The following is a 57,671-nucleotide window of genomic DNA, read 5'->3' on the forward strand; positions in this document are numbered from 1 at the left end:
TCACAGTCATCTTAAGCGTACGGCTTGCACCAGCGCATAATACCCCTTCTCGGGTTGCTTGGAAATAATCCCTCAGCCAATCGGACAAGATCAATTCATTATGATCAACGTAACTTTCATGATCATAGTTCCGGAACGATGATCATGCGAGATTAAACTACGGTTAAAGGCAAACCAATTTTGTTAACAAAAACGGACAGATAGCAACCAATGCTCTGTTCGGCATTCACTTTTTGAAAAGATCTTTTGTAACAACTGGCGACCTTTTATCGTTAAACCCATTTATACAGCACACCCTAAGACGAATTTTGGAGTGAATGCCAGCGTACGAAGGAATTTCTCTTTTTACTGAAACTCTACCGGTTCTGTAACTAAGTCCTTGGGCATTAGGAAGCCCAGCCAAGATCTCAGATTATTTCCTTTATATACAATGAGTTAAATATAGTAACTATTGCTAAGAGTATTTGCGTCTCTTATGCAGGCATCAAAATTGCGGGATATATGACTTGTCCCTACATGAAATCTTCGAAAGCATGATCAAGGATTCACTTGAAATGAAAAACAAAAAACGAGGTAATTCTACTAGAAGCTTAAGGTAGCTGGGAGCTCGGCTAGAATGAGTTAGTCGTTGGGGTGATGGCAACTGAATAAGGCTCTAATATCGGAAGAAAAAACTCAAACAGCGGAGTTCTTCAATAGAATTAGAGCTCATGAATACTAAACCCTTTGGGGATATTCAACTAAAACAATGAAGACAGTGCTCTCTGAGCCGTTTTAAAAAGCTTTCCTATCGTAACGTCAAACACCCAGCGAATGAATTTCGCCGAAAGATCATTTATTTTGTCTATAAAACGTCCAGAAAAAACTAACATATGACCTAATAAACCTTTAGTCTGCTCTGCCAACTCTCCTGAAACAGCTGCAACTTTTTCGACACTGCGAGCTAATTGGTCATAAAAAGTCATTCCAGAAGAAAGCCTCGCTTGAATCTCAATGGCTCTATAATGCTGCGGACCAGCATCTTTAAGGAGTGTAGTCAGTGCTGCACTCAACTTACTAGCCCAATACGAGTTATATGCGGCCTGACTTCTACTTTCAAACTTCAACCTTATTGGTTTATTCAAAAACTGATTTGAGCTCTGTTTCAAACTATCCCAGCTCAAGCTATTAGCAGTATTGATATAACCAGGGTTATCATGTGGCCCCATTCCATGGGTCTGAGAGTAAATGCCGTTGCTATCATCAAGTCTATATTCCATACCTGAATAAGGAGCGTGTTGAAATGGCCACAATGGTATTAGAGGGACAGGATCTGCTCCGTGTGTACAACGAAATATATTAATGTTTGTATGATCTGACTTACGAGCATAGGATTCATGGCCCACACGAGGAGTTCCAAAAGTATATAAATTAACTCTCATAGAAAACTCATCTTTTAGCCAATCTGAGAATAAAGAAGCAAGCGCACCACCGAGGCTATGGCCTACACAATGCACGAGTTTAGGCATTTTAGACTGTGACAGTATAAAGCTTCTAATCTGAGGTCGTATTGTATGAAATGTATTAATAAAACCAGCATGAGCATGTGATCCATTTGGAGAACCTTTAAGTCCAAGGTTTAAATTGGTAATCCAATCATTGAGTTTTTTTGTTCCCCTGACGGTAATAACTAACTCGTCTTTATGCTTTCCTTTTCCAAGACCAACTAATGCAAAGCCTTCACTTTTTCGGCCGAATCCAAATATACCACCAGTTTTTCCATGAAAGCTCTGTTTTTCTTTATTGAAACTGAAAGCCTTTCTGATTTCATTTGATAGCTCAATAGTTTCTTTATCTCTATGTGTAACCAGTTGATATGGCAAATATGCTATTTCATAAGCAAGCTTTGGTGTTAGAATAGCCATTAATCAATACTCCTTAATTCTTTTTTCTCAAAGCCTCTTAAACGACAAATTCCGAAAACAATATGAGGTCTTCCATCTGGAGTAACCCGATTTTTAAAGTGAAATTCTGAATCTTCGTCATCCAAATCACACTCAAGTTCTGCAAGGTTATCTGTCACATAGTCATGTAGATGTACGCCGCTATGAGATGACCAAAGCAACACCTCGTTTTGGTTAAAGTGAGCCACTAATCGAATGGCGGTAAGGTTCGTATTCAGTGAAAAACTTTAAACCATTGATGATGATAAATTTCATCAAAATAGAACCGTCCTCTTTCATCAGTTTTGGTCACTTTTTCATGGTATTTCGAGAATCCAGCGACTAATGATATTTCTATATTTTTCACTGGCCTCCCCTGTTTTATAATTACTCCAGATATTTTGGGGCTAACCATATATTTATAAGGTTTTATAAAATCAAACATGCTACTAAAACTCACACATATCAACGCTATAATTAACGACAAGATTAAATAATGTATTTTCATAATATAAATTTAATCTAATTAGAATAGGATTATAAGGTTACAATGGTTATTTTTAACATGAAGGGAAAACTTTTAGTCTAATAACTAAAAGATTATGCAATTGATATTTTTAAAAATTACAAATTTTATTTGTACGATTTACATTAAAATAGTTGAAACAAGGTTAAATTAAATGTCAACACTATTAAATATAATTTCAGACAATAAAATTTACAGCAATAGAATTGTTCAAACTCCATTTACTAAACTAAAACATGAGTCGAGAAATGATAGTCACCTACTATTTAATTAAGTAGGTGACATGAGGCAACTTTATAAAGAAACGTTAATACCAAAGTTAAGGAGCCAGGCGATCGATGTCCCACTGACCATCGTGCTGCGAAAACAAGAAACGATCATGCAGACGATGCTCACCACCTTGCCAGAATTCAATACTTTGAGGTTTCACCCGGAAGCCACCCCAGAATGACGGCATTGGAATTTCGCCTTTAGCAAACTTCTGTTTCAGCTCAAGGAACTTCCCTTCTAAAACACCACGAGCCGAAATGCGACTACTCTGCTTACTCGCTATCGCAGCCAGTTGGCTCTCTTTAGGACGAGAGGTGAAGTACTTCATGTTCTCCACTGCGGTGAGCTTTTCTGCAACGCCAGTGATGTGAACTTGTCGCTCCAGAGGGTGCCAGGGGAAATGCAGACTTATGTTGCTGTTGTGCTCGAGCTGCTGTGCCTTGCGGCTGCCCAGGTTGGTGTAAAACACGAAGCCATTGCTATCGACATTTTTTAGCAGAACAATACGCTGAAATGGCATGCCGTTCTCGTCCACTGTCGCCACAGTCATTGCTGTAGGATCGGTTAAGCCCGCTTCAACGGCTTGTTGTAACCAGAGGTTAAACTGATCAATAGGATCCGCTTTTAAATCTTTACGACGCAGACCACCTTTAGTGTATTCACGACGAATATCAGCAAGTTCCATCTTCACTCCTTCACTATTTTTTGTCGATTGTGCTCTCGATAATGAGGAAATACAAGATTAAGAATCAAAATGTAGAGACGGGCAGAAAGATGAAATCTTCCTGCCCGTCACTCTGTGGTTAATAATTATTTGAGCCTGATATTATCAATCAGCAGAACGGAGTCATAAAGCCCATCCTCTTGGTCCGAAATGTTGATTCTGTACTCCCCTTCACCTTCAGTCACCGGAATCACAAAATTAACGGTCTTGAATCCTGTCTGACCTGCAGTGTCATCACCATCCGGAAGGTCTAGACCTTCTACCAGAGTAAACTCAGAATCATTAACACTCTCTGTGACCAGCTCTTGCACTGTTCCGTCTGGTGATGTCAGAGTAATAACCAAGGTATCATCAAACTGTGAACCTATATATTCCGGGTACTCTTCAGTGATAAAGTTGTATGTGAACTCAAGTGGTAATTCGGTCACCCCAGGCTGTATAGTCACCGACTTGGTCAGAGTAGTTTCCACTCCATCTTCCGAAGGCCCGGTACTCAATATCGCCATACGGTTTCCAGCAACAGGTAACAGACTACTTAATTCCGTAATACTGCTCGCGGTGCCGCTAACTTGCCATTCAGACAAGTCACCGATTTCAAAGCTACCGTTAAATACCGCTTCAAATACATCAAGACGAGCAGAGCCTATAAGAAGTGAAGAACTTAACGTTTTGCCCGAGTCAATCAAACGCGTACGGATGTTTTCAGCCGCCCATTCCGGGTGTTGCGTCCATACCATGGCTGCCGCACCAGAGATCAAAGATGCAGCCATACTGGTCCCGGACTTAGTCGTTATGCCTCCGCCAAGCTGGGTTGAAGGGATATTTTCACCAGGCGCAGCGATATCAACCCATGCACCAAAGTTACTTGATGACGCCTTACCATCTGCGTTGGTGGAATTCGCTACACACAACACACTGTCATAAGCACAAGGATATCTTGACTCATTGAGCCCGTCATTACCTGCTGTAGAGACCACAAGTGCACTCTTACTCTCAGCGTAAGCTGTCGCACTGTTAAGGGCATCAGAATTGATATACGCTCCGCCACTGATATTGATGACCTTTGAACCTCTGTCAGCTGAATAACGGATCGCCGCAACCAAAGCAGCGTAACTGCCGCCAAGGCCACGTACGGCAATAACTTTGCTGTTCCACGCCAGTCCGGCGATACCATCACCGTTGTTTGCCTTCGCCACGGCAATACCTGCTACGTGTGTGCCATGTCCGTCCTCATCCATCGAATCATCATCAGCAGACACGAAGTCTCTACCGTTTATAACTTTGCTATCCAGCTCTGTATGCTGATAATCCACGCCAGTATCAATCATACTGATGAAGGTGTTTCCGCTTGATACGTACCATGCTTCATCCGCTCTGACGGTTGTCATATTAGACTGACTCGAAAAATCAGTGTCGTCAGGAAATGCATCAACGCTCGTCTGCGCTGAATACTCAGCATACTCGACTTCGTCATATGCCTCTAAATCCAGTACCGCTTGATCTAATATGGACAGGGAAAGACTGGTTTCAATCTGGACCTGATAAATACCTAAGCTCATCACGCTCCCGACAATAGTACCGCTTTCCGCTGCTATGATTTCCTGAATCCTCGCAGAACTGATTCCGTCAGTGAACTTAACCAGTAACTCGTTACTGAAAATCTGGTTACCATTAGCATCTGATATCAGTGCTGACGTATCCGATGCAGCAATTGTGGTCGGAAACTCGGTCACACTAATTATTGCAGCATCCGAGATCACATTATCTGACGAGGCCTGAAAATAGAGTTCACCGACCGCGCTTGAAGTCAGCGACGCCGTTCCGGTATAAACAAGATCACCAGCGACGAGATCCTCGCCAACGCCATCATCTGCCAACACTCCGAGATCCGCGATAACCGCACCATCACTGTCTACTTGCTCAAGAGAGAGTGTTTCAGGCGCACTTGATCCGCCAATAACTTTCGAAGTGAATACCACCTCTTCGGTACTACCAGGTGCGATAGCATCTTTGTCTGCTCCCGGAGTACTCAAAGTCATTGCGGCACCGGCCGGAGAAGTGATCGTGATAGGTAGCGTGACCTCAACCTCAATAATCTCGCCAGTCTCTGTTAACGTTACCCGACTGGTAAGAATATATTCTCCCGCAGTCTCAGCAGTTAATGTTACATTCACGATCCATGAGTTGTCATCGGTTGCCACCCAGCCTGTCGACGGATAGTTGCTGCTGAGGGAAATGCCCGCCGCATCAAAGAACTGCTCCAGCTCAATGAGATAATCAGCCGCGTTACCATCAGTGAACTTCACCACAAACGCCACTAGTTTCTGTTCGCCTTCTTCTAGTGATATCGCAGATAAACCTTGTTCAATCGACACCTTCGCTTCTTTAAACGCCAGCACTGTTACTGTTCTCGTTGCGCTAGCAAGGTTGCCCGATGAATCAGTCGCTTCGTATGTAATGGAATAAGTGCCAAGAGTATTAGTATCAACACTACCACTACTGGTGACACTCACCGTTCCATCTACCGCATCCTCTGCGGTTGCCCCTGCATCGACATACTCATCCCCCACAACTAAGGTTGTAGGATTGTCACCCAAGATCGTAATCACTGGCGGTGTTGTATCTGCTTTAGAGCTACTTCCACCACCTCCTCCACCACCGCCGCCACAGCCGACAAGCACGGTGATTAGCAATGCCAATATAGTTATTTTTAACGATCTTATCGCTGGCATACTGAACATTAGCGTCCCCTTATCATGTTCATGAAACATGTATGTATAACTTTTAGCAATTATGGTTCATCTTCTCTGAAGAATACCGCAGGCAAAAAAGTGCTATATCAATTGTATAGTTAGTGATGCACCTTCATGCTTAACCATAGTCTATAAACTCAACTTAATACCAATAAGCTTGAGCGTAAAAATGGTCCATACCACATAGACTTAATTATGAAACCAGTTTCACCAAAGTATGATATTAGCATGGTTTTTTTTAAGTGTCAGTTTTATCACCAGTCAAACTAATGACATTTCGTTTTTCTAATCAAGCCTGAACTGAACGTAAGTGGATTAGCAGCCATACAGGAATTACGCGCTTCTATATCTTGAACCTAAGCCGGTCTTTCCAGTGGAGTAATCTTTAGCAGCCTATCGACTGACCGCCGGATAGTGAGTAAGAAAACCATCAAAGGCTTTGTCTCATAGCGGCTGCGTCTCACAGCATCGCCATGCGCCTTCTGATAATATATCCCTCTAGATAACGTAAACGTATAGCCTACCGCCTTGTCATTACGATTAGGTTTCACTTACGTCGTTTTCAGCTTCAGTCGCCGTTAAACGTCTGAGCCCTATAAATACGCTCGCAGACCCAGCGGGGGAAAGTACTAAATCAGATGAGCCAAACGTGAACTTACTTAATCCCAAAGCACTACGTCACTTTATATTGTTACTGTTTGTTATCGGCATGACCGGACTTGTCCTCACTCATCATTTCGCCACAGAGTATCAACATGAGAAATGGCAACAGAAACTAAAGAATCAAGCGTCATTGGCATCACAAGAAGTTGACTACGAACTCGCCAAATTTGAACAAATACCAAATCTCTTGAGCCATGACCCCAGATTACTCAGTGCGGTAGAACTCGGCACTCCTTTTAATGGCCTTAATAAGCTACTGGAAAACTGGTTAAAACAGAGCTTAGCAGACACTATTTACGTACACGACAACACCGGATTAGTAATTGCTTCGAGCAACTATCAGCAAGCCGACTCTTTTGTCGGATCCAGTTTTAGTTTTCGCCCCTATTTTCAGGATGCTCGACGCGGGCAAGCTGCACAGTACGTTGGCTTGGGTATACGTTCAAATAAACGTGGTTACTTCTTTTCGTCACCACTTTGGTCCGATGGTGGGGTTATTGGTGTTATAACGGTCAAAGTAAACTTGGAACAACTGGAAAAACGGCTCGCTCAGAATGGCACAGACGTATTAATTGCGGATAAACACAATGTGGTATTCATGAGTAACCTACCTGAGTGGCGCTACAAAGCTCTGTTCTCTTTGTCTGATTCCGCCAGAAACGAGCTAACGCAAACCAGGCAATATGGCGATACCTTACCGGAATATAATGGTGAGATAACCGGACAAAATGGTGGCTCAGGATTCTCTGCCAACCATCTTTTGTTATCGCAAAACTACTTAGCGTACCCAACACAATTGTTAGATAAAGGTTTCCGTGTCATCGCACTGGTTCGTCAAAATACGGTACTTGCAGCGGTCGTACAGGCAGATGTCGTGTTCCTGATTTTATATGCGCTTATTGCTTTGATAGCGCTCGCCTGGTTCCAGACTCTGGTCAATAAAGCCCGTCTCGCCAGCCTCAATGTCAGTTTGGAAGAAAAAGTACTACAAAGAACGATTGTTTTAAGTGAATCAAACAACAAGCTGCAACAAACCATACGCCAGTATGAACACAGCCAACAGCAGTTAAAACAAACCCAGCAAGAACTCACCCAAGCGGCAAAGCTGGCGCTATTAGGAGAACTTTCTGCCAGCATTAACCATGAGATCAACCAACCTCTTGCGGCATTAAGAACCTATACCGAGAACTCACAACGTTTAATGAGCATGGAACGCTATCCAATGGTTGAAGGTAACTTAGACAAGATGCTCACATTAAATGACACCATTGCAGAAGTAATTGCGCGACTAAAAGTCTTTACTCGCAAAACCGATCACAGCACTCACAATGAAGTATCGATATTGCATGACGCCGTGCACAATGCCACCAGTATCTTAAGCAGTAAATTAATCAAACAGGGCGTTACTTTGAAAGTTCCCGATATTAATCGCGATTTAAGACTTGCTATCCACAGTGTCGAGTTAGAACAGGTCTTGATTAATATCTTGCACAACGCAGCACAGGCAATGGATGGATACTGTATTGACCCGCTAATATCCATCGCTGTCAAAGAAAATGATACGAGCTACGACATCCTGATTTCCGATAATGGTCCGGGCATGTCCGATGAAGCATTAGCAAAAGTGTTTGACCCATTTTTCACTACTAAGCCAGAAGGATTAGGGCTTGGGCTGACCATATCTAAACGCATTTTAGAAAGCTATCAGGGCTCACTCAGTGCATTCAACCGTAACCGCACCGAGTCCGAGAAAGCTGGAGGCATGACCTTCGTTGTGACCATACCTGTGACAAAACGGCACCAGAACAACCTAATAATGGAAAACGATCATGCATAACCCTGTTTTCTTCGTAGACGATGAGCCTCACATTCGTGATGCCGTATCCCAGGCTCTGCTCATAGAAGGCATCGAAGTAACTTGCTTGCCAAATGCAGTAGAAGCATTACGCGTGATCACACCCGACTCCCCTGCCATTATCATCACAGATATTCACATGCCTGTTATGGATGGTCTGGAGTTTATGCGCACTTTGTTAAGCAAGAATAACCATTTTCAGTTCATTGTTTTGACCGGGCACGGAGATGTGAAAACGGCCGTTGAAGCGATGAAGAGCGGCGCGTATGACTTCCTTGAAAAGCCCTTCTCTACCGATCAGCTTATGAAATCACTCAACAATGCGAGTGATAAGCTCACTTTGTTGCAGGAGAATATCTGGCTGAAGAAAGAACTCGACATGCAGACTCATGTTGGCCCCAAGATGATTGGTCATAGTAAAGCCATGGTGAATATCCGCCGCATCCTCATCAGCGCCCCGACCAATCAGCCATTAATATTTATCGGGCAGGATGGAACGGGACGCAGACTTGCTGCGCAATTTGCTCACGATATACATGCGACAGCCGACAGCGAACTGATCGCCGTATCAGGAGAAGATTTGCACGAGCTGTCTTTAGAATCACTGGACAAAACCATTCACCACTTAATCGACGGGAAAAATAACTGCAGCCTGTATGTACATAGCGCAGAAAACGTCACCGAAGAACAGTGGCAAAGGCTATTTAACCACCCGAAGATTGAGCGTGTATTCGGGGCAGCGATTAGCATAGAACCGGCTCTGAAAGACATGGCAACCTTGGTCTACTTGCCTCCCCTGGATGAGAGAAAAGAAGATATCGGGCCGCTGTACAAACACTTCGTGCGGCATGCAGCCAGCCGTTATCAGCTTCAACCACCGCATATCAGTGTTGATGAAGTGAAACACATTACCGAGTTAGCCTGGCCTGAAAACATCAAACAACTGCGTCAGTTTGCTGAGCTGCGAGCACTCAAGCCCGAGACGTTTCGCATGGAAGACTGGAATGCAGATAAAAGCATTGAAATTCAGAGTATGAATCAGCGTACAGAGCACTTTGAATACTGTCTGTTATTTGATGCATTGCAACGGCACAAAGGAAGACTCAAAGAGATCCAGCAAGAGTTACAAATCTCTCGTAAGACCTTATACGACAAACTGAAAAAACATCGACTGGATAAATCAAACTTCAAACCTTTGTAAGTATCCGGTGACAGTCGTTCGCGGCGACAGGACAACCAAACAGAGAATTTACCTCTCAGTCTCCATTCGCTATGGAAGTTTAAAAGCCGAACAGAGATAACTGCTCCAGTCCAGCAAGTGAACATTATAGGTGGAAAAGTCGTCCCCCTCAGCCCCGATCGGGTAATAGTGAAGTTTGTAACTTGTTAAATAAAAAGCACTATTTCTCACAGACGAACTCTTTGTAACATTACACTTGTGACGCAATTCTAATATTTAGCTTCTTATTAAACGTAAAGTTACACTCCTATTCATCATAAGTTGTTTTCCGTTCCAAATTAGTACGTTAAATAACAATGAACAAAAACGACAGATAAGATCAGAGGTGTATACCCAAGTAACTTCAAGATGCAGGGTATAGATACTTCGCATGAACGTAAACCAGGTTGATAGAAACCTAAAATTAACTATTTAACGAGTGAGCAAAATGACCCTATATAAGAAGCTAGTAGTGGGAATGATTACGGTCTTTATACTCTTAATGTCATCAATATTTGTAATTGATTTCAATACTACTCGAACCAGCCTGGAGCAACAGCAGCGTTCTAAGGTCAGCGACACGATGGACACGGCAGGTTTAGCACTAGCGCCATATCTGAAAGAAAAAGATACGGTCGCGGTTGAATCAGTGATTAATACTCTGTTCGATGCAAGCACCTACTCAGTGGTGAGCCTGACATCACTCGACTCCGATTACCAGTTTGTCCGCAACTTCCCCGTTAAACCAAACCCGGTGCCAAAATGGTTTACCAATCTAAACCTTTTTCAGGCCATTCACGATAAAGATGTCGTGAAAAGCGGATGGATGCAGTTGGCAGAACTAGAAATCATCAGCCATCCCGGTTCAGCCTATGAGATTCTCTGGAAGAGTTTTCTTCGCTTACTGGTTCAGTTTGGAATCCTGTTTGTGGCAGGAATCATCTTAATCTCGTTCATTTTACGTCGTTCACTTAAGCCAGTAGATTCAATTGTGCGAAAAATGCAGGATATTGCGAGCAACCGATTTAGTGAACCACTCTCCCGCCCTAAAACTAAAGATTTGCTAACCATCGTTGACGGCATAAATTCCATGTCGGCACAAATTGAACTCTCATTTAAAGAACAAGCCAAAGAAGCACAGCGCTTACGAACTCAGGCGTATTTGGACCCGGTATCTAAATTAGGCAACCGCTCGTTCTACATGAATCAGATTGATCAGTGGCTAGCAGAAGAAACTCAGGGAGGAATTGCGCTCCTTCATGCTGAGTACATCGGTGATATTTATGAAACTAAAAACTATCTGAGTGCCGATGCTCATGTAAAAGAGTTATCTCAACGCCTGAAAAATACCATTGATGTACCGGGAGCAACGATTGCTCGCTTATCCAATGATGAGTTTGGTCTCCTGTTCCCCCACATGGATGAGAGTGAGCTACGTATCCTTGCCGACAGTATCGTAGGCTGTATCAAAGGGCTAAATAGCGATTCAAACGGCCTCAGTAAGCCAAAAGCAACGCTCGGTGTTGCACACAGTAAAGTGCACAAAACTCACTCAGAAATTATGGCTATGGTGGATAACGCACTGGCAAAAGCGAAAGCCCAGCCAGATAAACCTTATGGCTTTATCAGTAGTGAGGCTCCCTCCAATCTGATGGGTAAACAGCAATGGAAAGCGCTGGTTGAACAAGCTATTGACCATAACTGGATACGTTTTCGTTTCCAGGCAGCTAAAAATAGCTGGGGTAAAGTGTTCCATAATGAGGTGTTCTCCAGCATCGAAAAGGACGGGGAGATATTTAATGCTAACCAGTATTTGTTCGCGCTTGAGCAACTAGAAGCAACCAACATTTTCGATCAATACGTTATCGAATCGATGATAAATATGCTGGAAAGCGGCGAGCTTCAAGACCCCGTTGCTATCAACATTTCTCAAAGCAGTTTGTCTCAACCTTCTTTTATTCGCTGGACTACAAGTATCCTCGAGAAACACTCAGAGGTTGCATCTAAACTGCACTTTGAGATTGCTGAAGAGTGTTATATTGAGCATCCTCACCACACCGCACTGCTTTGTAATGCTATTCGCCAGGCTGGAGCAGAATTCGGTGTGGACAATTACGGTCGTAATTTCCGCTCGCTGGATTACATTCAGGAGTTCCGTCCAAACTATGTCAAACTCGATTATCTGTTCACACACAATCTGAACGACGAAAAACAAAAGTTCACGTTGACATCCATATCCCGTACCGCACATAACTTAGGGATCACAACGGTTGCCTCTCGTGTCGAAACTCAAATCCAGCTGGACTTTCTCACGGAACACTTTGTAGAGGTATTTCAGGGCTTCATCGTAGATAAAGAGTAAGCAATACCAGCATAATATAATTGCGAGTAGCCCCGACAAGAGTATGTTAAGCGGGGCTTTCTGGCTTACTCCATGTAAAGACCAAAATAGTGGTACTCTTCTAAAAATATCCAAACAAGCACTAAGCCAACGATCAGAACCAAAATCATCATCGCCGTTTCTTCTTCTTCCATACGTCCCTGTCTATTCTTAATCTCGACTAACTGCCCCGTAAGTTTCCCCACGAAAGGAAACCGAATTACTTTGCTGCCACAAGAATAGATTAACAGAAGAACGTACCGTTTAAATTCTGCCAAGACACGCTTCATTTGGCAGAGTTTCGGAGATGAGAGTCAGGTCATATATCAATCGCTCGCGGATGCACATAATCGATTAAAAATAGGGTAAGTTTGTGATTACTTGTGACAAAAAATCGGCTATAACAGCCACATCTTAATTTCATCGAGTTGAAAGAAATGAATGATTGGATCCAACTAGAACAAGTGAGCCAGTATTTTAGCGAGGGGTCTCTCGGATACAAAGTGCTGATGGGCGTTATTGTCCTGATTACCTATCGGGTAGTGAAAAGAATCGCAACTCGCGCTATCACAAACCTGGCGTCATCAAAAGGCGTAAAAAAGGCTCGCCTGAGCTTTATTCAACGTTGTTTTAATGTTGCTCTGCTATTTTTGACTGCATCCCTTTTTGCCATAGTCACTGGCATTGGCTATGGTGATGTTTCCCTGTTCCTGTCGTCTATTTTTGCGGTTTTAGGTGTAGCGTTTATTGCTCAGTGGTCGATTCTGAGTAACATCACCGCCAGCTTTCTGATCTTCTTTGTATTTCCTTACCGTGTTGGCGACAGAATCAAAGTCGTAGATAAGGATGAGGACATCAGTGGCGAGATTCAGGAAATCAGTATGTTTCACGTGTTGATCAAACACCAGAAAGGGCACCTTATCACCTACCCTAACAATCAAATATTGCAGAAGGCAGTATTAAAACTGGAAAAGATCAAACCAGAGCCAAGTATGTCTGTTTCCCGAATTTACACTCGCAGAAAGAAATAAAGCATAACTTTCGAGTCAGTCAATGAGTGAACACCGTCGTTTGTTTTTATAAGATCATGATTAATCAAAAAGCCCCTCGACTCTTATATAGTTTTAACTAGAAAGAGACAAGCCGAGGGGCTTTTTGTTCAAGCTCGGTTACTTTTTGATATAGAGGTCTTTCGAGTAAATACGACCTTCTACGTTGTTTTTCGCAAAGCCGCCAACATTAGGACGAACCAGCCGCGCCTGCATGTAGTAGTAAATAGGTGAAATAGGTGTGTCAGCCGTAATCAATTGTTCAGCCTGGTCATAGTACGCCTGTCGCTTTTTCTCGTCTGTTGTCGCGAGCGCATTGTCCATTGCCTTGTCGTATTCTTTACTGTTGTAGCGCGCAAAGTTTCCAGATGAGTCCGAGCGTAACAGACTCAAGAAAGTAGAGGCTTCGTTGTAATCACCACACCAGGAAGCACGCATCACATCAAAGTTACCTTGCTTACGGGATACTAAGTAAGACTTCCATTCCTGATTTTCTAACTCTACGTTCGCGCCCAGGTTTTTATTTAACATAGAAGCTATAGCTACCGCGATGGCTTTGTTCGACTCACTGGTGTTATAAAGCAATTTAAAATCCAGTGGCTTGTCACTTCCGTAACCGGCTTCAGCCAAAAGCTGACGGGCTTTTTCATCACGCTGCTGTTGTGTCCATTTACTGAAGTCCGGCTGTGTAGCCTCAAAACCAGCCGTATACTGATGGACAAAGGTGTACGCCGGTAAGTTCCCTACTTGCGTGACACCTTTAGTGATCACATCACGCATGATTGAATACGAAACCGCTTGGCGGACTCGGGCATCATCAAACGGTGGACGGGTAGTATTGAATGCGTAGTAATAAGTACAAAGTAATGGTACTACGGTATATGCGTCCTGATAATCTTGTTCTAGTTTGTTTGCCATGTGAGTCGGTACATCAGAAGTGATATCCACTTCTCCGACTACATAACGGTTAATTGAAGCATTTTGGTTTTCGAAAGGAATGTATGTCACCTTAGTAAGATGCGTATTGGCAGCATCCCAGTAATTAGGATTTTTCACTAGTTCGATTCGCTCATTCACAACCCATTCATCCAGAACAAATGCACCGTTACCGACAAATTGTTTAGGGTCGCTCCATGGTTTATCACTCTTTTCAACCGTATCTTTGTGCACGGGCATCATTGAGGTGTGGCCAGTCATCGCCACAAAATACGGGACCTTACTGTCTAACTCAAAGCGCAAAGTATATTTATCTGGCGCAGTGACGCCTAAATCTTCAATCGGCTTTTTGCCTTCTGCAACATCCGCAATATTCTTTATGCCTGTCATCTTGAGGTACCAAACATTTGGCGACGCCAACTGTGGATCAACAGCACGTCTCAGAGCGAAAATGAAATCCTCAGCGGTCACCGGATCGCCGTTAGACCATTTCGCGTTTTGTCGCAGCTTAAAAGTAAAAGTTTGGTTATCTTTCGTTTCCCAGGATTCCGCCACGCCAGGGATGATATTACCTTCGCGATCTTGGATCACCAGACCCTCAAACAGGTCTCTCAAGATGTGCATTTCCGGCATGCCTTCTGCCTTGGCTGGATCGAGCGTTGCAGCTTCTGCATCATTTGCACGCACCAGATACTGCTCCGAAGCTAACTGTACGCCTTCCGGCAATGAATCAGCCAGCGCTGAGCCACAAAGAAAAGGGGTTAACAGGGAAGATATAATGAGTGCCGTCGAGTGTTTTTTTAAATCCATAACGTTTGAGTTCTCCTAACATCTCTTTTGAAGCAAGCGCCACAATTCACAATACAACCGTTGACGAAGTGAAGCAGTTAAGTTTATTTAATATCAACCCCAGTAAGTAATGGTTCGAAAGTACATAAGAAAAGTGCTTGTGAACACGGCAAATATTTCGATACGTAAACATTTGGCAATCAATTTTATTGACGAAAAAGTAGATACCGTTATTTACTACATACTAGGATGATTAAAGAGTTAAAAATTTTACCTCATTTTTCAGGAGATTATGGTGAGTCTAATTCCAAGAACGGAAAGAGCTGCATTTTTAATTACGCCGCAAACCTACGGAAAATCAGTTCTGGGCGCTCCTTTGCTTTACTTCCCAGCTCAGGCAGAAAGTAAAAACCGTGGTTTAATTTTAGCAGGTACACACGGCGATGAAACGGCATCGATTACCGGACTATCATGCGCGTTACGATCTATACCGCTAGATAATTTGCGTCACGATGTTGTGCTGTCGATGAATCCAGATGGCAACCAATTAGGAACACGGGCAAATGCCAATCAAGTCGATCTCAATCGAGCCTTTCCAACACAAAACTGGACCGAACATGGCACGGTTTATCGTTGGAGCTCTCACACTCCGATACGAGATGTAAAGGTAAAAACGGGAAGAGCAGATAAGCTTGAGCCGGAAGTGGATGCACTGATAAATCTGATTGAAAAACGCAGACCTAAGTTTGTGGTTTCTTTCCATGAACCGCTCGCCTTTGTCGATGATCCGCAACATTCGGAACTGGCGAAATGGTTAGGAAAACAATTCAATTTACCACTAGTAGAAAACGTAGATTACGAAACCCCGGGTCATTTGGAACTTGGTGTGGAGAGCGCGACTTGTCATGCATTACGTTAGAACTACCAGCCGTCTCTTCTGACTTAACCATAGAGAACTACCTTCCTGCTCTTATCACCTTGTTGCAACATGAACCTAAACTTTAATTTTGCCTTTACCCAGATAACCTCAAGATTCTCGATTCAGTTTACAGTGTAAAGTGGTTTACAGTGTAAACTGACAACGGCTAGCCGAGTTTACTTTCTTATATCTAAGCTGGCACACTATCTTCTTCAAGGCTCGCAGACACTTGGATTTCATATTGGTTGAATCGGAATGAGCAACCGCCATGGGTACGTTTGGTTGTAACCTTCTCATTATTAAACTGAACCGTTACGCGAGAAAAAACACGCTCTTTCGCTTTAACAACATTCTCTCGCAAAGCAAGTTCAAACGCGGTTTCAGCGTGCTCAAGCTTAATCCTTACCTCATCAAGTAATAGATTATTTTTCTCTTTCAGAGCTTCAATGTCTGTCAATTCTGTTTCATTTCGCTGCGATTTTGGTTGTTTTTTATATTCTAGCTCTTTACGAATAACATCCATCGTACCACTTTGCGCATTTTTATATTGTTCTTTTAAATTAGCGATTTGTTCTTTATAAGTACCGTAATCAGTAAAAGCTTCTACTTTTGTCGCCGTATCCCCTTCAACACCAAGTTGCAGACATAAAACCTTTTTCGCCACTTTAGCGTGGCCACCACTTAACGTGCCATTCCGCTCCCCAACATCAAGCACAATCAGGTTTCTACCACAGTTAATGTCATTGTTCATGCAGTGCACTGCGAGTTCAATATCTTCTCCTGAGGTCAAATCGCAGTATTGTGCATAATTAGCTCTGATTGAACCTTTGGTTTTCACCTGACAGCTTCGTGGTTGTCCGTCACTGACAGTATGACCAATAATACCTTTGCCAACTTGAATATCATCGTGCGCCTGAACCTGAGCAGATTCAATAAATCCGCCAACAGTAATTGAACCTGTAGCCTGGACTATCATGCCTGATTCAATGTTTCCGCCAATAATCACATTGCCTTTGAACTTGACGTGGCCGGTATTCACTCCGACGTTATTGAGATAAAGCGCATTATCGACTTCGATGGTTTTATTCTTGATAAGGGGAGTTCCGGAAGTAGAAGCGATCAATAGATTGGGGTCATTTTTACTGATCTCGGTTCCCTTTCCTGGTTTGATGGGTGAGTCTTTCCCTGCTTGTGGTGGAACGACACGCCCTTGAACAGTGAAGCCTGGAGTGCCTTTTGTAGCAGGAGTACGGCGCATGACCTCATCGCCGATATTAACCGATATCGTTTCTCCGAGGTTTCTTAAATCTATTTTATCAGCCGCAGTCTGTCCTTGTTTCGGTTTGAGGATACGCTTTGTAATATCTTTAACCAAAGGCTTAAAAATGGCATCGTTACCTTTGAGAGGATGTTTGCCAACCGCTACTGGCTGTGTGAACGATGCGCCGGGTTTAAGCTGATTGCTCACTAGCAAGACTTTTTTCAGTGCTAACTTGTTGATGCCTTTTGTCACTCTAGCCTCGGCGAGAGCTTTTACAATTTCCTCGCCACGCAATCCCCTACCGCCATAAGCTCCGGTAACTATCATGCTGGCCAGCATGTCATTGTTAGATAACTCAACATCAACCTGCGCATTTCTTCTCTGCGCAATAACTATGCCTTCAAAAGCCTGTGGTTTTCTGTCTTGTGTGAATTCAATAAATTGAGAGACTTGCTCCTCAATTACGAACAACGAGCCCGCATTCATCGATGCAAGTTGCTCTAACAGCTCTTGTTCAGCAAACTCACCGACAACTTCCATGCTACCCGACACACGGGCAATTATTCCTGTTTTGTCTTCCGACCACTCAAGACACTGTTTCCACATCCCCATACCACTCAGCTGGCTATCAACTTAGTCAGTCTAACGAAAAACGATTACGGAACAAACCTCGCATATTTGAGAATCAGGTACATGTCACTTTCATCGTGATGCTATCGATTCTTACTAGCAAGTTTTCAGTTGCAACATTATCAGCCTATTTATACGAACTAAAGAGGAGAGCCTTGGCTAACTTTATCTTTGATGTCCTTTACAAAGAGCGCTCAGCTGTCTTTCTCATACAACCCCAATATATAGAAAAACAGCGCTTGAGAGTTTAAAACTGCACCTAAGTTTGAGGAGCGAATAAAAAAGGAATTTACAGTGTAAACTCCCTTGTTATTATTCGGACCAATTTACAGTGTAAAACATAACTCAGTTGGCGTTTACAGTGTAAATTGCTGCCAAAGCTGTTGTACCTCATTTCTTATTCGCTGCTCAACGTGTTTGCGTCCAGTCAAACCGAACTGTTTTGCGCAAGACTCCCAATCATAACTGAGGAAAAGTTTGCAGATCATTAAGTCTGACGCAGATGCTACACCTTGTTTAAGCAACCACTGCTGTAGCCAAATAAAAACGGACTCATAGCTACTGCCACCCAGAGAATAACTTTGAATCAGGGTAAGTTGGTTCGAAGACAACTCCGTAGTGGAAACGTAAGATGATACTAAACCTCTCAACAACGAAGGCTCAAGTTTGGTATAAATCTGAGAGGCACTCTTAATCAGTAACTCGTGCCATAGCTCTTCTGCATGGTCTATCCATATTTGTGGTTTACGAGTTAACTGCCTAACCATCAATAGAGAGTAACATCCACTTGAAGCGTCCCGCTTAGTTCCAAGACGAATAGGTTGATAACCAAAACGAAACCAGAATTGGAAAAGCTCTTCAGTCAGCCCAAAGCTGGTGGAAAGATACGAAACGTGAGGAGGAAGGGACTGTTCGAGCTGAGACAACATCATCTGTCCCACCCCTTTACGCTGTAATTGCGGGTGAACAGCAATACGCATAATTCGAAGCGTAGACAGTTTGCCAACCTCAGGCATACCAAGCTGATTAATGATAGTAACGGGGACTAAATGCCCCGGCGGTCGACGCTTTCCAAGCTGGATATCGTGAATGATATTTTCATCTAACACTCCCTCTTCAACCGCAAGTATTACACCAACGAGATGGTTATTTATTTGTGCGACATAAATGGAGCTACTTTGGTCATGCAAAAGGTGCAGTAAATCATTCGGCGAGGTCTGGTAATGTGCATTAATCAGCAATGCAAAACACTGACGCAGCAAACCGGGATTATCTATCAACTCTTTCTTATCGACCTTTCTTAACAGAATACTATCGTCTAACTCTGTCACCGAATTATCAAGCTCGGTATTCAGTAAAAAAGCTTCATACACCCACTTCTCAAGCGGGTCACTATCACTCCAGCGGATTGGCTGTTGGAGGTGACATGTACTCATCCCTGGTCTTTTCGTATTTAACCAATCGACAAACTTAAGCGTAAATCCACGACCACATCCCTCATATCCATGAATGGTACTGGAAAATACTAGACGGTGATATTGCTCAGTTATTTGCTGAAGCATAGGGACAGGGATAGCTGCAGCCTCATCGACAAGCAGTAAGTCGCATTCAGGAAGTGAAGCAAGCAACTCATCCGGAGCAATAAACTGGATGAAACCCTGTCCTGATTCCAGTCTGTCTTTCCGTAATCGTGAACCACTACTGAGTATACGCAGCGCATGCTCATATACCGGCTCGACTGCTTTTATCGAAGGCGCAGTAATTATCACTCTGAGCGCTTTTGTATTTAATAAGTTCGCGCATGCAATTCCGAGTGCGCTGCTTTTCCCCCGGCCCCGGTCAGCCGTTAAAACGAGTGGCCTTTTGCGATGCCCGGTTACAACTTTTTCTACAGCGACGACGGCTTTTGCCTGCTCAGAGAACTGAGCAGCAGCATAAGCGGGGATTAGTTCAGGGCGTGGCGGTAATGGGCGGTTTTGCTCGACGACAAGTAAGTTCTGCCATTGAGTATGCATCCATTGTTCGGCGTAGTTTTCAGTCTCGTTTTCACTGATGAGAACAACCAACATACCACCGCCGACTAATGATCCGAGCGCAGCGGTAAAACTGTTTGCATCAAAGCAGGTACGCGTATCAAATAGCAACACATCGCACTCTCTGCCAAGTAACATTTGCCCCTGTTTAGCAGACACGCAATAAGCATTGTCTGGTAAAGACTGACCGACACAAAACCAACGCTGTTCTTGCTGAGTGCTTGAAAAACCCTTAATAAGCGAGTCTTGCCAAACAGCATCTCCTTTTATAACCACGCCGATTCGCTGGAAAGATTGATGAGCTTGTTGTTGCAGAAGAGAAAGAAACTCAGATTGTGTGTGCATGCTGTAGACCCAAGGTTAACCTGACAACATGTTATCACAACTTGATTTGCACTCTCAGAGTACAGACACATAGACATAAAAAAACCGCCCGAAGGCGGTTTGTCAGTCAACCTGTGTTACTGCAATTTGCTATGAACAAAAGCAAGTATTTCGTCCATCAGATTATCATCAACCTTTTTCAAATTTAGAGCAAGATTGCTGCCTTTGCGGCTGTAGCTCGCACGGCCTTTTATCAGATCGACTTTTTCCGATTTTTGCGCCGGTTTAACCGGAGCCAACTCTGTAATCCAGTTTTCCAGACTTTCCGTGACTTCTTTAGTCAGACGAGCAACACCTTGTGCTGTACTGCGCTGCCACAGATAACCTTCACTGGTACGACATTTATCTAGCAAGTTTTGTTGGTGTTCTGGCGATAAATTAGAGAACTGCTTATGTAGTTTCACTATCGTCGGACGACCCAAATCGCCGACATTCGGGTAAGCTTGCAGCAATTCTAACGGTAATGCAGCGGCTTTTAATGCTCCGCTTACCAGCGCTTCACTACACTGGAACATTTTAGCCAGCGCTTTCTGGTCTTCAGCTTCACCACTGTCCAACTTTGCCTGCATCTCTTTACCTTTTTCGTAAAGAGACAGCGGTTTATGGGCATTTGCTACATCAGACAGAAACTTCGCGTGGTTCGAGTTAATATTGTCACCAACATAAACCAAGAAGTCTTTTTCCGCTAAGATACAAGACTTACGACGACGGCTACCATCTAAAACTTCAATTTTACCATCCTGAGTACGACGCCCCACAGCCGGATATTGCTGACCACGCTCCTTTAACGTCACCAAAACATCCGATAGAGCATGCTCATTAAGGAAAGATTGCTCACGGGCGTTATCAACGAAAACCGTCGTTTCAGACTCCACCCTGTCGGCAGGTATACGTACTAGTTCAAACTGAACCGTATTCTCACCAGCAACAGCCAACTCAATAGACTGAGCTTTTTCTTTTGCAGCCGTTTGAGCCTCTTGCGGCGTTGCGACACGGCGTTTATTTGTTTTGCCGAATAATTTTGCGTTCAATTCAGACGTTTTTAAAGCCATTTACTTATTACCCCTGATTCAATGACGGCCAGTTAGAGTGCAGCACGCGCTCTAGTTCAAGTGAGCTCTTATGAACAGCGTCTTGAGCGGTTGCGAGTGTTTTCTTACCACCCTCAAAATCACTCACTGTTAAATCAAAGACTGTACTGTAGGTATCAGCACAGGTTTCGAATGCTCGGCTACGCGGGATGGTTGCCATCATAACCTGGTCACCAAGAAGATAGTTCATTTCAGTAAGAACAGAAACTTGCTTCTTATTATCGTCCTCGAACATGGTCGGCATTAGGCGTACAAACTCAAGACCATTCCAGTCTTCCGGGAACATTTCATATACCGTAGGCAAATGCTGGAAGAAGTTTACTGTTGATGCCCAGTCAAGACGTTTTGCGGCACATGGGATCAACAACGCGTTAGAAGCATACATTGCATTCCATACTAGCGGGTCAACGTGCGGACCGGTATCTATCATGATGATATCAAAGTCATCCGCAATTTTATCGATCAGCTGCTCTTTTAAAAGGCGAACAATATCTAAAGACGGGTCCTCAGATAATGTTTGCCAGGCTTCAGCGTTAAACATTGCATCTTCAGGAAAAGCAGAAATAGATTTCAAGTTCGGGTATTGAGTCGGAAGCATGACATTCTTATGCAAAAACTCGCGGTCTATTTCTACACCATCAGGAACATTACCCAGCATGATATCCACTGCAGAGTAGATGTTGTCATGTTCGGCCACACTGATCTGTGGGTTCAGGAATAAACGCAGAGAACCCTGCGGATCCAGGTCAATCAGACAGATACGGTAACGTTTATCTAAGTTAAGTGCCAGACATGCAGCCAGATGAACGGCAGTCATCGATTTACCAGTTCCGCCCTTCTGGTTCTGTACATTAATAATCCAAGGCTTATTGCCTGTACTTTTCTTGCGCTCATGGAATTTAGGCACTTCAGCCGCATCCATCAGCATGTGTGCTTCTTCTAACGTAATCGAATAATGATTGGCATTATTCTTTGTAAACTGGTGACCTGCTGTCTCCATTTTATTAATAGCATCATCAAGCTTACGACGAGTCAGGCCCGAACGGGTTTCCATCATTGCTTTAGACATTGGAGGGAAGTAGTTGTCACTTCTCTCTTCCAATACAATTTCAATACGGTCAGCTTGAACCTGTTGCGTCAGCTCGGCTAACTCAAGAAGGTTTTCAATCGTTTTTTCTCTTTTCATGCCAAATTCCGTTGGAAGGATATCTGCCAACAATTGTACAGCAGTAACAACCAAAAACAACAAAAAGGTGCACAAACATTTTGAATAACAATCACATAAAAAAAACTTTAAAATCGACTGATTGATGATTAATGGTGAAAAACATATCAAATATGAATCAAACATTACTGCAGAACTATGTAGGAACTCGCCAACATTTAAAGTGTTACAGCATCACTTATTTACATTGTAAACTGAATTTCGCTCGGAACGATTATACTAACCGGATAAATTACGGATTATGTGAAATCAATTAAGAGACGTGATGAATGAAATAATATAAGTAAAGATATACGGATTAATTACTCCTTGATCATGCATCCGTACCGATTAAAACAGTTCTGCGATAAAATAACCGGAAGAGTGATCAAGGGTTACTCTTGATCATTCTTCCGATAATGAACCTATAAGCGAAAGCATGATCAAGGTAAAAAGATTAGAAACATAGAAATCGAAGTGGAATACGAGGTGATCAAATTTACGGAAATATGATCAAGTGAGTCCGGTACACGGAAGCATGAAAAAACACGGCTTATTTACGGCAGAGTGCAGACAAACTGGGGATTCAGGTAAATATTTAGCGATAAAACCTCGGAACGATGAAGTTACATCATTTATTGTGATAACTTCTTCATCTCATGATCATGCGTCCGGTAATTTTACTGATAAACGCGAAATACACGTAACACAGTGTAATCAGACTATATTTTATACACTTGGAGAAATTGTCATCAAAACTCCGTTTTGATCAGACAAATTTAATCATCTTGATCATTGTTCCGAGTGGAATTGAGTGGCTAAAAGCTCGAATCTTGCTATCCGAAAAGTTGCAGAAACGAGCAGTTCTGTGGATAACATGTACAAATATCATGATCATTGTTTCAAGAGCTTTTTGATCATCTTTTCAGAGTCTTAATGATCATGCTTGCAGCAGAATATGATCATGCTTTCAAGGTTTTGTTGATCATCGTTTCGTGAGTTAGATGATCATAGTTCCGAATGGCCAACAAAAAATATATATTAATAACAAGGCGTTATAGCGAGGCCCTCACCTGGATCATTAGATCATATAATCAATTAAGATCAATTTAATCAAAAAGATCAGTTATTTAAAAAACAAGATTTTTTCTTTATTTATGATCTCTTTTTCTTTATTCTTCGGAACCATAGCACAACTACGGCCAATGTGATCTGGATCTACAATGACAGCTGATGAAAAAATTCTGATTAAAGCCCCGAGAAGCCACAAAGACGGCCATCTTTTTGAAGTACACGAATCTTCTGCCGACTGGGTTGAGCAATATCAACATTTCAAAGGGGTGACCAAAAGCATCTTAGAGTTGCTTAATCTAATTTCATTACGAGGTTTCAGTAGCAAAGACGGGCTGGTATCAACAACTGAAATTGTAGAAGCCACAGACGGTCAGTTAACTCGAGCAGCACTTCAACAAAGACTGCGCGCAGCAGTTAATATCGGTTTATTTACCCAGACACCTGTTCGTTTTGAAGAGGGATTAGCTGGTAAAACGATGTTACACAAGTTCGTTAATCCTAATAAGCTCATTTCGGCGCTTGGAGCTACGAGCCTGGTGACTGAAAAAGTTCGTCAGAACGAAAAACAAAAACGTTCTAAAGCACTGGCACAGACACAAGTAAACAAACGTTTGTTAAATGAACATGGTCTGAATACACCGCCGATGATGAAAGATGAAGCTGATCAATTTGTCGTATCTCCGACTAACTGGGCTGGGATCATCGACCAAGCACTAGCTCCGCCTCGCACTCGTAAAAGTTATCAGAAATCCATGGTATCAATATCCGGCACTAAGGCTGTGATAGAAACACGATCATCCAAAAATATCATGACGGTGGATGATCTTATGACGCTGTTTGCTCTGTTTACCCTGACGGTGCAGTATCATGATCATCATAAAGATCAGTATCACCTCGATGCTGCCCATGTTCCGAACAAGACACCGCTGTACATTACCGATATTTTGTCACTGCGAGGCAAAAAAGACAGTGGTCCTGCACGTGATTCCATTCGTGACAGTATCGACCGAATTGAATTTACCGACTTTCAACTGCATGAACTGACTGGTCGCTGGTTAAGTGAAAATATGCCAGAAGGTTTTAAGAGTGATCGATTCAGATTCCTTGCCAGAACGATCACGGCATCAGAAGAAGCACCTGTAGAAGGCAGCGACGGTGAAATCAGGATCAAACCAAATCTGTATATCCTGGTTTGGGAACCGTCATTCTACGAAGAATTACTCACGCGTGATTATTTCTTCCTCTTCCCGCCAGAGATTCTTAAGCAGCATACGCTAGTATTCCAGCTGTACTCGTTTTTCCGCAGCCGGATGGTACGTCGTCATGCCGACTGTATGTTACTAAGTGAGCTGAATCAGAAATTAGCACGCAACATAGAATGGCGCCGTTTCTCTATGGATCTGATCCGTGAGTTAAGACGACTGTCTGATGGTAAAGGGACGCATGATCTTTTTGTGGTGAACTTGTGGGGCTATCATCTGACGATCGAAACCATCGCTGAAAATGATAAAGTCATGGACTACCAGGTCGACATCAAATGTGATGTCGAAGAAGTGCTGCGTTATTCAAGAGCTCGCACCACCAACGCAGGAAAGCGCAACATGGCTCCTACGCTGCCAAACCCACTTCGCAATGAGATGGTCACCAAGCAGCAGCTCGAAGAGCTCTCAGGTATCATTGACGGCGAATTTGAGCCTATCCAGCGTAAAGCTCCGTCTCCGCGTGGCAATTTAGGTCGCCGGGTGAAGCAAAGGAAGCATCTGGTAGAGATCAATGCGGATGAAATTACGATCACGCTATCTAAATATACCTCTTCAGAGGCCCTGGAACGCAGTATAACGGCTCTTTCAGCAATGACAGGGCATTCCTATGCCTCAATCAAGGAAGAATGCTCTGAGTACGTTGACAAGCTCGATTGGCTTAGAGTAGGGGATGAGCCCGTACCATACGAAACACTGAGCAAAACCGTAGAGTTATTTAATGCGCAAAACGACATCAAACATCTCACAATTGAGCGTTTGATTGCTGGCTTAGCTGTTCGTCGCAAGGTATGCAGACAAATTTTTGATGGCCATTTGGATGAGATGGTCTATCGGGCACTTGATGAGATGGCAATTTAGTATCGTATTGCCTGGTGTATTTGCAGTTAGAACTACGAGTAATTGATTTCAAATGTAATAAATTTTTTCAATGATAGAAATCAAACCTAACTCTTACAAAATGATGACAATCGTTATCTGTGTGCATACTAATCTTAATCCCGAATAGACAACCTTTTGTCCTTTCTGATGATTAATAGATAGGCTCATATTGTTACATTCGTTCTGAATAGATTTCGCGAGTTTCCTTCAAAAGAAACTCGCTTTTTTTTGCCTATTTTCAGCTGCCCTTGATCATCATTCCGACTAATGGAAAACTCCTTGATCATGCTTCCCAGTTTCATTCCAATTTAATGATCGCATTAAGGTGACATGTGAATTGATCAAGTTATTTGCTTGATCTTGCCACTGATCCTGATCGTCTTGCTGATTACAAAACTCCAACGCAAGAACCGTTAAATGCTGAAGACGCTTTAGGCACCAGTCTTTAATCAGAATATCATTTACAAGTGTGCAAGCCGCCTGCTCGAGCTTTGTGCTGGCGTAGAGCAAGATTTGATAGCTCTTGTGCGGGTCGCGGTATCTGACACCTTCAAATACTCTTAAGCACCCATCCAGCCAGCAGGAGAGGGCTTTGCTCTGTTGACTTGTAAGTTCGGGCCCAAACACGCAATCCGGAGCTCGATATAAGATTGCCTCTAGTGCTTCTACTTGATCATGCTTCTGGGATTCGTACCAGTGTGAAATCTGATCTTGCCAACTGTTGAGTTTCACTATGTTACCTCACATACCTAATCGCCTATAGGCTTTCTCGTGGTAAAGCCTTTTTAACTGAGTATTTCGCTATTCATACCGATAGTTTGGTTCATTTTTGGTTGGTTTCCAAAGCGATGTTCATACATTGTGACTGTGGTGATTTATTCGTTCGGTAATTGGTTACAGTGAATCTCTGACTGAAAACAGGTCAAAGTTGGGGGAGGGGCCTGCGTAGCGGACGAATGAAAGGTTCTGCAAAAGACAAATGAAAGGAATAGTGAACCCAGAAGAGCCGCGATTGGGGAGCTGGAGATAATGAAAAAGTGAGAGCTAGATCAGCACACTTTTCGTAAGGTTAATCACTCAAATTTAATCGCAAATTAAGTCTTTGGCAAAGCCTAAATGATGAATCTGTCATCGTAGTTATGAAAGGTCGGGAAGGGTCACATTTCCCTACAGTTTTTCTTATCAGCGTTGTTGTGGTTTGCTATAGATTACTCATCGAAAACATGGTGTGTTCGGAGGAAATATGTCCATTAATTCTATCAACCATGAAGAGATGAGCAACATCGCTCACAAGTGGGAATTAGCTGAAGAAGAAATCGTTGCGAAGCCAGAAAAAACAGTTAAATCAGCTGAAGCCAGAAGACGCATTGAAGCTCTTCGTGAAATCCGAGAAAGCGGATTGACTATTGAGGAAGCTAAAGAACTTGGCTTGATTCACTGATTCGTTCCTTTACGTAAAATAATAAACAAGCGAGGGTAGTCATCAGGCTACCCTTTTTGTTGGTTTCAGTAGCCGATTACGCACCTTGATTGATATTGAAATGTATATATTTCAAATGGTTGAGATTGCTTTTGTAATGTCCTGACCGCGATTGAGCATAAAGTTGTTTTACCTGACAGCCCAATGAGTCGATATAAGTTTTACACTGTAAATGACCGAGTATGTTTCCCATATCGATTTCCTGCCTTGCTGAGTATTACCAATATCGAAGGCATATCAATTTTCCAAATTTAACCATACAGATTCTGTTTTTGCTTCAGTAAGTGCTAAGGGCAATGACGAATAACAAGAGCAAGTACTGATCAATGATTTTGCTTTATGAGCTCCATAACAAGGAGTGATTGGAAAGATATTTGGACGGTATTTGGTTAAAGTATTGAAAATTGATGTCATACCAAATTAGTATCTTGAATTTGATCAAGATACGTGCGTTTCTATTCTGTAATTGCGAGCCGGTATGCTATAGTGCGCGGCTAGTATTTAAAGTACCCTGAGGCTGTGAATGTCGTTTAATCTATCCCTATTGCCGCCTGACGAAAAAAACAGAATCGAACTGGATAAGCAAGCTTCGTTTTTGGTTTGGAAACTCAGAGAGGCCAAATCTGGTCCGGAAGCGATAGAAGAACAACTGTCTAAGATTAACGATGCTGATGAAAAAGCGTTTTTCCAGCAATCGGTTGAAAAGTACAAGCGAGTAATGGGTGTCGCGTAAAGTGACTCGTAGCTCTGGTGTAAATCAGCGCGGCGAATGAGGTAACTTCTCCATTCCTCTGCAGAGCGAGAATTGAAATGCTTTCGCTTTTTGCTAAAATCCTTCGCATTAAATTTGAATTTAGAGAGACATCCCGATGGGAAGAAGTTTTGAAGTGCGCAAAGCCTCAATGGCGAAAACAGCAGGCGCAAAAATTAAAGTTTATTCCAAATACGGTAAAGAAATTTACATGTGCGCGAAAAATGGCGGTGCAGACCCAGACATGAATTTGTCTCTTAAGCACCTGATCGCGAAAGCGAAAAAAGACCAAGTTCCTGCACACGTTATCGATAAAGCAATTGATAAAGCTAGCGGCGGTGGCGGTGAAGATTACGTTCCTGCGCGCTACGAAGGCTTTGGACCAGGCGGTACAAGCGTGATTGTTGATTGTTTGACAGATAACGGCAACCGTACTTTCCAGGACGTACGCCAATGTTTTGTTAAAACAGGTGCAAAAATTGGTGTTGAAGGTTCTGTGTCTCACATGTTTGATCACCAGGCGGTATTCCAGTTCAAGGGTGAAGATGATGAAATCATCTTAGAAACGCTGATGATGGAAGATGTAGACGTAACAGATGTTGAACTAGAAGATGGTGTGATCACTGTATTTGCCCCTCACACTGAGTTCTTCAAAACTAAAACTGCTCTGAACGGCGCTTTCCCAGATCTGACGATTGATGTGGAAGAGATTACTTTCGTTCCTCAAACGCATACACCAGTCGCAGGTGAAGACGCAGAGAAATTCCAGAAGTTCCTGGATCTTTTGGATGACTGTGACGACGTTCAGCAGGTATACCACAACGCAGAGCTGTAATATTTAGCTTTTGTCGTTATATAAAAGGCTTCCATCAGGAAGCCTTTTTTGATCCCTATTTACTCACAGTCTAGGTAGAGTTTGCTGCTTCGAATGTCAGGTGAATGAGCTATTATTCTGAATTCATTCGCTGATCGTCACTTTCTCGATAATGACCGATTCGCATGGAACATCATCATGACCAAGCTTGGATGTGGTTTTCACTTCTGCGATGCGATTCACCACATCCATGCCAGCAGTAACTTTGCCAAATACTGCGTAGCCCCAACCGAGGTTGGTCGTGGCCGTATGGTCGAGAAAATCGTTGTCATCTAAGTTGATAAAGAATTGTGCGGTTGCAGAATGTGGTGCATCCGTACGAGCCATGGCGATCGTTCCGATGGTATTTTTCAAGCCACGGTTTGCCTCATTAGCAATAGGAGCTCGGGTTGGCTTCTCGGTCATATCAGCAGTATGGCCACCAGCCTGGATCATAAAACCTTTGATTACGCGATGAAAAATCGTCCCTTCATAAAAGCCCTCTTCACAGTATCTTTTGAAGTTTCTTGAGCTTACTGGTGCCTTTTCAGTGTTCAGTTCAATTTCTATGTCACCGAAATTGGTCGTCATAATGATCATTGAGTCTGTCTCAGGTAGTGTATGTGTTGGGCATTATATCTTAGGTGGTTCCGTGTGCGTATCAACGCGAACACTGACCGCTACCGCAGCGAGACTTACCTGTTAACCAGTAAGAAATACGGTACCTGTTGTTGGCAAATATCAGATAGAGCCTGTCAGCAACCGGCTTAATCAAAGGCCACCGTAATGGTGCATAAAGCCAGCCTCTGCCCACCAGCTGCCACGCCCGGTAGGTGACGTCTAAACCAAGGTATAGCTGGCCGTTATTGTCCAAAGCATGGAGTATGTTATTGGCTTTATCTGCATCTATTTGTGGGTAACTGGAGAATTCATCACTATGAATGTCCACGGTGCGGATATGCTGATGCGTATCGTGATTCGCTAAATTTCTCATCTCTTTAGCGCAAAGCGGACAGGTTCCATCATAAAAAATGGTGAGCTTTGTCATGGCAATCCCTTACTTTGTTTTACCTGAAACTATTCGAATCACGGGTTATACGATTTTTGTGCTGATTTTAACTTATTGAGTTTTTTATTTTCAGCTGCGTTTTGTGAATGAGCACTGAATCATTCGGATAAAAAATTATTGATTTCGTGAATGTTGTTGAAATAATGAGAGTTTTTATGAATGTGCTATAATTCAGCGTCGCTGTAGCCGATACGTTTGTCATTGCCTGAGAGTTTCCTGGGATTCGGTTCGTCTTATCCATCATGAGCCAGGGTGATTAAACTCCGACAGGAGCAAGCAACACTAGTTTGTTTACATACTATCTCGGCACTTTATCGGCTTCGGCAGTAAGAAACCTGAATCAATAGCTATCGACACTTCTATTTTGTTTAGGGAGCTGTTTAAGGCTCAGAACAAGTCATGTGAAATTACTCCCCTTACACTGAGCACCTGTCTGGGCCAATGTAAGGCAGAAGAAGGAGCTTTACGAGCTCCTTTTGTGTTTCGAGGGAAGAAGCAACGAAAACACAGGAGATTGATAGTAATGAGAGCTTTCGCTCTTAGTTTTAAGAAGGGAAGGAGTTCTCTAGGATCATTTTTAAAAATTCAGTGAGAAAATTTGCTATTTGATCAGGTTAAACCAACACTCATTCATTATGGAGGATGAAGAGAACCATAATAAGAGGTGATATGAATAATATAATATCTGTAGGGGCTCTGGAGTCCTTCATGATCGCGATTAGTGTGCTTTTTCTTGGTCACTTTGTGAATGCAAGAATTCCAATTTTAAAGAAATTCAATATACCTGAGCCGATAGTTGGCGGTCTTATCGTAGCCTGTATCATTACTACTCTTCATTTCAATGGCATCGATTTAGAGTTTGATCTGCCTTTGCAGAATACTTTTATGCTGATGTTCTTTTCAACGGTGGGTTTAGCCGCTAATTACACTCAATTGATGAAAGGAGGGGCGAAGGTCTTTATCTTTCTGGCAGTGGCCTCTTTCTACATCATTATCCAGAACGGGGTAGGCGTCTCTCTGGCTGCCGCGCTGGGGTTAGACCCGTTAATGGGATTAATTGCCGGGTCAATTACCTTATCTGGCGGTCACGGTACCGGAGCGGCCTGGTCACAAACTTTCCAGGACGTATATGGACTCAATCATGTACTGGAAATTGCGATGGCTTCTGCCACGTTTGGTTTGATCATCGGCGGTATTATCGGTAGTCCGATGGCTGAACGTTTGGTGGATAAACACGGTATTGAGTCTGAATATGGTCGCAGTGATAAAACGCACGAAAGATTCCCGGAGTTGGTCACTTACAATGAATATGAAGAAGATAAAGTAACTGCGAAAAAGGTCGTCGAAAAACTGTTCTTCCTGCTTATCTGTGTGACTGGGGCAAAGTACGTTCAACAATGGGTCACTACGTTTGAGATCAAATGGCTGATGATCCCTGACTTTGTGTATGCACTGTTTATCGGGGTAATTGTTACCAACTTCCTTGAAGTGACCAAGATTCGAAAACTGCATGTAGAAACCGTCGATATGCTTGGTACCGTCTCTTTGTCTCTGTTCCTGGCAATGGCTTTAATGAGTCTAAAGCTTTGGAATATTTTTGACTTGGCGATTCCATTCCTAGTTATTCTCGGGGTGCAGTCTGTGGTACTGGCAGTCTTTACCTACTATGTAACCTTTAAGGTTATGGGCAGTAACTATGATGCTGCGGTTATGGCTGGTGGCCACTGCGGTTTTGGTCTGGGCGCAACGCCAACTGCGGTAATGAATATGGGCTCTATAGTAAATCGTTACGGCCCGTCGCCGCAGGCATTTATGGTAGTGCCGATTGTCGGTGCATTCTTTATCGATATCGTAAACTTACTTATCCTGCAGGGGTATATATCTTTCCTCGGCTAGATGGACTCGTTAATTGTTAACACAAAAATGGCCACATCCTTAGTTGTGGCCATTTTTTATCGCGGACGTCTATATCCATTCTGTAGGATCATTTAATGGTCCGGCTAAACCTAAGGTTTATTGTCCATGCTAATAATCCAATTAGAGCATAAATACCGATATAAGCGCTCCCGGCCTCAATGAGTGCATCCAGTGGATTTTGGCCTATGATGGCGTGAAACGGCAGATAGAACATTTTAGAGACAAAGTCATCTACTCCATAATATCCAAACAAAGCTATCGGCATCCAACGGAGTGCATAAATCGCGAGAGCGAGGATTACCAATGGTGAAGATAATTTTTGAGAGATAGCCATCATGGTTAACCCAACAGGTAATATGAACAACGCTGCCAGTCCCATGCGCATCAAAAATTCAACCCAGTGCATTAGTACATATGCCATTGAGGAGTATCGACTCAAGAAACCGATTTGATGATCGGTTAAAATATTCAGTGCCCATAGCATCAGATCAGAGATTATGACTAAAGAGGAGCAGACCAAGGGGATCACCAACAGACTAAAAGCGAGCTTTACTAAGTGAGTTTGCGTGTCGCTGACAGGCATGCTGCGCCAAAACATGATGCTACCTTCAGAACGCTCTTTGCGCAGTGTTCTCGGAAAATAAAGAGTACCTAATAGGATTGACAACAGACCTGATCCGCCCGCGATTAACGTACTTAACTCATCCCCGAGCTTTCTTTGTATTTCCTGGTCACTCTCTTGCGTACTAATTTGGAAGATAGAGTAATGCTCAAAATCAGAGTTAACCATGATGCTGATAAACAATAATGTGATGCATGCTAAGAGGAAAAATGGCACGCGCGACACCAGTGGGTTTTCCAACCACTCTCTGTGTAACATCGTTAGCACGGGATGCATCAAGTTTCTCCTTTCTGAAGTGCGAGAAACAAGTCGGTAAGAGTCACGTGATTAATGTCTCCAATTCCTTTTACTTGCGTGAGGTATCGCGAAGGCAGCAACCAATGGGTAGTCGTAAGCCCTCTATTTGATGTTAGAGGGTGCATCGCTTCAATTTGCGATTGATGTTTATTGCTGGCATCAAGCATGAAGTAATCTTTATAGATTGATCTCATAGACTGCTGCAGAATAGGTTGTCCATGCTTCAGGATAAGCACATCCGTCAATAAATGCTCAATTTCCGAAACCTCATGGCTGGCGATAATCAGTATGCGCTCACTTTCGTCTAACCACTCTTGTAGGTGGTGATAAAAAGTCTCTCTGTAAACCAAATCTAATCCTAATGTTGGTTCGTCCAGGATTAATATTTGCGTATTCGTGGCAACTACTATTGCCAGGTGTAATTGCACTTTCATCCCTTTTGATAGTGCTCTGATACGTACCCGAGATTGGATATCGGTTTGATGAAGGATTGAATCCGCTTTTTGCCGGTTAAACCCCGAGTGAACGCCTTCGGTATATCTCAGTAGTTGTTCGACTGTCATCCAGTCAGGCAATACGTTTACATCAGAAATATACGCCAAGCTCTGCATTATTTTATGACGTTGGCGGATCGGTTCGTAACCGTTTATATGAATTGTTCCCTGGTAATCGTGTACCCCAAGCATCGCGTTAATTAAAGTCGATTTCCCCGCTCCGTTGTGGCCCAGCAGGCCAAGGACTTGGCCATGGTGCAAGTCAAAAGTGATATCTTGTAGTGTTTCTCCTTGCTTGCGATATAGCTTGGAGACGTGTTTTACACTGACTATTGCATCCATTGATCACCTTTCATATGTAATTTGAGAAGTTGATTTAGCTCTTCTATCGGCATATTTAGACGATTTAAGGTGTCGGCAATTTGAGGAATTTGTTCTTCTAGGAAGCGCGCTTTCTCGGTTTCCAGTATTTGTTCTTTAGCTCCCAGAGCAACAAACATTCCCTGACCAATCTTCTTCTCAATAAAGCCTTTACTTGCCAAAAGGTGATAGCCCTTCATGACGGTGAGATGATTGAGCTTCATATCCGCCGCGATACTACGAACTGAAGGTAATGCTTCGCCTTCTTTCCACACTCCCTTTAGTATTTTCAGGGTGAGCAGGTCTGCTAACTGACGGAAAATCGGCTGTCGATCATGCCAATCTGTCATAATTAAACTTTTTGATTAGTATGAGTGTTATATAAAGGTATAACACTCGGAAGTTAGTATCGAAAGTCTCGAATGTGAGATGGGTAGGATGAGGCGTTGTTTTCAATAGCGCTGCTTGTTAATGACTGCTACTTCAAGCAATGAAATCAGTAGGTTAATATATTAAGACTTCAAATGCAGGATTTTAATAAATGAATATACGATTTTGGAGAACACTCTGCATCATTCACTGACCAAATCCGGAGGCTAAGAGTTTGTCGGAAAAAGTATCGACGTCGGCATTAGCAAAAATGCGCAATATAGAGGCTAAACAGCTGTTTGCCGATTTGAAGCGGGCGGGTTATATCACACGTAAAGATGATAAGTGGATTCTTACTGAAGAGGGGGCTAAGTTTGGCGGCGAGTACGTGGATCACGCCAAGTTCGGGCAATTTATTGTATGGCCATTGTCTCTACATGTAGAGTTGGCTTCTGCGTCAGGTAAGACATTAACCGCGACACAACTCGGTGAGAAGCTCAAGCTAAATCCAAAGCGCATCAATCAACTGCTGAGTGAACTGGGTTGGATCAGCAAATTGGAAGACGGCTGGAGCGTCACCGAATCCGGTATTCGAGCTGGTGGCCAACAAAGAACAGATAAAGAGTCACAACATAGTTTTGTGGTTTGGCACCAAGTCGTACTCAGGAACAAGCGCCTGAATCAGTCGGTTGTAGAGTTTTTGGGGCTGGACGCTGAGTCTCATTCAACGGATCGCTCCTATTCAAGTTTTCGTCAGAAGTTTGAGGCCAAATACCGTACATTAGATGGCCACTATGTCCGTTCCAAAGGTGAGCTGCTGATAGATAATTGGCTGTACTTAGCCGGTGTTGTTCATGCTTATGAAAGGCAACTGCCGATTGAGCAAGAGGTCACCAGTGATTTTTACCTGCCTGCAGGTAAGGTATATTTGCAGTTCTGGGGAAGTGATACGGGAGAGGTCAGTCAAACTGACAGAGATGCGATTCGAGCGGTGTATGAGCAACATCACTTCAATCTGATTGAAGTAGATCCTTGTGAGCTTGATAAGCTCGATGAAATACTTCCAAAGCGGTTGCGCCAGTTTGGTATTAAGGCGTATTAGTCTCCACTTCTTGTAGGAAACGAAAAACCCGTGAAAAGTCACGGGTTTTGTTTTTATAGCAATAAGGAAACTTTTGATTGAGTGACTAGAAGCCTTCGATGTTTTTCGCTTCAAGCTCAGAGAAATATTTCACGGTTTTTACTTTTAGCTCTTGCTGAGAAGGCTCATCACATACGATCACCGCTTTAGGGTGCAGTTGGAGCGCTGATACGGTCCATAAGTGATTGACACTGCCTTCTACCGCAGCTTCAAGAGCAAGGGCTTTGTTGTGGCCCGTTACCAGAATCATCACTTCTTCCGCGTCAAGCAGCGTACCAACACCGATAGTCAGAGCGTATTTAGGAACCTGGTTTATGTCGCCGTCAAAGAAGCGTGAGTTCGCGATACGAGTGTCTTCTGTCAGAGTCTTGATGCGTGTGCGAGAAGACAGAGATGATGCAGGCTCGTTGAAGGCAATGTGACCGTCGTTGCCAACGCCACCCATAAACAGGTTGATCTTACCGTAAGACTTGATCTTGTCTTCGTAGCGCTTGCATTCCACTTCATGGTTATCTGTGTTGCCGTTCAGCAAATTGATGTTTTCTTCCTGAATATCAATGTGATTGAAGAAGTTGTTGTACATGAATGAACGGTAAGACTCAGGGTGGTCTGCTGGGATACCAATGTATTCATCCATGTTGAATGTAACGACATGTTTGAAGCTCACTTCACCAGCCTGGTGTAGCTCAATTAACGCTTTATATGTTGCTAGAGGAGTGCCGCCAGTAGGTAGACCCAGAACGAACGGACGCTCAGCGGTAGGTTTGAAGTCGTTGATACGCTTAGCAATGTGTGCTGCTGCCCATTTACCTACTTGTGCTGCTCGAGTTAACGGGATAAGTCTCATGTTGTGCCCCTAGTAATTGGAAATTAAGATGTTCTGAAACATTAATTTGCATTATAAAATAAGTTATCTGGTTCTGCTATTGTTTTAGGTCAAAAATTTGTATTTTCTTTAACCAGTGTCCTTTTTAACTACTATTCTGATGCTTTTTTAAACTAATTAAAACTGTTTAATGGTTTCAACTGCTCTCCACACTAAGAGTTTAGTTAGATAAATTTTATGATTGAAATTAAGTTTCATGCAGGCAATACGACCCAATATTTGATTTCAGATAACCTTGAATATGGCACGTGGCAGATTCCTTATCCATAATTAAACAGTGTGGACTGGTGAGGAATTCGCGATGAAAAATGAATTGGATCCGAGCAAAGTACTATCGGCATATGAGAATGTGATGAATAACGGTACACCTACCGAGTTTGGGAAGATCTATGAAGGGGTGGAAGCGTTTTCTGATTATGACGGCTATAACGTATTTTTGAGAGGTAATGGCGTTGAGTTAAAGGTTGGCTTTCACAACACGTACCACCTTGAGTACGATCAGGAACACTTAAAAGAGAGTTTCTTGAAAAAAATTGCAATGCTTGCCAAGTAAGCCAGCACGCTTTCAGTAAATAGAAAGCAGTAAAATTAAAAAAGCCCTTGGGAGAACGCGCCTTTGGGCTTAAGGAGAAGAAATAAATCACAAACGTTCATCCGACATCGGTGAATGAACGTCTGCCTAGGACACAATGGCCTAGCTATTCGTTAATTAATCGTCTTCAACTAAGCTCTCTTCTGCAAAGTCTTCAGTCGCATCCGGTTTATTACGTCCGTTTAGCGTATGGAAGCGCTTACGACCACGCGCAAGTTGAGTGTATTTCAACCAAGTGCGCTCAATTTTCGTTTTTGCTTTACCAGGGTGCTCTAACACCTTGACGAAGTGTTTCTCTTCGCTGTTTTCCGGTGTTAATTCGCCTGATTCCAGGCCAAGCATTGTATCCCCATAAATTGTTAGGATTTCCTCTTCTGCAAGAGTAAAATCACCAGACTTTGCAAATCCGCGTGGGAATTTTACGTTATCGTAAAATCGTTTTTTGCCATGACGGAATTCAGTGTCAGACATGTCAACAGCCTCTGTAACCGTTATTGATTGATGTAGTGAACTAAGGCGAAAATTAGGCGCAAAGCCGACAAAAGAAAAACAAATTTTTTTTATCGTCATGATTTTAAATAGTTGTTAATCTGGTTTTAAATCAACCAGGAGATGGTTTATGGATGTAAAGGTCTTTCGAACATTTTTAGAGCTGGCAAGGGTTCGTCACTTCGGACGTGCCGCTGAGAATTTATATATTACCCAAGCCGCAGTAAGTGCTCGTATCAAACAACTGGAAAGTTATTTCGATACTCAATTGTTTATTCGTGATCGAAATAACATTAAGTTAACTTCTGCTGGTGAGCGTCTGATTAGTTATGCCGAGGTGATGGTGACTACATTGCAGCAAGCGAAGCTGGAACTGTCACTCGAAGATGGTAAAGGCTTACAGCTCACATTGGGTGGCACGCCTAATATCTGGGATGCTTATCTGCAGAACTGTTTAAGTGTGGTTACAGACTCTTTTGGTGGCTATGGTTTTATGGCCGAAGTGATGGGGCGTGAAATGCTCAGCCGCAGCCTGTTAGAGCGCACACTTGATATGGCGTTTGCTTTTGATCAGATAAAAGCAGATGAGCTGAACTGTAAAAAAGTGGCCGATGTGGTTCTTGTCCTGGTATCGACGGAGCAAGATTCGCTAGATACGGTATTTGATAACAAATACGTATATGTTGACTGGGGAACGCGCTTTGCCTCAGAACACTCTGAGCGTCACCCTAAAATATCAGCACCATACTTGCGAACTTCTACTGCGCGTATTGCTCTGGATTTCATTTTAGAGAAAGGTGGCGCGGCTTACCTGCCTGTCTCTCTCGTAGAGCCATTTATTGCCAACGGGCAGCTCTACAAGGTGTCTGGCGTGGAAGACTGGCATCGCCCTATATACTTGAGTTATCGCAAAGCCAGCTCGTCTGTAGACGCAATTAAACAGGTTGAAGAGATAGTTAAGGAAATTGACCCTCTAACGGCTTACAGCTTGCAGCAAATAGGGTCTGGTACGTCTGGCGAATAATTCTTTACTTACTGATTCCCGAATTGAAGCCCCTGATAGTTTATCAGGGGCTTTTTGTTTTATAAAAAATGAAGATCAGGGTAAGTCGAACACCAGCGCGACGGCGGGCTTATCCGACGGATTGCGGAAGCGTACCGTTTTTTTCTGGACTATTTTTGCACCGTCGCCTTCAGTTAGGGTAGTGCTGTCGACTTGCAGAGCGCTAGCTACCTGATGAACATAGACGTTTCTGCCCGTTGAGATATCAAAGGTCAATTCGCTGTCGGGCGCTAAAACCAACTGATACAGACGAGTATCCTGCTTGATGGAGAGTGTACCGTTCTCACCCGTTGGAGTCGCAATCGTTGTCAGGCCCGGATTATGGCCAAAGTCTTTTTGCTGGTATCCCGGTTTGTTGCCAAACGTATTAGGCTGAATCCAGATTTGCAAAAAGCGCAGTGGTTTGTTGTCCGAAGGATTAAACTCGCTATGGTAGATCCCTTTACCTGCCGACATAAGCTGAAACTCACCAGCAGGTAAGGTTTGTACGTTGCCCTCACTGTCTTTGTGCGCGATTTCTCCTTCGAGCACGTAGCTGATGATTTCCATATCACGATGCCCGTGGGTATCAAAACCTGCGCCAGGCGAAACAACGTCATCGTTAATCACTCGTAGTTCAGAAAAGCCCATGTGCTCTGGATCGTAATAACTGCCGAATGAAAAAGTATGTTTGCTGTCTAGCCAACCAAAGTTAGCCCGGCCGCGATCATTGGCGTGTCTTACTGTGATCATCATTGCCTCCTTAGCAAGTTGATACCTGAATAACGTTAAGAGGCCTGATCCAGCATACTGTTGCGATATGAATCAGGCCGTTAACGGGGGGATGGATTAATGCAGTTTTTTATTCAGCAGATTATCCAGGGCCACTTTTCCCGCACCGGATAATACGAGTGAAACGCTTGCTGCCAATAACGCCAGACCAAACTCATAACCGTTGTTCGCCAGGAATAAACCATTCTCAAAGTGAACCGAGAAAATAGCGACAAGCATGGTGATAGACAGTACGGTCGCTGCCGGTCGGGTTAGTAAGCCTAAAAGAATAAACAGACCACCAAAGAATTCACCGCTACCAGCAAGAAAGGCCATCAGGACACCGGGGCCTAAGCCAATTGATGCCATCCATTGACCGGTACCTTCCAGGCCGTATCCACCAAACCAGCCAAAGAGTTTCTGAGCGCCATGCGCCATAAAGATAATGCCGATTGGAATACGTAGTGCCAGAGTGCTGTAACCTGCTTGTGATGTAGTGATTTTTTGTAGAAGTGCTTTCATGATTCTGTCCTCATACGATGTGTTCATGAGTAGGGGAGTACATTCTCCCTTGCTGTTGAGAACAGTTTAGGTTGGAGTAACCACATAAAAAATCGGGTGTGTTTGACGTTCTAGTTCAAAAAAATAGAACAAGATTCTTTTTGTGTTTTTAATTAAATATTTAGTTGTTTTTATGAGGCCATTTTAGTAGGTGATTTCTATATTAAAACCCGTATTTCTATCATTTTATTTGAATATGTTGGCATGCGGTGAAGTGAAGAAGGGGAAAACAAAAAAGAGCACAAGGGGATGTGCTCTATTACATTTAAATCTATCTGGAACGAAGATTTGTGAAGAAATCAGGATTTAGAGGTTCATCAAACTTTCTAGTGACTCCTCAATATTGTTGTAGTTAAAAGTCTTGATGTTGCTTCCATCTGTCGCATTGATTTGAATTTCTGAAATCTCACTACCAGAGTTTCGCTCAATGATCCCTATGGAGTGTTCAACGGATTTGCTTGTAATAACCTTTTGGTTTTTAAGCACAATTACGCAAGTATGTAAGTCCATGCCAATTCCTTTTTAGCCGACGTTTACGATTGTTCCCGATTTTACTTTAGTGTAGATATTCACTATTGCCAACAAATCTCAATATTGAGTTCCGAAAATGGCTAATGTTTGTCAGCAATGCGTTCTAAAATCATCATATAGCGAATGAAGCAGACGAAATAAACGACTCATCACATAATGAGAACAGCAAGGTCAGCGTTATGTTAATTAATCCTTATACAACTTTGACATTTGAACAGTGCCAAAAGGCACGTATGTCCAGGGACTGCCGTTTTGACGGGCGTTTTTATGTTGCCGTGAAGAGTACTGGAATATTTTGTCGTCCTATTTGCCCTGCCAATTTACCCAAAGAAGAAAATGTCGAGTACTTTCCTGATAAAACACTGGCTATTAAGGCGGGATATCGCCCTTGTTTGCGTTGCAGACCAGACAGCGCTCCGGGCTCCTGGGCATGGAAAGGTGTTGAAACGACCTTTCAACGCGCCATTGCAATGATTGATAACGGGGAACTGAATCACCATTCTGTAACAGAGCTGGCAGAGCGCGTCGGGATTTCTGACCGTTATTTAAGAATGTTATTTGAGCAATATTTAGGAATGTCACCAAAGCAGTATTCTCAGTATCAGCAGCTTATGTTTGCCAAACAACTTCTGCATTCCAGTTCGATGTCAGTGACTGACGTGGGTTTTGCCGCTGGATTTAACAGTACTCGCCGTTTTAACGATGCTTTTCAGAAAATTTTAAAGCTAACACCATCTCAGGTGAGGCGAAAGGAACTGGATAAAACAAAGACCAATCGCATCGTTTTGCCCCACCGCGGCGAGTTAAACTGGCAACACATGCTGGACTTTTATCGTTTGAGGGCGATACAAGGTGTGGAGTCTGTAACAGAAGAGAGTTATTCCCGTTTTGTGCAATTTAATGGGAGCAAGGCTTGGTTTAAGGCGACAAAGGGGGACAGTCACTTAGAACTTGAATTTGAGATTGAAGATGTCTCTAGACTTCAGAACCTAGTTACTGGCGTTCGTCGTATGTTCGATCTTGATGTCGATATTTCTGCAGTAGAACAGCATCTGAATTTTGTTGCACCGGGTATTGTCAGTCATAAAGGTATCCGGATACCGGGTGTTTGGAATACGTGGGAGGCCGGAGTTCGGGCTATATTAGGCCAGCAGGTCTCTGTTAAGGCTGCAATCGGACAGCTCAATTTATTAACAGATAAACTCAGTGCGGAAGGTGAACCCCGTTACTTTCCTGAGCCTGCTGATATAGTGAATGCGGATGTCAGCTTTTTGCGCATGCCGCAAAGCCGTAAAAATACCTTAGTGAATTTTGCTCAATTTATACTGAAAAACCCTGTGGCAGAGCCTTATCAGTGGCTGAAAATCAAAGGTATCGGGCCCTGGACGGTGAGTTATGCTCAGCTACGGGGCGAGTCTCAGCCTGACTGCTTATTGCATAACGACTTGGTAGTGAAAAAAGCAATGCAGCGCTACCCGTCACTCAGCAGCCAAACTGCTTCTCCGTGGGGAAGCTACGCGACCTTTCATTTATGGAATGAATCATGAAAACGATATACACCGAAATGCCAAGCCCTTTAGGTAAGGTAACTATCCAGACAAGTTCTGAGGGTCTTTTAGGAGTATGGTTTGAAACCTGTACAACGAAACCCGATGTGCTTGGAGAACGCGATGAACATCATCCTATCCTGACTCAGGCGGTAGCACAGCTTGAAGAGTATTTTTCCGGACTGAGAAATGAGTTCGATTTGCCATTGGCGGCAGCCGGTACGGATTTTCAGAATCAGGTCTGGCATGCGCTGACCAATATTCCGTACGGAGAAACATGGAGCTATCAGGATCTAGCAAACGCAATAGGTAACCCTAAAGCAGTCCGGGCCGTCGGTATGGCTAATGGTAAAAATCCCATTTCTGTTGTTGTACCTTGTCACCGTGTTATTGGTAAAAGCGGTAAGTTGACTGGTTATGCTGGTGGGGTAGAGCGCAAGCAGCGATTACTGGCGTTAGAGCAGGGCCAACCGCTATGAGCACAGTTAATGGGTATAAAAAAGCCCCGAGATACTCTCTCGGGGCTGATGTATGGGGCTCAGACCTATAAAAAGGTTTACGCCTCCTGAGGCTTTGGCTGGTAGCGGCCCGGCTTGTGGTTCATTGCCAGGATCAGGTTGAGGATGACAGCGCCCAGTACAGAGAGAGCAATCAGGTAGACATCAACCACAAAAAATGACATCGCTACGATGGCACAATCTAACGCCATTTGTACTTTGCCCGCGCGGATACCAAAACGTTCTTGAAGGAATAACGCCAGAATATTGAAACCACCTAAGCTCATCTTATGGCGGAAGATGACTAGCATTCCCGTACCAATCAGTCCGCCTCCTAGCAAGGCAGCATACTCTGGATTTATTCTGGCTATCTCAATCACGTGATGCAGATGATCGACCAAGAACGAAACAGTCGTCACCGCAATAAAGGTATTAATCGAAAAACGCCACCCCATGCGAGTAACTGACAGAATATAGAAAGGAAGGTTGATAGCAAAAAAGACTTGTCCGAAACTAAAACCACTCACCTTAGTGAGGAAAATTGCCAGACCGGCAGTACCGCCAGTCAGTAACCCTACTTTGCTGAAAACTATTACCCCTAGTGACACCAGTGAACTACCCAGTACCAGAGCTAAGAGGTTCTCTCTAAAGCTATGCTCATTATCCATAAAAATTTTTCCTTGGTTTAACCCCCGCCGTCCGGGCTAAGGGAAAGTGGCTGCCAAAGTGGCAACCAAAAAATGGTCAAGTTTAACCTTTCGACGTCAAGAATCAGGATTGAGAGCGTATGAATGACACTTAAAGAAACAAGTGCGCAGTAGCTCCTCTGCAGAATCAAGTTCGTCGGGTTAATTGCGCATAAAATGTCTTGAAAAGTGATTAATGTCGAGTTTTAAACAAAAATTGAGTGGGTGTTAATGTGTTTAACATAATGTACACAGTGTAAAGTTGTACAAAATCGACAAAAGGAAATGCCATGATCAAAAGAGTTGGAGATACGGAAATTAAGCCGGTTCATACGCTGACTTGTCACTGTGGAGAGGTGGAGCTGGAGTTAACGTTGCCTAACGGTATTGTAAAACCAAGGCGATGTGACTGTTCTATGTGTCGCCGTCGCGGGGCGATAGCCGCTTCAGTTCCGCTTAACGGTATCCGAATTGTGAAAGGAGAGGAAAAACTCAAACTCTATCAGTTCAATACGCACACGGCTAAGCACTATTTCTGTAGCGAATGTGGAATTTATACCCACCACCAACGTCGCTCTGATCCGAGTGAGTACGGGTACAACGTGGGCTGTCTTGAGGGAGTGAACCCTTACCAGCTAGAGGGTATTGAAGTGATGGATGGCGTAAACCACCCATCAGACAGAACGTCTTAGTAAAACAGGCCACTATTTAGCCACAAGTGGGCCATGATACTGGCAGCGTAACCGAGCGCAATGATCGGAGCCCACTTTAAATGGCCGAAGAAAGTGTATTGGCCACGGGCAGCTCCCATTAGCGCGACGCCTGCTGCAGAGCCGATTGATAGTAAGCTGCCGCCAACACCTGCCGTTAAAGTGACGAGTAACCAGTTTCCTACTGACATATCCGGATGCATGGTCAGTACCGCGAACATCACCGGGATGTTATCCACGATAGCAGAAAGTATGCCGACCATTACGTTTGCCCATATCGGATTCCACTCGGTATACATCACGTTAGAAACCAGTTCAAGGTAGCCGAGTAAACTCAAGCCACCTACACACATCACTACTCCGTAGAAGAACAACAAGGTATCCCACTCCGCACGTGAGATGCGGCTGAAGACATCAAATGGCACAACAGAACCTATGCGTTTTAGTGCGGATTCATCGCCATTGGCAATAGCGAATGCAGTTTTTTTAGCCAGAGAATCTTTAAGTGTCTGACGCAGGAAATAGCCAAAAAACTGCAAATACGCTAAACCCATCATCATGCCGATAACGGGTGGGAAGTGGAGCACAGCATGGAAAGAAACGGCAGTAGCGATGGTCAGAATGAATAGCAATACAATACGTTTGGCACCGCGTTTTAGTTCGACATGCTGATGTTCGGTATTTGGTTTGGTAGCCGGGACAAAGAGTGACATGAAGAATGCCGGCACCAGATAGTTTATTAGGGAAGGGAAGAACAGCGGAATAAACTCTGAAAATCTGACATGCCCAGCCTGCCATACCATCAGTGTCGTAATGTCTCCGAACGGGCTGAATGCGCCACCAGCGTTGGCGGCTATGACGATATTGATACAGGCAAGATTGACAAACTTTGGATTGTCACCTGAGACTTTCATCACCACTGCGCACATTAACAGCGCGGTAGTCAAGTTATCTGCGATGGGAGAAATAATGAAGGCAAGGAAGCCGGTTAACCAAAATAATTTCTTAAAGCCGAAACCTTTACCTACCATCCATGCCTGGAGGGCATCAAACAGTCTTCGCTCTTCCATCGCGTTAATGTAAGTCATCGCGACTAACAGAAACAATAGCAGTTCCGCGTACTCAAGCAGGTTGTGCTCTAAAGCGGCTTTGGCTATATGAGGCTGGCCGTGCTGGGCAAAAGTATATCCAATCAGAATCCAGATCAAGCCGGCGGCGAGCAGCACAGGCTTAGATTTTCTCATTTTGAGGTACTCTTCCAGCATCACCAGAGCGTACGCAATGGAAAACAGAATCAGAGCGGTGTAGCCAACGCCAGAATTGACGAGATTAAGATCACTAGTCGCAGCTGCGAAACTGTAACCTGGAAACAATAAACAGCAGAAAGCCACGAAGGCATAGATGGGCATAGACATTTCTCCCTTGTCTTGTTGGAGAAATTTTAGCCATGAATTAAAGAGTTAGTTGTGAGAAAGCTCGAATTAACGATAGGTGCTTGGTTGCTGTGCCACTATTTTTTTAGTGACACAATACCTGCCAGGCAAAACAGAATAGCAGCAGCATATAATCCGTAAGTCAGCCAATGGCTAATTTCTAAAAAAGGAGTAAGTCCTTGAGGTGCCCACATACAGCCTCCGTTAAATGAGCAATCTTGTTATGTCGGGTCAATCTAATGGAAATGAACGATGTTTTTTGTGAGTGATGGCAAATTCCAACAGGATTAGGACAGCAAAATTCAGCCTGTGAGAGTTCTATCTCACTTTTGATTCGCTTGCTCCGACCTGAACAGTCGGAGCAAGCAATGGTTCGAGGTGTATTGATTTAGCGGAGTAATAGCTTTCGCAATGGAGATGCTTCAATACCTTTTACCAGTAATAAGGTAAAGACAAGAGTCATTGGGTAGACAAAGGCATCTTTAGCTAAATTCTGCAGCTGTAGATATCCGGCTACATTAAAGATCATTATCATCACCAGCAGATGACTGACGTAGATACCTAAAATACTTGATGAGCATTTATACACCCATGGCATGTCGCCAAAGTTCGGGTGAGCTAGAAGCCACATGAAAATTCCGACCGACCAAATAACAGTACCAAATAAGAAATCATGGCTGTTAAACACCACATCGTGCTGCATTAACCAGTACGCTTCTGCAAAATGGAGCCCCATACCAAGTATCATCAGGAGGATGGCCTTACCTGATGAGTAACACCACTGTTTTTCCCTTGCCAAGTAACCAAGGACAACCAATAACGTACTAAAGAAAGGGCCATTACGAGTGAAAAACGGTGATGGCAGTTCGGTTAATGTGGAATAGCTGCCTGCCAGTACTCCATACACATAAAGTAGTAATGCGATCGGTAGTAACAGCTTTGACTGCCCAGCTTTAACTAAAAAAGCAATCAACGCCACGGCGATCACTAGTGCGGGTAGAAACCATAAATGCACCAGCCCCCCTTCCATTAGAGAATTAACCGGAGATAACATCAGGTAACCCCAGTAACCTTGCCGCTCGGCTAAATACCCTGCTTCAGAGACGGTTTGCCACTGAAAAGGGAGCACTAAGCTAATGACACTCCACAAAACCCAGATTTTCATCAAAGGTTTGGCGTAGTTTATAAGTGTTGAGGTTGGCTTAATACTCAGCTTGGGCTGGATAAGAAAACCTGAAATAAGGAAAAACAGAGGAACAGCAAATCGCGCCAGCTGGTTGATTATATAACCGACCCAAGGTACTTCATCCCACTGCCAGTAAGTGAGAGCCATTTGGCAGTGAAGGCCCACAATCGCAAACATAGCGATTACCCGGGCAAATTCTAAACTGGCTATTTTTTTGTGTGTCACCATAAAAAGTGCTTACCTAAATAAAACGTTGATACTTAAAAATGCGAATTCCAAAAGGAACAGCGTATGGGAAAGTAACAGCTGGTGGGCGAGTTTATGCATGAAAAAATCAACTCTTAGCCGGTTAGTGATAAGAAATGCCTTAAAGTCAGAGCCAGCTCAAACTTCTTCGCCGCCACTCATTTCCCTGTTCAATATATCCACGCCGTAATTTTATTTAAAATTGGTTAGACCAGAACACTAAAACTTGCATAAAAGAACGACCGTGCTAAAAATACAGATATGAAAAAAGGAAAAGTAACCAAAGAGTTTATTCTGCAGCGAGCTTTTGCCATCGCCAGTGAAGAGGGGCTGGAGAGCCTTACCATTGGTGAACTGGCCAAGCAGTGCGGCATGTCGAAAAGTGGCTTGTTTGCCCACTTTAACTCTAAGCTGAATTTGCAACTTTCAGTATTAGAATATGCAAATCAGGTGTTTACATCTCGCGTGATAGCGCCTGCACGGGAGTTAGGGGACGATCGCATTGAGAGCAAAATTCGCGGGTTGTTAGATTCCTGGATGAGTTGGAATCATTCCTTTCAGGGGAGTTGTATGTTTCTAGATGCGTGGAACGATTCCGCAGCAAGTGATTGCCCATTACAAACCGCTTTACGTAAATCTATCGATACTTGGTTGAATTACTTAGAGATACAAATTGCTAAAGGTAAAGAAAACCGGGAGTTTGCAGAGGATCTGGATACCAGTCAGGCAATATTTGATTTGTATGGGCAGTATTTGAGCGCGCACGTGTTTTACTCGATTAAAGGCGAAGCAGAGAGTCAGAGGCTTTTCTGGCAAGGGATTAATAACTTGTTTGCTCGCTGGAAGGATTAGAGTAAGCGATAACATTTAAATACAGAAGGGCGACTTAGTTCGCTCTTTATTATCAGCATAAAAAGCACGACCGTTCTATTTGCTGCGATTGGTGTTGACATCATGCTGATAGTTAAGGAAAAGATCATGAGTGATAAAATCTACTTCAATACCTCGCAGCGTTTCAGTGTTAGACGTAGTCTGGTGAATATCAGTACCCGTCTTCACCATACATTGGCACCAAGACATGCTAAAAATACTGCGAGAAAACTGCTTCTTACCCCGGTACGCACGAAACCTAAAAATGCTGAGCCAAAAGGTTTGGTTAAAGGAGAGGTCAGCGGCTTTGGCGGCGTTATTAAAACTTACTCTCTTGGTAAGGGGCCTGTGTGGGTTCTGACTCACGGTTGGTCTGGTACGGCAAGTCAGTTTTTTCCTTTAATGGAACACATTGCCTCTAAAGGTTTTACCGCTTTGGCCTATGATCATCCCGCTCACGGTGAGAGTGACGGTCAGTACGGGCACATTCCCGGGTTTATACGCGGTCTGGAAGATGTACTGGATTCCGTTGGCGATATTGCTGGTGTGGTAGGGCACAGCATGGGGACTGCCTCTGCACTGGAATGCAGACATCGTAAACTGGAAAACAAGCCGTTTCTGCTCATAGCGCCGGTTTTGAACTATGTGGAAAATCTGTTTAATAGTATTGCGCGCTCGGGCTACTCCATGAAACTGTTTAACGCTGTGGTATCAGATGTGGAAGAGCAGTTTGGGTATCCACTGGAGTCCATTGATCCGTTTAAACGACTCTCAGAGCGTGAGTCCATGACCATTATTGTTCATGATGAGCAAGACAAGTTCACTAAACACAGTGTTTCTACGAAAGCGGCAGAAGAGATAACTAATGTTGAGCTGGTAACAACCCAGGGACAAGGCCATGGCAGGGTAATGAAGTGTGAGCAAGTGTTCCAAAGCTTTGATCGCTTAGTCGAGAGCAACGTTTAGAGACTTGATGAAAATAAAGGACAGCATTCGCTGTCCTTTTCTTATTTAAAGTTAAACCAATAGTGGTTTTATTTATCTGGAGGGATACTTAGTTACAGCTTGCTGTACCTACTTCTTTCCACACGCCCCACTGGCCAGACTTAGTTGGATCTTCACCACGTGTCCACCACTTAGCTTCCCAGGTGCTGCCAGCGTGAGTAACCTGGTCACCACCTGTGTAGACGGTACCAGAGTCCCAAGCGTTGTCACATGTCACTGGATCAGTTACTGATGTGTGCTCAGCAACAACAACCGTTGCACTTGCCGTTGCTGATGCTTCGCCATCGCTGACACTCACTGTGAAAGCAAGGCTAGTATCTTGAGAGTACTCTGCTGCTGTAAAGGTTACTGTCGCGCCGTCTACTGTTGCAGCAAGGCCTTCAGGTAAGGTCCAGTTGAAGGTTAGGCTATCGTTATCTGCATCGCTGGAAGCTGACGCGTCGATCACTACCACATCACCTGCGTTCGCTGTTGCTGGTGCAGTGATTTGTGCTACTGGCGCATTGTTTTGTGGTGGCTCGATAACGCCGGCAGGCTTCACTGTTACTACAACCAGATCAGAAGCAGTAGCGCCTTTGTTATCAGTTACCGTTAGCTGGAACGTTAGTTGCTCTTCTGCAGTTACTTCCGCCACATCGAAGCTTGCGCTTGCGCTGTTTGCACCAGTCAGTGCTACTGCTGTACCTGATACTTGTTCCCAGGTGTAGCTTACGATAGTACCGTCAGAATCAGTTGATTGGCTGCCATTTAGTGTTACTGTTGCTGGACCTGTTACTGATTGGTCAGCGCCAGCAGCAGCTGTCGGAGCACTGTTTGGCTGTTCAATAATCGCGCCAGACATGCCTTCATGCATTGCATTCAGGATATCGCCGTTATCAGCGTCAATTTCCCACGAGAACAAACCTGCAAGGCCAAGAGTCTTAGCGTAGTTACCTTTTGCTAATACTGAGCGTTCGTCATCAAATGTGATCAGCTCACCTGTTGAACGGTTCCAAACCCAAGGTGCTTCTGCCTGTACATCATAGCCGTATTCAAAGCCGTTGATGCCAGTGTTGTTCGCACCGAGCATAAATGACTTGATGCCTTTGTAATCAATAACACCATCTTCCCAAACGCCTTGCGCAGTGCTGCCTTTCAGTTTACCTGTTGCAGTACCTGTCATCGGATCGTTTGGATCCGTTAATGTTGCTGGCATTACACCTTCCCAACCACGGCCATACATCGCTGTACCTAGAACCAGTTTGTTGGCAGGAACACCTTGAGCCAGAAGAAGCTGGATGCCGTTGTCAGCAGTGTACGCAGGACCTTTGAACTGCTCACCGTTCTCATCTACACCGCTGCCGTCACATTGACCAGGGGCCATGAACGAACCACAGTAAAGTGCAGTCTGGTGACCCGGTACGTTATTCCAACCGCCGTAGAAGTCATAAGTCATGGCAAAAATGTAGTCCATGTACTGAACAGCATCGGCGTAATCAACGTCTTCAATTTTGTCGTAACCTACACCGATTGCTGAAGTCAGTTCGTAAGTGCGGCCTGTTTCTGCCTCTAGCTCGTCTAACATTGCGCGCAGTTCACGCATCAACGCCACATACGCAGGGCCATCGTTCACAGTGTCACCGCGATCTGCAGCTTGACCGCCACCACCAGGGAATTCCCAGTCAATATCTACGCCGTCGTAGAATTTCCATGTCTTCAGGAAGTTCTTAACCGATGCTACGAAAGTATCGCGGTTCGCTTTGTCGACGAAATCAAAGAATGGGTCAGACAGAGTCCAGCCACCGATTGAAGGGATGATTTTTAGATCCGGATTACGTTGTTTCAATGCCATCAGCATTGCGTAGTTACCCTTAATAGGCGTGCTGTATTCATGACCAGCCTGAGGGAAACTCTTCTGGTATGCAGCCCATGGGTCATGGATAACGACTTCATAGTCAGAAACGCCGTTACAAGCTGTTTGCAGCGCGTTAAAGCTGTTACCACCAACTGATTTCACAGACTCATTTGGACCACAAATTGGGATGAAACCGTATAGGATGTGAGTCAGGTTGTCCGCTGGGATATTATCGACCGTGTACTCTCGACCGTAGATGCCCCATTCAACAAAGTAAGTACCCATCACGACGCTTGGATCTGTGCTGAATGATTTGTTGTTTGCATCCACATTCATGGTAAGCGGTTTTAGGTGAGAGCCATCGGTATCCGCAATTGTGATTTCAGCCGGAGCACTTTTCGCACAGCCTGTTTCATCACACGCTTCGATCTCCATCTGATACAAACCGCCCTGGCCATATTCGAACTCGGCAGTAGTCTGGCTACCGGTGATAGGGCCTGTCGCAACTTGTACACCATCAAAGTAGATGTTGTACGTGTCACCAGACGTGCCGCTCCATTGGTTGAATTTTACAGTAATTTTCGCTTGGTCATGGTAGGTCACCATGTTGTGGTAACCAGATGTCGTTTCCATTGCCAGTTCAATTTTAGAAAACTGAAGGTTGTTGGAACCATATAGATCAATACTTGGTGCTGTCGGAGCTGCGATAGTCGCTCCCGATAGTGCTAGAGCAACCCCAGCAGCACATAGGTTAAATCGAATCATAACTTCTCTCTCAATCCTTGGATTCATGTTCTGTCACAAACATAATCTGCTCCTGCACCAAGGAAGCACACCACGTGCAAAAGCATCCCGTTCAGCATTTCAGACTGTTTTTTTTTCGTCAAAAAAAATTAAAACGGTTTTCGAGTCAGCGGAGGGAAGTTAAATAAAATCCACATTTTGTTGCACGCAAAATGTAAGACTGAGTCAATAAACCACAAATATTGAGCAGCAGTGATTTTTATCGTTTACTCACTTGTACCGACATCAATTGCGACGCAAGTCTACTTATTTGTGGATTAAGTGATGAGAAGGGAGGAGGGGAAAGCGAGGGATTTCAGTCTTGCGTAAAGTGTTCACTCAATGCTGATCTTCTTCTTGATGCTGCGCCCGATTCCGAACCTTTCACCGTGTGCTCGAATCCTTTTCTGACAAAGCGCTGGTCCGGTATTAGTGGTTCAATCCGGTGTAGTTGTGGTGACAGGTGAGAGCCAGCAGTTTTGTAAGTTGTTTTTCCAAGGCCTGTGTGCAAGGTTATTACCGTGCCATCAAAATCAAATGTCGTAGTAACCAGGCGGTAATTTCGATACACCCCGTCAGGAGAGAAAGTGAGGCGTTCTGTCTGATAAGGCGGTGCACCGATTTCTATCCACTCACCATAGATTTTTTCAGGGTCGCGGAAGTCGTGGTAAGAGCGATAAAGCAGGTAGCAGGTCAATACCAGAAAAGAGCAGGCAAAAATGCCAAAAGCACTCTTTATCATAATCAGTTGATGCCGACGCCAGAATGAAGGCTCAGAATCGTTGTTTTTTATACGTCTGGTGCTGGGCATAAATCGAATCGGCTATTTGCTTGTGATTTTTAACTATGGTGTGAAGATTCTGTATTAAAACCAAATAATCTCGATACTGAGACGTTAAAACTATGATCCAACGGGCAATTTTACATTCAGAAACAACCTTACTGATTAAGTTGTAAATAGTATTTGTATTGCTATTCCGTCCGTTTAAAAAGCAATAATGCTTAAACAAGCAAATGTTCTGATGAGCCATGCATAGTTAGAAAATTAAGCATGATTGAGATGCTTGAGTCATGCTGAAAAACAGGGTAAAAAAGAGCAGATTTAAAAAAAGGAACTGATAATGAGTATCAAGGAAAACAGCTATTTTGCAGGCGGCGTAAAGTCACTAGGGTTTAGTCAACAAGGACAGGAAGTGAGTGTTGGCGTAATGCTTCCGGGCGAATATACGTTCGGAACCCAAGCACCAGAACGTATGACAGTTGTAAAAGGTGCTCTGGTAGTAAAACGCGTGGATGAAGTGGATTGGACAACGTACAGCAGCGGTGAGTCTTTTGATGTAGAAGGGAACTCATCGTTTGAGCTGCAGGTTAAAGAAGCGACTGCTTATCTGTGTGAGTACCTGTAAGTAGAATAGTAAACATGCGTGAGAGCCACCTTCGGGTGGCTTTTTTGTACTGGGCCGTTATAAAAGTTGGCTTTTAGGCAGCTTTAAATATCATTACAACGTATATACTTATACCCAAGTAACCTCAAGATGCTCGGTTCAGCGAGAATGACTTGGCTTACAGACGAGGCAACGATTTGATGATCTAGTGACTCTAAATCAAAAATCGTTAACAAAGTATGCAAGTCAAGGCATCTCGCCCTTTGGGAGCATGTCACTGAAACAATTTCATCGTCAAACAACTTGGAAAGAGCTCGCTATTCCTCTGCGTCGTTTTCCTTGAACTTGAATCAGTGACAATGCTCTGAACCCTGCAACTTGACGTCACTTGGGTATAACACACTCATCAATCCAAGGAGGAAGCGATGTCAGTACAACCTAAGCACACTGATTTGCCCCCTCGCTACGAGGTAACGGACTTCACAACAGAGCAAAGGCACCGATATACAACGGTGGCAAATGCCGCATTAAAAAGGCGGGATCTCTACAAACGCGCACTAGATAAAGATATGGTGGGGAAGTTGAAGCAACAAGCCTTGAGGCCTGTCGTTCCTTCCCAATCCGGAAAACGTAACCGGGCTAGACGCGTGATCTGGTTGTTGGTAACTTTGGTCACCGGCTTATGGGCAATGTATATGTTTTCCTAACTAGGCGAAATATAGAGTCATTAGTGCTCATTGGCCTGGGTAATGTTAGGTGGAACAACTTGCGGATTGCTTAACTCTTCTGCCTCAATACAGTCTTCATAATACGCGTACTGATTTTTACCAGTCTGCTTGGCAACATACATGGCTTTATCTGCACACCGCACCAGCTCAGATAATTCTGCTGCATCCTGCTTATAAATAGCAACACCAAGACTCATGGTGATTTCATGGATCATGCTATCCTCCTGGTGCCCGCCCGCGTACACGTTAACGATTCGCTGTAATACTTTGTTTAAGTCTTCTTTATTGTGTACGTCATAAAGTAACAGCACAAACTCATCGCCGGCAAATCTCGCAATTGAATAATCATGTTTTAATGTGCTTCGGTCTCTGTTACGAACACTGCTTTGCAGCCGGGAAGCAAAGGTTTTAAGGACTTGATCACCAACGTCATGTCCATAGTTATCGTTGATATGTTTAAAGTTATCGAGATCAAGAAATACGAGAGCGGTCAGGGCGCTATCATGAGAGTGATCAATATCATCCAGCTTTTGTTGTACCCAGGTTTCAAAGCTCCAACGGTTAGCTAATCCGGTTAATTGATCAAAATAAGCGAGCTCTTCTATTCCCTCACGGTAAAGGATTTGGACATAGTTGAGGATTTTAGCGTAGTAATAAGAAAACGTATGGCATACAAAACTGATGGCTAATAACGTCAATAAAAACCTGCGCTCAACCATGGGACTGTCGATCGGTAATTTATCTAAAAAAACAATACTAATGAATATAAATATTAGATAAGAGCAACTAAATATGAGTCCGACTTTGAACTCGTTGATTAGAATAAGTGCTACGAGAATAGGATAAAGCCACAAAATTGTTCCTGAAAGGGTGTCGTTAAACAGTAACAGGAACAGTCCGTCCAGCATAAGGATTGCACTGAAAAGTAAGTCAGCATACTGATGATGTTTTTGTACTCTTATCATGTAGCAGATACTTAAACAGGCTACGGCTGATAAAGAATATATTAAGCACAGACTCCAATGCTGTTCAAATGACTGGATAACAGCGCCATAGACTAAACATGTGGCAGCGATACTGGAGCAGAGAAAAACAATTTTCTTTTTTCTCGTTGAACCTATATCTGCCATTTCTTTTAAGCGAGCCCCTGCCAGCGTTGACATCGTATATCCTTATTATCATTTTTAATAATTATATTATGATTTACTTAACTACCGATAGAATAAATTGCCTCGGTATGTGAAGTAAATCATTGTAAATAATAGCATCATAAAACAAGCCTGTAGGAAATTTACTGACCATGAAAATTTCATTTATATGAAAGTTTTCATGGCAGGCATGGCTTATCCCTCGATTCCGAAGCTGATAAACGTGATTACAATTAAACAATGTTATGAAATGAAAGCGATTTCAAATACGGAGTTGATATCTTTTTGATTTTAACTTGCTGATTTTAATTAATAAAACTAACGTCAGGTTTCATGCGTTGTTTCATGTCATTTTAAGTTGTATTTACCTGTGAAGCGTAAACGGCTTTTCAAATGTTTCATTCCTTAAAATCCCTATTGAAATAATTACACCTACAAAAATTTAGGGACTAAAAATGAAAAACTTCAAAGTTTTACCTCTTACCTTTGCAGTGGCTGCCTCGCTTGCTTCTACTTCTGTACTTGCCGCAACAGCAGACATCTCTGATCTGGAACAGCGCATCCAAGAGCTTGAATCTAAGCTCGTGGAGCTGGACTATGTTAACGATCAACAACCAGCAGTATTGACCCCGGATACAGAAGTTCCTACGGGAATCATTTTCTCTGGTTATGCTCGTTATGGCGCTCATTATTCTTCTGGCGACAACCGCTATGTTGAAGTAGGAAGCACTGGTCGTTCATTAGGTCGTTTAGGCAACGAAGCGAATGGTGGTGAATTCCAGTTGGCTAAAATATTTCAGGCAGACAATGGCGCGAAGTGGGACTTAGTGCTCATGCTTGATGACTGGAATAACGACCAGTGGGGCTCTTCAGGTGGTGTAAACCTGAAAAAAATGTATGCCGGTGTGACTAATGTTTTTGAGAGCCAGCCAGAACTTTATATGTGGGCTGGTCGTGATTTCCATCAACGTCCGCAACAAGGTATCAACGACTACTTCTGGATGTCGCATGACGGTCAAGGCGCGGGTTTCAACAACTTAAATTTAGGTGGTGTGAAGCTGGATATGGGCTTTGTTGGTGCAGTTGACAGCGAAGACGGTGCGTTGGGTAATGACTCAGGACGTTACGCAATTACGTCGAAGTTACACGGCATTGATTTGGGTATCGGTAATCTCGATCTTTACGCAAACTACGGTTTTGCATCAGATGAAGCGAACTCTGCATCAGATCCTGATGTAAGCGACCGCACAGCCTGGCAAGTAGGTGCTGTATTAGGCCTTGGTAGCTCAAATAAACTTGTTATGAAATACACGGACGGCGCGGATAACTCGGCGTTTGATCTGTCAGGTGACGACTACAATGTGACTTACGTCAGCGTTGAGGGCGGTTACGGCGCATCAGATCAGTTCATTATTGATTACCTGGTTTCTTACAAAAACTTCTCCGGAACTGATACTGACGAGAAAAACGAGTACGCAGGTATTGTGCGTCCGCAGTATCAATGGGATGAAGTTCACTCTACATGGTTAGAAGCTGGCTATGCGATGGAAGACTTCGATGATGGCAGCGAAAAAACTGGTTGGAAAGTAACACTATCGCAAAACGTTTCTCTTGGTGGTTTACCGTGGAGCCGTCCGATGCTGCGTTTCTACACAACGGTAGGTGATGTAGAAACGAAAGGCCCAAGTGTCGAAACAGTAACCGCGGATACGGTAGCTGTCGGCGCTATGTTCGAAGCCTGGTGGTAATCACCTTTAATTAAACATCTTAACTCTCGTTAGTTTCAACAATGGCGCTCATTGCAACCCATTGAGCGCCGCTTTGCCTATTCTTAACCCAGTTTTGAGTCGCTTTTGCGGCTCTTTTTTTGCCTACAGAATGATAGAGAGGCACATTATGTCGCTTACTTCCGTTGTATCGCGAGTCTACCTCGGTTTTTTCGCTCTTATTGCTGTTACCCTTTGCTCTTCGTGGCTGGCTTTTCAAGGAACGCAGAAAATTACGTCAAAAATGGAGCTGATGACACACGATTCCACGCCGCTAATGCTTCGTTCATCTGAGCTTACAATTGATTTTCTCAATATAAATAGAAGCTTAACGCCATACTTTGCAGCTTCCTATATTGATGAATTAGAGCCCCTGAAGCTGCGTATTAACGATAAGATTGCAAAGTACCAAGAACAATTAGCTTGGCTTGAGGAAAGAGCGGTTCAAGATGATGGCGTCAGGGTAGTGCTGCAAGATATACAAACAACAAGTGAAGTCGTCTTGACTAAGATAGAGGAACTCCTTGCTCTGTATGTCCGTTATCTTGATTTAAAAGACCAAGACCTTTATGAACAATCACAGTTTCAGTCTCTAACGGCTCAAATAAACAACAATTTGGTTAATGGCCTTGCGCAAGCAAAGAGTCAGCAGGAGCTTGAGGCTCTAGAGCATTTGTTATCGCAGGTCGGCCTACTGCTCGGAGAGGTAAATGAAGCCTTTCCACTCCAAGAAACAATAGAACTTCGCTCTGTTCAGCGTCGACTCGAAAGTCGAAAAGAACGATTTGAAGAAGCACTCAATCGGGTTAAGTCACTATCTCCAGATATTTTTCAAAGGACTAAACAAGCAATATCCTTATTAGATCTGCATGCTTATTCTGAGCAAGGTGTCGTGAGCCAACATTTCCAAGCGATTGAAATGAGTGAAAGTTTACAAGAGCACAGGCATTTACTTGAGCAGGCGATCGATCAACAGTTAGCGCATATTGAAGCGTTAGCGGAATATGCTCAAGCTACGTCAAAAGTACTTTATGGTGAATCAACGGCACTCGCAGAAAAGACATTACAGGTGTTAGTGATTGTGGCGGTGATGGCGGTATGTGTTTCTGGTGTGATCGGTATCGGCATAGCAAATATGATTCGGAAACCAAGCCAGTTACTCACAGGAGTGCTAGGTAAAGTCGCCAATAAGGATCTCACTACCTCCGTTGGTTATAGTGGCAAAAATGAATTTGGTGAAGTTGCCAACAAAGTGAATCTGGTTATTGAGCACCTTTCAAATATTATTGAACAAATGCGCCAATCGGCAAAAGAACTAAAAAGCACCTCTTTAACCAATCAAGAAACCAGTTCGGCTTTCAATCAAGCCATCTCTGACCAAACATCACAGACAATTCTTGTCGCAACGGCTATGGAGCAGATCGAATGTTCCGTATCAGAGATCGCTGACTCTGCAAATCAGTCTCTTTCAATAGTTACTGAAGCAGTGGGTACTTCAACAGGTTGCCAGTCGGGAATGAACAAAACCGTCGAACAACTGAATATGTTATCTCAGCGTTTAAGTGAGTCGACGTTAACCATACGAGAAGTGGAAAAAGAAAGCGGTAGTATTGAATCCATTTTAGATGTGATATCCGGCATTTCGGAGCAAACGAATCTACTTGCTCTTAACGCTGCAATTGAGGCGGCTAGGGCTGGAGAGCATGGGCGAGGTTTCTCGGTTGTTGCTGATGAAGTTCGGGTTCTCGCCGCCAAGACGACGAAATCTACTCAAGAGATACAAGTCAAGATTGAGCAGC

48 protein-coding genes and 1 pseudogene (1 of these 49 running past the window's edge) are annotated in these 57,671 nt (G+C 43.6%); 22 read left to right on the plus strand and 27 right to left on the minus strand.

What is annotated here, in order from left to right; translation table 11 throughout:
- Positions 1 to 740: 740 nt before the first annotated feature.
- The 4 genes from KHN79_RS14120 to KHN79_RS14130 all read right to left on the minus strand — a co-directional run bounded on the left by KHN79_RS14120 (position 741) and on the right by KHN79_RS14130 (position 6,183).
- Positions 741 to 1,904, minus strand: coding sequence for a lipase family protein (locus KHN79_RS14120; protein WP_182010514.1), 1,164 nt, complete (start codon positions 1,902 to 1,904; stop codon positions 741 to 743).
- 253 nt (positions 1,905 to 2,157) lie between these two features.
- Positions 2,158 to 2,430 carry a DUF6795 domain-containing protein gene (locus KHN79_RS21805; RefSeq protein ID WP_310648670.1) on the minus strand — a complete coding sequence of 91 codons (273 nt, stop codon included), beginning with the start codon at positions 2,428 to 2,430 and terminating at the stop codon, positions 2,158 to 2,160.
- Positions 2,431 to 2,767: 337 nt separating this feature from the next.
- The gene (gene pdxH / locus KHN79_RS14125) at positions 2,768 to 3,403 is read right to left on the minus strand and encodes a pyridoxamine 5'-phosphate oxidase (RefSeq protein ID WP_182010515.1); all 636 of its coding nucleotides are present in this window, start codon (positions 3,401 to 3,403) and stop codon (positions 2,768 to 2,770) included.
- Between the two features lie 125 nt (positions 3,404 to 3,528).
- Positions 3,529 to 6,183 carry a S8 family serine peptidase gene (locus tag KHN79_RS14130; protein WP_182010516.1) on the minus strand — a complete coding sequence of 885 codons (2,655 nt, stop codon included), beginning with the start codon at positions 6,181 to 6,183 and terminating at the stop codon, positions 3,529 to 3,531.
- Between the two features lie 661 nt (positions 6,184 to 6,844).
- Here KHN79_RS14130 and KHN79_RS14135 point away from each other — a divergent pair.
- From KHN79_RS14135 to KHN79_RS14145, 3 genes are all read left to right on the plus strand, one after another.
- Positions 6,845 to 8,695, plus strand: coding sequence for an ATP-binding protein (locus KHN79_RS14135; protein ID WP_182010517.1), 1,851 nt, complete (start codon positions 6,845 to 6,847; stop codon positions 8,693 to 8,695).
- Entirely contained in the window at positions 8,688 to 9,914 is a 1,227-nt protein-coding gene (locus KHN79_RS14140; protein ID WP_182010518.1) for a response regulator, read from the plus strand. The genes KHN79_RS14135 and KHN79_RS14140 overlap by 8 nt, the downstream gene beginning before the upstream one ends.
- Before the next feature lie 466 nt (positions 9,915 to 10,380).
- Entirely contained in the window at positions 10,381 to 12,294 is a 1,914-nt protein-coding gene (locus KHN79_RS14145) for an EAL domain-containing protein (RefSeq protein ID WP_182010519.1), read from the plus strand.
- A gap of 65 nt (positions 12,295 to 12,359) precedes the next feature.
- On the opposite strand, the gene KHN79_RS14150 is transcribed toward KHN79_RS14145, so the two are convergent.
- On the minus strand, positions 12,360 to 12,518 hold the full coding sequence (locus KHN79_RS14150; protein ID WP_182010631.1) for a hypothetical protein: 159 nt from the start codon (positions 12,516 to 12,518) through the stop codon (positions 12,360 to 12,362).
- Between the two features lie 231 nt (positions 12,519 to 12,749).
- Between KHN79_RS14150 and KHN79_RS14155 the strand changes: the two genes are divergently transcribed.
- Positions 12,750 to 13,343, plus strand: coding sequence for a mechanosensitive ion channel family protein (locus tag KHN79_RS14155; RefSeq protein ID WP_182010520.1), 594 nt, complete (start codon positions 12,750 to 12,752; stop codon positions 13,341 to 13,343).
- Positions 13,344 to 13,481: 138 nt separating this feature from the next.
- On the opposite strand, the gene KHN79_RS14160 is transcribed toward KHN79_RS14155, so the two are convergent.
- The gene (locus KHN79_RS14160; protein WP_182010521.1) at positions 13,482 to 15,107 is read right to left on the minus strand and encodes a peptide ABC transporter substrate-binding protein; all 1,626 of its coding nucleotides are present in this window, start codon (positions 15,105 to 15,107) and stop codon (positions 13,482 to 13,484) included.
- A gap of 274 nt (positions 15,108 to 15,381) precedes the next feature.
- Here KHN79_RS14160 and mpaA point away from each other — a divergent pair.
- Positions 15,382 to 16,091: pseudogene (gene mpaA, locus KHN79_RS14165) on the plus strand (murein tripeptide amidase MpaA).
- A gap of 104 nt (positions 16,092 to 16,195) precedes the next feature.
- Here mpaA and KHN79_RS14170 read toward each other — a convergent pair.
- The 4 genes from KHN79_RS14170 to KHN79_RS14185 all read right to left on the minus strand — a co-directional run bounded on the left by KHN79_RS14170 (position 16,196) and on the right by KHN79_RS14185 (position 22,590).
- Positions 16,196 to 17,872, minus strand: a complete 1,677-nt coding sequence (locus tag KHN79_RS14170; protein WP_182010523.1) for a FapA family protein — start codon at positions 17,870 to 17,872, stop codon at positions 16,196 to 16,198.
- Between the two features lie 380 nt (positions 17,873 to 18,252).
- Complete coding sequence (locus KHN79_RS14175) at positions 18,253 to 20,274, minus strand: GNAT family N-acetyltransferase (RefSeq protein WP_182010524.1); 2,022 nt, start codon at positions 20,272 to 20,274, stop codon at positions 18,253 to 18,255.
- Positions 20,275 to 20,390: 116 nt separating this feature from the next.
- Complete coding sequence (locus KHN79_RS14180) at positions 20,391 to 21,365, minus strand: ParB/RepB/Spo0J family partition protein (RefSeq protein WP_182010525.1); 975 nt, start codon at positions 21,363 to 21,365, stop codon at positions 20,391 to 20,393.
- A 7-nt stretch (positions 21,366 to 21,372) separates the two neighbouring features.
- Positions 21,373 to 22,590 (minus strand): ParA family protein, encoded by a 1,218-nt coding sequence (locus KHN79_RS14185; RefSeq protein WP_182010526.1) that lies wholly within the window; start codon positions 22,588 to 22,590, stop codon positions 21,373 to 21,375.
- Positions 22,591 to 23,831: 1,241 nt separating this feature from the next.
- On the opposite strand from KHN79_RS14185, the gene KHN79_RS14190 reads away from it, so the two are divergent.
- Positions 23,832 to 25,802, plus strand: a complete 1,971-nt coding sequence (locus KHN79_RS14190; RefSeq protein WP_182010527.1) for a replication initiator protein RctB domain-containing protein — start codon at positions 23,832 to 23,834, stop codon at positions 25,800 to 25,802.
- A gap of 285 nt (positions 25,803 to 26,087) precedes the next feature.
- On the opposite strand, the gene KHN79_RS14195 is transcribed toward KHN79_RS14190, so the two are convergent.
- The gene (locus KHN79_RS14195) at positions 26,088 to 26,555 is read right to left on the minus strand and encodes a transcriptional regulator (protein WP_182010528.1); all 468 of its coding nucleotides are present in this window, start codon (positions 26,553 to 26,555) and stop codon (positions 26,088 to 26,090) included.
- Positions 26,556 to 27,066: 511 nt separating this feature from the next.
- On the opposite strand from KHN79_RS14195, the gene KHN79_RS14200 reads away from it, so the two are divergent.
- The 3 genes from KHN79_RS14200 to KHN79_RS14210 all read left to right on the plus strand — a co-directional run bounded on the left by KHN79_RS14200 (position 27,067) and on the right by KHN79_RS14210 (position 28,889).
- Positions 27,067 to 27,264: a hypothetical protein gene (locus KHN79_RS14200; protein WP_182010529.1), complete on the plus strand. Its 198-nt coding sequence runs from the start codon at positions 27,067 to 27,069 to the stop codon at positions 27,262 to 27,264.
- Positions 27,265 to 27,826: 562 nt separating this feature from the next.
- Positions 27,827 to 28,036 carry a DUF3283 family protein gene (locus KHN79_RS14205; protein ID WP_182010530.1) on the plus strand — a complete coding sequence of 70 codons (210 nt, stop codon included), beginning with the start codon at positions 27,827 to 27,829 and terminating at the stop codon, positions 28,034 to 28,036.
- 136 nt (positions 28,037 to 28,172) lie between these two features.
- Positions 28,173 to 28,889: a YebC/PmpR family DNA-binding transcriptional regulator gene (locus tag KHN79_RS14210; protein ID WP_182010531.1), complete on the plus strand. Its 717-nt coding sequence runs from the start codon at positions 28,173 to 28,175 to the stop codon at positions 28,887 to 28,889.
- A gap of 123 nt (positions 28,890 to 29,012) precedes the next feature.
- Here KHN79_RS14210 and KHN79_RS14215 read toward each other — a convergent pair whose 3' ends face one another.
- The gene (locus tag KHN79_RS14215; RefSeq protein ID WP_182010532.1) at positions 29,013 to 29,507 is read right to left on the minus strand and encodes a peptidylprolyl isomerase; all 495 of its coding nucleotides are present in this window, start codon (positions 29,505 to 29,507) and stop codon (positions 29,013 to 29,015) included.
- 61 nt (positions 29,508 to 29,568) lie between these two features.
- Entirely contained in the window at positions 29,569 to 29,955 is a 387-nt protein-coding gene (locus KHN79_RS14220; protein WP_182010533.1) for a DUF393 domain-containing protein, read from the minus strand.
- Between the two features lie 690 nt (positions 29,956 to 30,645).
- Here KHN79_RS14220 and gltS point away from each other — a divergent pair.
- Positions 30,646 to 31,872, plus strand: coding sequence for a sodium/glutamate symporter (gene gltS / locus KHN79_RS14225; protein WP_182010534.1), 1,227 nt, complete (start codon positions 30,646 to 30,648; stop codon positions 31,870 to 31,872).
- Between the two features lie 88 nt (positions 31,873 to 31,960).
- Here gltS and KHN79_RS14230 read toward each other — a convergent pair whose 3' ends face one another.
- From KHN79_RS14230 to KHN79_RS14240, 3 genes are read right to left on the minus strand one after another with little or no spacing between them, the layout of a single operon-like run.
- The gene (locus KHN79_RS14230; RefSeq protein WP_182010535.1) at positions 31,961 to 32,791 is read right to left on the minus strand and encodes a hypothetical protein; all 831 of its coding nucleotides are present in this window, start codon (positions 32,789 to 32,791) and stop codon (positions 31,961 to 31,963) included.
- Positions 32,791 to 33,648 (minus strand): ABC transporter ATP-binding protein, encoded by an 858-nt coding sequence (locus KHN79_RS14235; RefSeq protein ID WP_182010536.1) that lies wholly within the window; start codon positions 33,646 to 33,648, stop codon positions 32,791 to 32,793. The genes KHN79_RS14230 and KHN79_RS14235 overlap by 1 nt, the downstream gene beginning before the upstream one ends.
- On the minus strand, positions 33,636 to 34,016 hold the full coding sequence (locus KHN79_RS14240; RefSeq protein WP_182010537.1) for a GntR family transcriptional regulator: 381 nt from the start codon (positions 34,014 to 34,016) through the stop codon (positions 33,636 to 33,638). The genes KHN79_RS14235 and KHN79_RS14240 overlap by 13 nt, the downstream gene beginning before the upstream one ends.
- 254 nt (positions 34,017 to 34,270) lie before the next feature.
- Here KHN79_RS14240 and KHN79_RS14245 point away from each other — a divergent pair, with 254 nt between their 5' ends.
- A complete protein-coding gene (locus KHN79_RS14245) occupies positions 34,271 to 35,137 on the plus strand; it encodes a glycerol kinase (protein WP_182010538.1) in 867 nt (288 codons plus the stop codon).
- 85 nt (positions 35,138 to 35,222) lie between these two features.
- Here the strand turns inward: KHN79_RS14245 and nagB are convergent, their stop codons facing one another.
- A complete protein-coding gene (gene nagB / locus KHN79_RS14250) occupies positions 35,223 to 36,023 on the minus strand; it encodes a glucosamine-6-phosphate deaminase (RefSeq protein ID WP_182010539.1) in 801 nt (266 codons plus the stop codon).
- A gap of 340 nt (positions 36,024 to 36,363) precedes the next feature.
- On the opposite strand from nagB, the gene KHN79_RS14255 reads away from it, so the two are divergent.
- On the plus strand, positions 36,364 to 36,615 hold the full coding sequence (locus tag KHN79_RS14255) for a DUF3081 domain-containing protein (protein ID WP_182010540.1): 252 nt from the start codon (positions 36,364 to 36,366) through the stop codon (positions 36,613 to 36,615).
- Between the two features lie 156 nt (positions 36,616 to 36,771).
- Here the strand turns inward: KHN79_RS14255 and KHN79_RS14260 are convergent, their stop codons facing one another.
- On the minus strand, positions 36,772 to 37,125 hold the full coding sequence (locus KHN79_RS14260; protein ID WP_182010541.1) for a DUF413 domain-containing protein: 354 nt from the start codon (positions 37,123 to 37,125) through the stop codon (positions 36,772 to 36,774).
- Between the two features lie 148 nt (positions 37,126 to 37,273).
- Between KHN79_RS14260 and KHN79_RS14265 the strand changes: the two genes are divergently transcribed.
- Positions 37,274 to 38,167: a LysR family transcriptional regulator gene (locus KHN79_RS14265; RefSeq protein WP_182010542.1), complete on the plus strand. Its 894-nt coding sequence runs from the start codon at positions 37,274 to 37,276 to the stop codon at positions 38,165 to 38,167.
- A 75-nt stretch (positions 38,168 to 38,242) separates the two neighbouring features.
- Here the strand turns inward: KHN79_RS14265 and KHN79_RS14270 are convergent, their stop codons facing one another.
- The 3 genes from KHN79_RS14270 to KHN79_RS14280 all read right to left on the minus strand — a co-directional run bounded on the left by KHN79_RS14270 (position 38,243) and on the right by KHN79_RS14280 (position 40,027).
- Entirely contained in the window at positions 38,243 to 38,938 is a 696-nt protein-coding gene (locus KHN79_RS14270; RefSeq protein WP_182010543.1) for a pirin family protein, read from the minus strand.
- A 96-nt stretch (positions 38,939 to 39,034) separates the two neighbouring features.
- Positions 39,035 to 39,478 (minus strand): DoxX family protein, encoded by a 444-nt coding sequence (locus KHN79_RS14275; protein ID WP_182010544.1) that lies wholly within the window; start codon positions 39,476 to 39,478, stop codon positions 39,035 to 39,037.
- A 345-nt stretch (positions 39,479 to 39,823) separates the two neighbouring features.
- Complete coding sequence (locus KHN79_RS14280) at positions 39,824 to 40,027, minus strand: hypothetical protein (RefSeq protein ID WP_182010545.1); 204 nt, start codon at positions 40,025 to 40,027, stop codon at positions 39,824 to 39,826.
- 200 nt (positions 40,028 to 40,227) lie between these two features.
- Between KHN79_RS14280 and KHN79_RS14285 the strand changes: the two genes are divergently transcribed.
- On the plus strand, positions 40,228 to 41,595 hold the full coding sequence (locus tag KHN79_RS14285; RefSeq protein WP_182010546.1) for an AlkA N-terminal domain-containing protein: 1,368 nt from the start codon (positions 40,228 to 40,230) through the stop codon (positions 41,593 to 41,595).
- A complete protein-coding gene (locus KHN79_RS14290; RefSeq protein ID WP_182010547.1) occupies positions 41,592 to 42,074 on the plus strand; it encodes a methylated-DNA--[protein]-cysteine S-methyltransferase in 483 nt (160 codons plus the stop codon). The genes KHN79_RS14285 and KHN79_RS14290 overlap by 4 nt, the downstream gene beginning before the upstream one ends.
- A 77-nt stretch (positions 42,075 to 42,151) precedes the next feature.
- On the opposite strand, the gene KHN79_RS14295 is transcribed toward KHN79_RS14290, so the two are convergent.
- On the minus strand, positions 42,152 to 42,760 hold the full coding sequence (locus KHN79_RS14295; protein WP_182010548.1) for a YitT family protein: 609 nt from the start codon (positions 42,758 to 42,760) through the stop codon (positions 42,152 to 42,154).
- Between the two features lie 308 nt (positions 42,761 to 43,068).
- On the opposite strand from KHN79_RS14295, the gene KHN79_RS14300 reads away from it, so the two are divergent.
- Positions 43,069 to 43,470, plus strand: coding sequence for a GFA family protein (locus tag KHN79_RS14300; protein WP_182010549.1), 402 nt, complete (start codon positions 43,069 to 43,071; stop codon positions 43,468 to 43,470).
- On the opposite strand, the gene nhaD is transcribed toward KHN79_RS14300, so the two are convergent.
- Entirely contained in the window at positions 43,467 to 44,897 is a 1,431-nt protein-coding gene (gene nhaD, locus KHN79_RS14305) for a sodium:proton antiporter NhaD (RefSeq protein ID WP_182010550.1), read from the minus strand. The two genes, KHN79_RS14300 and nhaD, sit on opposite strands and share 4 nt — an antisense overlap.
- Positions 44,898 to 45,309: 412 nt before the next feature.
- A complete protein-coding gene (locus KHN79_RS14310; RefSeq protein ID WP_182010551.1) occupies positions 45,310 to 46,335 on the minus strand; it encodes an acyltransferase family protein in 1,026 nt (341 codons plus the stop codon).
- 279 nt (positions 46,336 to 46,614) lie between these two features.
- Here KHN79_RS14310 and KHN79_RS14315 point away from each other — a divergent pair, with 279 nt between their 5' ends.
- A complete protein-coding gene (locus KHN79_RS14315) occupies positions 46,615 to 47,205 on the plus strand; it encodes a TetR/AcrR family transcriptional regulator (protein WP_182010552.1) in 591 nt (196 codons plus the stop codon).
- 126 nt (positions 47,206 to 47,331) lie between these two features.
- Entirely contained in the window at positions 47,332 to 48,189 is an 858-nt protein-coding gene (locus tag KHN79_RS14320) for an alpha/beta hydrolase (RefSeq protein WP_182010553.1), read from the plus strand.
- Positions 48,190 to 48,277: 88 nt separating this feature from the next.
- Here KHN79_RS14320 and KHN79_RS14325 read toward each other — a convergent pair whose 3' ends face one another.
- Both KHN79_RS14325 and KHN79_RS14330 read right to left on the minus strand, forming a co-directional pair.
- A complete protein-coding gene (locus tag KHN79_RS14325) occupies positions 48,278 to 50,827 on the minus strand; it encodes a glycosyl hydrolase family 18 protein (RefSeq protein WP_182010554.1) in 2,550 nt (849 codons plus the stop codon).
- 334 nt (positions 50,828 to 51,161) lie between these two features.
- Positions 51,162 to 51,656 carry a DUF2850 domain-containing protein gene (locus KHN79_RS14330; RefSeq protein WP_182010555.1) on the minus strand — a complete coding sequence of 165 codons (495 nt, stop codon included), beginning with the start codon at positions 51,654 to 51,656 and terminating at the stop codon, positions 51,162 to 51,164.
- 310 nt (positions 51,657 to 51,966) lie between these two features.
- Between KHN79_RS14330 and KHN79_RS14335 the strand changes: the two genes are divergently transcribed.
- Complete coding sequence (locus KHN79_RS14335; RefSeq protein ID WP_182010556.1) at positions 51,967 to 52,251, plus strand: pyrimidine/purine nucleoside phosphorylase; 285 nt, start codon at positions 51,967 to 51,969, stop codon at positions 52,249 to 52,251.
- Positions 52,252 to 52,655: 404 nt separating this feature from the next.
- Positions 52,656 to 52,937 carry a hypothetical protein gene (locus KHN79_RS14340; RefSeq protein ID WP_182010557.1) on the plus strand — a complete coding sequence of 94 codons (282 nt, stop codon included), beginning with the start codon at positions 52,656 to 52,658 and terminating at the stop codon, positions 52,935 to 52,937.
- A gap of 20 nt (positions 52,938 to 52,957) precedes the next feature.
- Here KHN79_RS14340 and KHN79_RS14345 read toward each other — a convergent pair whose 3' ends face one another.
- Positions 52,958 to 54,121, minus strand: a complete 1,164-nt coding sequence (locus KHN79_RS14345; protein ID WP_182010558.1) for a GGDEF domain-containing protein — start codon at positions 54,119 to 54,121, stop codon at positions 52,958 to 52,960.
- A 440-nt stretch (positions 54,122 to 54,561) separates the two neighbouring features.
- On the opposite strand from KHN79_RS14345, the gene KHN79_RS14350 reads away from it, so the two are divergent.
- On the plus strand, positions 54,562 to 55,854 hold the full coding sequence (locus KHN79_RS14350; protein ID WP_182010559.1) for a carbohydrate porin: 1,293 nt from the start codon (positions 54,562 to 54,564) through the stop codon (positions 55,852 to 55,854).
- Between the two features lie 148 nt (positions 55,855 to 56,002).
- On the plus strand, positions 56,003 to 57,671 hold the 5' portion of the coding sequence (locus KHN79_RS14355; protein WP_182010560.1) for a methyl-accepting chemotaxis protein. It continues 338 nt past the right edge of the window; only the first 1,669 of its 2,007 coding nucleotides appear in the window; its start codon is at positions 56,003 to 56,005; the stop codon falls past the right edge of the window.

The organism is Vibrio sp. B1FLJ16 (assembly GCF_905175385.1).
In the GTDB taxonomy this organism is placed as follows: domain Bacteria; phylum Pseudomonadota; class Gammaproteobacteria; order Enterobacterales; family Vibrionaceae; genus Vibrio.

Coding starts and splice junctions, on each gene's coding strand:
- KHN79_RS14140 (WP_182010518.1), top strand. CDS start 8,688: ATGCATAACCCTGTTTTCTTCGTAGACGATGAGCCTCACATTCGTGAT.
- KHN79_RS14120 (WP_182010514.1), bottom strand. CDS start 1,904: ATGGCTATTCTAACACCAAAGCTTGCTTATGAAATAGCATATTTGCCA.
- KHN79_RS21805 (WP_310648670.1), bottom strand. CDS start 2,430: ATGAAAATACATTATTTAATCTTGTCGTTAATTATAGCGTTGATATGT.
- KHN79_RS14205 (WP_182010530.1), top strand. CDS start 27,827: ATGTCGTTTAATCTATCCCTATTGCCGCCTGACGAAAAAAACAGAATC.
- KHN79_RS14215 (WP_182010532.1), bottom strand. CDS start 29,507: ATGATCATTATGACGACCAATTTCGGTGACATAGAAATTGAACTGAAC.
- KHN79_RS14190 (WP_182010527.1), top strand. CDS start 23,832: ATGACAGCTGATGAAAAAATTCTGATTAAAGCCCCGAGAAGCCACAAA.
- nhaD (WP_182010550.1), bottom strand. CDS start 44,897: ATGCCCATCTATGCCTTCGTGGCTTTCTGCTGTTTATTGTTTCCAGGT.
- nagB (WP_182010539.1), bottom strand. CDS start 36,023: ATGAGACTTATCCCGTTAACTCGAGCAGCACAAGTAGGTAAATGGGCA.
- KHN79_RS14285 (WP_182010546.1), top strand. CDS start 40,228: ATGTTAATTAATCCTTATACAACTTTGACATTTGAACAGTGCCAAAAG.
- KHN79_RS14155 (WP_182010520.1), top strand. CDS start 12,750: ATGAATGATTGGATCCAACTAGAACAAGTGAGCCAGTATTTTAGCGAG.
- KHN79_RS14340 (WP_182010557.1), top strand. CDS start 52,656: ATGTCAGTACAACCTAAGCACACTGATTTGCCCCCTCGCTACGAGGTA.
- KHN79_RS14180 (WP_182010525.1), bottom strand. CDS start 21,365: ATGGCTTTAAAAACGTCTGAATTGAACGCAAAATTATTCGGCAAAACA.
- KHN79_RS14335 (WP_182010556.1), top strand. CDS start 51,967: ATGAGTATCAAGGAAAACAGCTATTTTGCAGGCGGCGTAAAGTCACTA.
- KHN79_RS14170 (WP_182010523.1), bottom strand. CDS start 17,872: ATGTGGAAACAGTGTCTTGAGTGGTCGGAAGACAAAACAGGAATAATT.
- KHN79_RS14350 (WP_182010559.1), top strand. CDS start 54,562: ATGAAAAACTTCAAAGTTTTACCTCTTACCTTTGCAGTGGCTGCCTCG.
- KHN79_RS14345 (WP_182010558.1), bottom strand. CDS start 54,121: ATGTCAACGCTGGCAGGGGCTCGCTTAAAAGAAATGGCAGATATAGGT.
- KHN79_RS14325 (WP_182010554.1), bottom strand. CDS start 50,827: ATGATTCGATTTAACCTATGTGCTGCTGGGGTTGCTCTAGCACTATCG.
- KHN79_RS14320 (WP_182010553.1), top strand. CDS start 47,332: ATGAGTGATAAAATCTACTTCAATACCTCGCAGCGTTTCAGTGTTAGA.
- KHN79_RS14270 (WP_182010543.1), bottom strand. CDS start 38,938: ATGATCACAGTAAGACACGCCAATGATCGCGGCCGGGCTAACTTTGGT.
- KHN79_RS14280 (WP_182010545.1), bottom strand. CDS start 40,027: ATGGACTTACATACTTGCGTAATTGTGCTTAAAAACCAAAAGGTTATT.
- KHN79_RS14260 (WP_182010541.1), bottom strand. CDS start 37,125: ATGTCTGACACTGAATTCCGTCATGGCAAAAAACGATTTTACGATAAC.
- KHN79_RS14200 (WP_182010529.1), top strand. CDS start 27,067: ATGTCCATTAATTCTATCAACCATGAAGAGATGAGCAACATCGCTCAC.
- KHN79_RS14240 (WP_182010537.1), bottom strand. CDS start 34,016: ATGACAGATTGGCATGATCGACAGCCGATTTTCCGTCAGTTAGCAGAC.
- KHN79_RS14265 (WP_182010542.1), top strand. CDS start 37,274: ATGGATGTAAAGGTCTTTCGAACATTTTTAGAGCTGGCAAGGGTTCGT.
- KHN79_RS14130 (WP_182010516.1), bottom strand. CDS start 6,183: ATGTTCAGTATGCCAGCGATAAGATCGTTAAAAATAACTATATTGGCA.
- KHN79_RS14315 (WP_182010552.1), top strand. CDS start 46,615: ATGAAAAAAGGAAAAGTAACCAAAGAGTTTATTCTGCAGCGAGCTTTT.
- KHN79_RS14185 (WP_182010526.1), bottom strand. CDS start 22,590: ATGAAAAGAGAAAAAACGATTGAAAACCTTCTTGAGTTAGCCGAGCTG.
- KHN79_RS14175 (WP_182010524.1), bottom strand. CDS start 20,274: ATGCACACACAATCTGAGTTTCTTTCTCTTCTGCAACAACAAGCTCAT.
- KHN79_RS14230 (WP_182010535.1), bottom strand. CDS start 32,791: ATGCATCCCGTGCTAACGATGTTACACAGAGAGTGGTTGGAAAACCCA.
- KHN79_RS14160 (WP_182010521.1), bottom strand. CDS start 15,107: ATGGATTTAAAAAAACACTCGACGGCACTCATTATATCTTCCCTGTTA.
- KHN79_RS14255 (WP_182010540.1), top strand. CDS start 36,364: ATGAAAAATGAATTGGATCCGAGCAAAGTACTATCGGCATATGAGAAT.
- KHN79_RS14330 (WP_182010555.1), bottom strand. CDS start 51,656: ATGCCCAGCACCAGACGTATAAAAAACAACGATTCTGAGCCTTCATTC.
- KHN79_RS14295 (WP_182010548.1), bottom strand. CDS start 42,760: ATGGATAATGAGCATAGCTTTAGAGAGAACCTCTTAGCTCTGGTACTG.
- KHN79_RS14300 (WP_182010549.1), top strand. CDS start 43,069: ATGATCAAAAGAGTTGGAGATACGGAAATTAAGCCGGTTCATACGCTG.
- gltS (WP_182010534.1), top strand. CDS start 30,646: ATGAATAATATAATATCTGTAGGGGCTCTGGAGTCCTTCATGATCGCG.
- KHN79_RS14210 (WP_182010531.1), top strand. CDS start 28,173: ATGGGAAGAAGTTTTGAAGTGCGCAAAGCCTCAATGGCGAAAACAGCA.
- pdxH (WP_182010515.1), bottom strand. CDS start 3,403: ATGGAACTTGCTGATATTCGTCGTGAATACACTAAAGGTGGTCTGCGT.
- KHN79_RS14310 (WP_182010551.1), bottom strand. CDS start 46,335: ATGGTGACACACAAAAAAATAGCCAGTTTAGAATTTGCCCGGGTAATC.
- KHN79_RS14220 (WP_182010533.1), bottom strand. CDS start 29,955: ATGACAAAGCTCACCATTTTTTATGATGGAACCTGTCCGCTTTGCGCT.
- KHN79_RS14235 (WP_182010536.1), bottom strand. CDS start 33,648: ATGGATGCAATAGTCAGTGTAAAACACGTCTCCAAGCTATATCGCAAG.
- KHN79_RS14290 (WP_182010547.1), top strand. CDS start 41,592: ATGAAAACGATATACACCGAAATGCCAAGCCCTTTAGGTAAGGTAACT.
- KHN79_RS14275 (WP_182010544.1), bottom strand. CDS start 39,478: ATGAAAGCACTTCTACAAAAAATCACTACATCACAAGCAGGTTACAGC.
- KHN79_RS14145 (WP_182010519.1), top strand. CDS start 10,381: ATGACCCTATATAAGAAGCTAGTAGTGGGAATGATTACGGTCTTTATA.